We start from the raw sequence: 54,940 nt of genomic DNA, 5'->3' as shown, positions 1-54,940 counted from the left end.
CAGGCATGGCGCGCTGCAGGCCGTTGACCACGATCTTCTCGCCCTTGCTCAGGCCGCTACGGACGATGCGCAGGCCTTCGAGCTTCGGCCCCAGTTCGATGGAGCGATAGGCCACGGCATTGTCCTCGCCCAGCACCAGCACGTACTTCTTGCCCAGATCGGTGCCGACCGCTTCGTCCTTGATCAGGGTGGCGGCGTAGGGCTTGCTGCCCACCAGCTTCAGGCGCGCGTACAGGCCGGGGGTGAAGCGACCGTCCTGGTTGTCGAACACGGCGCGACCACGAATGGTGCCGGTGCGCGGGTTGACCTGGTTGTCGAGAAAGTCCAGCTGGCCCAGGTGCGGGTGGCCGGCTTCATCGGACAGGCCCAGGTACACCGGGCTGGCGCCACGGGCGTCGGCACCGGACTCGCGGGCCAATTGCACGTACTTGAGGAAGGCACGCTCGTCGGCATCGAAGTAGGCGTAGACCTTGTCGGTGGAGACCACCGAGGTCAGCAGGCTTTCGCCGGCGCCGACCAGGTTGCCTTCGGTGATCTCGGCGCGGCTGACGCGACCGTCGATGGGCGCCGTGATGCGGGTGAAGCTGAGGTTGAGGCGGGCGTTTTCCAGCTCGGCGGCGATGGCTGCTACCTGAGCCTGGGCTTCGGTGGCGGCGCTGGCACGAGCATCGGCCAGTTCCGCGGAGATGGCGTTGCTCTGCCGCAGGCGTTCGCCGCGGCGGGCTTCGTTGGCGGCGCGCGCCTGGTTGGCACGGGCCTGCTGCAGCTGGGCTTCGAGGCGCTTGACCTCGGCCTGGAACGGACGCGGATCGATCTGGAACAACAGATCGCCTTTCTTCACCAGGGCACCTTCGTTAAAGGCAACGCGGTCGATGTAACCGGAGACGCGCGGGCGGATTTCGACGGATTGCGGCGCTTCGAGACGCCCGGTGAACTCATCCCATTCGTTGACCGGCTGCTCGATCACCTCGGCCACGCTGACCTTGGGTGCCGGCATCTGTACCTGGGTCTGCGCTGCCTGTTCGCAACCGCTGAGAGCGAGGGCTCCGGCGAGGGCGAGGGGGAATATCCAGATGTTCTTGTGACGCTGTTCCATGGGTGACTCCGCCAGACGGATTTGTGGATGGGCGGAGTCTGCTGCGCGGCATGGCCAGCGACGAATCGAATGCCATGAAATTGAATATCAGCGTTAATGATTATTGGCAGCTCATGGCGATGCCGCAGGCCGCTGTGCCAGCCGGAGCGTGGATGGCGCCAGCGCCGAGCACCGTGGCAAAAATGCTAACGCAATAGTCGGATTCGATAAGAAATCGTTGGTTCCAGCCGAAAACGATAACGAACGGGTGCCAGCACGCCCGATGAGCGGCGTGCGGCAGGGCGCTTACAGGCTGTCCGGATCGCCGCAGAACATCTGGATGCGCGAGCGCAGCCAGCGTTCGGCCGGGTCGTTGTCCTGGGCACCGCGCCAGGCCATGTGCAACTCGAAGGAAGGCGTTTCCAGCGGAAGTTCCTCGGCGCGCAGGCCGCCGGCCGCGGTCAGGGCCGCTGCCGTGTAGTCCGGCACGCTTGCAACGATGTCGGTTTCCGCCAGCAGGCTGGCCAGGCCGTTGAACTGCGGTACCGCCAGTACCACATGGCGTTTGCAGCCGACCTTCTCCAGTTCCTCGTCGATGAAGCCGGTGAGGTCCCCTGCGTAGGACACCAGGGCATGGGGGCGAGCGCAGTAGTCCTCGAGGCTCAGCGCGCCGGGAACGGTGTCGGCGCGCAGCAGCTTGGCCTTGCTGCGGCGCAATACCTTGCGCTTGGCATTGGCCGGCAGTTCCTCGGTGTAGGCCACGCCCACGGAGATTTCCCCGGAAGCGAGCAGCCCGGGCATCATCAGGTAGTTGGTCCGGCGAATCACCAGCACCACGCCGGGCGCCTCGGCGCGCAGGCGGCGAAGGAGGGCGGGGAGCAGGGCGAATTCCACATCATCGGACAGGCCGATGCGAAACACCGCCTTGCTGGTGGCCGGGTCGAAGTCGGCGGCGCGGCTGACGGCGGTGGAAATCGAGTCCAGCGCCGGCGAGAGCAGGGCGAAGATTTCCTGCGCGCGCGGCGTCGGCTCCATGCTGCGGCCGGTACGCACGAACAGCGGGTCGTCGAACAGGGTGCGCAGGCGGGCGAGTGCGGCGCTGATGGCCGGCTGGCCGAGGAACAGCTTCTCTGCGGCCCGGGTCACGCTGCGCTCGTGCATCAGGGTTTCGAAGACGATCAGCAGGTTGAGGTCGAGGCGACGCAGGTCGTTGCGGTTCATCCGAATACCATCCGAGGGATACGGGCCTTGTCAGCACGGCGTGGCAATGAGAGCCTTTGCCCGGGCAATAGTACGGGCAGTGTGTGGCGGATTGAAAGACGCCGAATCACTGACAGGCATGAAGACTATCGATAGAGTCTGATAGTGTCGCCGCCGCACAGCGGATAGAGTCCACAGTCATTGAAGTGTTAATCCGCGATCAAGCTCGAGGTAAACGATGTCCCGCATGATCCGTTTTCATAAGTTCGGCGATGCCGATGTGCTCCAGTACGAGGAGGTTCCCACGCCCGTGCCCGGCCCGGGTGAGGTGCTGGTGCGCGTGCAGGCCGTCGGCCTGGGCTGGAAAGACGTGCTGTGGCGGCAGAACCTGGCTGCCGAGCAGGCCAAGCTTCCGTCGGGCATCGGCTTCGAACTGGCCGGCAGCGTGGCCGCGCTGGGCGAAGGCGTCAGCGACTTCGAAGTCGGCATGGCCGTGGCCGGCTTTCCGGCTGCCACGCCGAACCGTTATCCGACCTGGGGCGATCTGGTACTGATGCCCAGCCACGCCCTGACCCGTTACCCCGAGGTGCTCAGCCCGGTCGAAGCCAGCGTGCATTACAACAGCCTGCTGTTCGGTTACCTGGCGCTGGTCGACCTGGCGCACCTCAAACCCGGTCAGCACGTGCTGATCACCGAGGCCAGCCACTGCATCGCGCCGCAGACCGTGCAACTGGCCAAGGCGCTGGGTGCCAAGGTGATCGCATCCACCGGCTCGGCCGATGATCGCGAGTTTCTGCGCGGGCTCGGCGCCGACAAGGTGATCGTGACCGAGGAGCAGGACCTGGTGCTGGAAGTCGAGCGTTATACCGAAGGCAAGGGCGTCGAGGTGATTCTCGACCAGTGCGCCGGCCCGCAGATGAAGCTGTTGGGCGATATCGCCGCGCCGCGCGGCAAGCTGATCCTGTACGGGATCAACGGCGGCAACGACACGGCGTTCCCGGCCTGTGCGGCATTCAAGAAACACCTGCAGTTCTACCGTCACTGCGTGCTGGACTTCACCGGCTGCCCGGAGCTGGGCATCGAGCCCAACAACGAGGCGGTGCAGCGCGCGCTTACCCACATCAACCAGATGACCGCCGACCGCCTGCTGACGCCGGTGATCGACAAGGTGTTCGCCTTCGATGACTTCGTTGCCGCTCACCGCTACATGGAAACCTGCCCGAATCGTGGGCGAGTGGCGCTGCAACTGGCCACGGATTAAAGTCCGTGGCCTTGCGGTCGCTATATCCAGCAAGCCTACCGTTCGTTCAAGGATCGTTTCATGAGTCTCGTCACCGGTGACGCGCTATCGCTGTTGTTGTTTCGTCTGCATAGCGGCAGGTTGCTGGGGATCAACCTGCTCAAGGTCAACGAGATCATTCCTTGTCCGCCCCTGACCAAGCTGCCCAATCGCCATCCGCACGTGCGCGGCATCGCCACGCTGCGTGGTTCGGCACTGACGGTGATCGACTTGGCGCGAGCCATCGGCGAGCGTGGTGCGGCGGATGCGGACGACGGCTGTCTGATCGTCACGGAGCTGAGCCGCTCGCGTCAGGGCCTGCACGTGAAAAACGTCGAACGCATCGTGCAATGCTCCACCCGTGACGTGCGCCCGCCACCCGCGGGTGCCGGCAACCGCGCCTTCATCACCGGGGTGACGCAGATCGATGGCGCCATCGTGCAGATCCTCGATATCGAGAAGGTGCTGCACGACATCGCACCGGCGCTCGACGAGGCGCCTCTCGACGGCCTGCTCGAGAGCAAGGACCAGCAACTGCTGCAGGGGCGCCGAGTGCTGCTGGTGGACGACTCCCAGGTAGCGCTGCAGCAGACCCTCAACGTGCTGCGCCAGCTCGGCCTCGACTGCACGGCCGTGCGCAGCGCCCAGGCGGCCCTGCAGCAGCTGCATGACTATCAGCAGGCCGAGATGCCGTTCGAGTTGCTGGTGTCGGATATCGAGATGCCGGAGATGGACGGCTATAACCTGGTGCGGGAGATCCGCCGCAGCGCCGATATCGCCGCCACCTACGTGCTGCTGCATACCTCGCTGGACAGCACCATGAATACCGAAAAGGCCCGCTCGGTGGGCGCCAACGCGGTGCTGACCAAGTTCTCCTCGGTGGACCTGACCCAGGCACTGCTGGACGCCTTCCGGCAGATGGACGGACGCCCCTGAGCAGGACGAGCAAGCGCAGGCAGGCAAGGCATCCGTGATGTGATGCGGATCATGAAGGTTCTCACTTCGCTGTGAATACAGTTGGAATTTCTATCGATTGAGCTGTCTATCAATCGACGACGGTTTGCGCCCTGGTGGGCTGCGGCCGTATCGACATTTCCAACTAGAAAATCTTCAGGTCACTGCGAAAATGGATGTTCTCTCCGAGTTCTTCGAGCGCACTAGCCTGCAAGGGCGACTGTTATTCGCCGGCCCGGTAGACGGTACCCTGCTGCTGGACAAGCCACCCGGCATGGCCTTCATTCACGTGATCGAGCGCGGTGCACTGGACATGGTGCACTCCGACAAACCGCGTATCGCGATCAGCCAACCCAGCGTGCTGTTCTGTCCCAGCTGCTGCTGCTATAAGCTGCGCGCGCACGAGCCAGGCGGCGTGAACCTGATCTGCGCCTCGTTCCAGTTCGGCCGTTACGGGCAGCAGCCATTCGAGCTGGGCCTGGAGGAAACCCTGGTGTTTCCGCTGAGCGCCCTGGAGCAGCTGGGGCCGGTGATCGGCTCGCTGGTCAACGAGTTCCGCACGCCAGCCCCTGGACGCAGCAAGGCGCTCAACCTGCTGTTCGAGTACGTCTTCGTGCTGCTGGTGCGGCGTGCGGTGAACGAGGGCCGTATCACCAGCGGTCTGCTCTACGCCCTGCAGGACAGCCAGTTGGGCCCGGCGCTGATCTGCATTCACCAGGAGCCGCATTTGCCCTGGAGCGTCGAACGTCTGGCCGAACTGGCCAACATGTCGCGCACCAAGTTCGCCGCGCTGTTCAACGAGGTCATGGACATGACGCCAATGGCCTATGTCACGGCCTGGCGCATGAAGGTGGCGCAGGATCTGCTGCGCGAAGGCAAGCCGATCAAGGTGATTGCCGATGCGGTCGGCTACGGATCGCAGGCGTCGTTCTCGCGCAGTTTCGCCCAGCAGGTAGGGCAACCGCCCGGGGAATGGCTGCGCGGTGAAGGGCAGATCATGCCGGCGAAGCTGCAGGTGCAGATCTACCGTGACGAGCCTCAGGCCCAGGGCGGCTGACGCCCCGGGCCTTATTCATCGCTCAGGCCACGACGGGAATCAGCGGGTCGGCTGCGGCCAGGGCGATGTCGCGCGTGGCCTGCGGCGGGTAGATCCACTGCGTGTTGATCTGGGTTTTCAGCTCCTTGGCTTCCTTGCCGGTCAGTACCACCTTGCGCTCCCAGCCCTCGCTGAACACCGCGCCCCAGGCGCCCAGATCGAGGCAGGTGACGTACTTGGGCTGGCTGTAGGGAAGCGGCTGTACACCGAGCAGATCGGCTGCGGCGTTGTTGCCGGCTGAGCGGCCCAGGGCGATGGCGTGCTGGCAGGTCATCAGCGCGTGGTTGCCCAGCTCATCCACCGCTGCGTAAGCCGTATCGCCGGTGGCGTAGATGGCGTCCTGACCCAGTACCCTGAGGTGACGATCCACGTGCAGGCGGCCAAAGGCGTCGCGCTCGCCGTCGATCTGCTGGGTCAGCGGCGAGGCCTTCACGCCGACGGTCCAGACCACGGTGCTGGCTTCGATTCGCTCGCCGTTGTCGAGTTGCACACCCTGTTCATCGACCCTCGATACCGGGCTGCCAAGCTTCCAGGTCACCCCGAGCGTATCGCTGGCCTCGGCGATCACCGCGGCGATCTGCTCGCCCATGACGCTGCCGAGCTGCGTTGCCATGTCGACGACCATGACGCGAATATCGACCTCGTGACCGAGAATGGCGCGCAGGCGTGCCGGCATTTCCATGGCCGTTTCGATCCCGGTGAAACCACCGCCCACCACTACCAGGGTATTGCGCGCCGGGCTGCCTGGCCGATGACGCAGGCCTTGCAGATGCGCTTCGAGCTGCTGCGCGGACTCCAGGCTGTCGACGTCGAAGGCGAACCGGTCGATGCCGGCCAGCGGCGGGCGGGCGACCTGGCTGCCCGAAGCGAGGATCAGCCGATCATAAGCCAGGGTCGACTGCTCGCCTGAGGCGCTGCGGTAGAACACCAGCCTGTTCTGCGCATCGATACGGGTGGCGCAGCCCTGCACGAACTGCACGCCGACCGCGTCGAACAGCGGGCCGAGCGGGGCTACGGTGGTCGTCAGGTCGGCTTCATAAAAGCGCGGGCGCACGCGCAGCTCGGCTTGTGGGGCGAGCAGGGTGACGCCGATGTCCAGGCGCTGATGCCGGTCCAGCAGGCGCATGGCGCTCAGTGCGCTCCACATGCCGCCGAAGCCGGCGCCGATGATCAGGATTCGCTGTGTCATGTCGTGGTTATCCGTAGTGAGGTAGGGATCGTTGGCTGACTACGGAGTGGATTTTGTCGCTGGCTTGGATCAGGGGATTGATCCAATATTCGCCTAAATGAATGATCCACTTTGGAGCTGACATGCCACTCGAAAAAGCTGCCCCGCAAGTGCTCTTTCTGCCGTTGGGAACCCCGGAGGCCGGGGTCAGCCTGCAGGGTTGGCTGTATGAGTCGCTGCGCGGCGCCATTCTCGGCGGGCGTCTGCCGGCTGGTAGCAAGCTGCCCAGTACCCGGGCCATGGCCGAGCACTATGGCCTTGCGCGCGGAACGGTGCAGGCGGCTTATCAGCAGCTGCTCTCCGAGGGCTATCTGCAGGCGCGGACCGGCAGCGGTACGCGCGTCAGCGAGGTACTACCGGATCCGACCCTGAATGCCGGCTACGTGCGGCGCAAGGTGGTTGCCAAAAGCGTGGAGCAACGTGTTGCTCCACGGACGCCATGGCTGAGCAAGCTGGCCGAGATCGAGCCGATCTTCTCCCGGCGTGCTGCGCCTGGCGGTCTGCTTCCGTTCTTTCCGCATCGAGGAGACATCAAGGCCTTTCCCATCGACCTGTGGCGCAAGCTGCATACGCAACAGCTGCGCAGTTCACGGCTGTCGCTGTTGCTCGACGCCGACCCGGCAGGCTTGCCCGCGCTACGCGAGGCCATCGCCGGCTACCTCGCCATTGCCCGCGGCGTGCAGGTCTCGGCGCAGCACATCGTGGTGCTCGGCAGCGTGCAGCAGGGCCTGGATATCTGCCTGCGCCTGCTCGCTCCGGGCGACTCGCAGGTATGGATGGAAGACCCTGGCTACCCCGGCGCCAGGCAGCTGATGGAGATTTCCGGCGTGAACCGTGTGGAGGTGCCGGTAGACCGCTGCGGCCTCAGGGTGGAGGAGGGGCTGCGTCTGGCGCCGGGCGCTCGCCTGGCCTATGTCACACCGTCACGTCAGGCACCGCTGGGCGGCGAGCTGTCGCCGGCCCGGCGTCTGGCCTTGCTGCGCTGGGCAGCGGAGCAGGGCAGCTACATCTTCGAGGATGACTACGACAGCGAGTACCGCTTTATCGCCAAGCCCATTCCGGCGCTGCGTTCGATGGCGGGTGCCGAGCAGTCGGTGATTCTCGCCGGCACCTTCAGCAAGCTGCTGTTCCCCTCGATTCGCCTGGCCTATCTGGTGCTGCCCGAGCATCTGATCGAGCCTTTCACCCGCGCCGCGGCACTGATGTCGCGGCATGCCAACAGCCTGGCTCAGGCAGTACTGGCCGATTTCATCGACGAGGGGCATTTCGACCGCCACGTGCGACGCATGCGCAAGCTCTACACGTCGCGTGCCGAGGCCTTTGCCGAGGCGGCGCACAGGCACTGGCAGGGGCTGATCGAGGTGCCAGAAATTCGTGCGGGCATGGATATCGCCTGCCGCCTGCTGGTGGGGAACGAGCAGGACGCTTTCGCCCGCTTGCGAGCAGCCGGCGTCGACGCGCTGCCCCTGGCCAGTTACCGCGTGGCCCCGCGTGATCCGGGACTGGTGATGGGCTTTGCGCCCTACGAGGAGCGGGCCATCGATGAAGCGGCCCGAGCCGTTGCTCGGGCCTTGCGCAACTGAGTGAACGCGGCCCCGGAGCAATCCGGGGCCGCGGCCATCAGAGGATGCTCAGCGGGTATTCGACGAACGCGCGAATCTCGTTGAGATCCGGCCCTACGTCGGTGCTGGAGCGGTAGATGGAGTTACGCAGGCGCAGGTGCAGATCCTTGGCTGCACCACTCTGGATGGTGTAACCGATCTGGTTGAAGACCTCGCGTTCGGTGCCGTTGTTGTCACTGCCGGTATCGATGTTGTCACCGCGCACGTAGGCGAACTTGTAGCGCAGGCCCGGAACGCCGTACTGGGCGAAATCCAGCTCGTAGCTGGCTTGCCAGGAGCGCTCGTCCTTCAGGTTGAAGTCCGAGTAATAGGAGTTGGCCAGGTAGATGCTGGCGCCGCCATCGCCATAGTCATAGGCGAAGCCGGCATCGCCGGTGTTGCGCTGGTGGGCGAGGATGAAGGCGTGGGCACCGATGCTGTACTTGGCTGCCAGGCTCCAGATGGTGTTGCGATCGCCCTGGCCATCGCCGCCGAGATCGATTGCGGCTGTCGAGCCGGTGTCGTACTTGGTGCGATAGAGGTTGAAGTCGAAATTGAGCGCCTGATCGGCCGCCAGCGCCAGGCTGTAATTGAGGTTGGCGTAGTAGCGCTTGTACATGTCCTCGAGATCGGCGTGATAGACCGCCAGGCTCAGGTCATCGCTGACGGCGTAGCTGCCGCCGAGCACGTCGATGCTCTTGAGGCGGTTGGGGTCGCGCGCCGAGTCGCCCATCGGGCTGTCGGCAGTGAAGCGGCCGGCATTCAGTTCCAGCCCCTCGATCTCGTTACTGGTCACCAGCGTGCCGGTGAAGGACTGCGGCAGCAGGCGGCTGTCGTCATGAGCCAGCACCGGCAGGGAAGGGAACTGGTTGCCGTACCTGATCACGGTGTTGGAGACGCGCAGCTTCACCGCGCCACCGGCCTGGGAAAGCTCATCGACCGGATGGCCGTCATCGTAGGTGTCGAAGAAGGCGCGATAGTTGCGGCCACGACCGCTGTCGAGCTTGACCCCGAGCAGGCCGAAGGCATCGACGCCGAAACCGACGGTGCCCTGGGTGAAGCCGGACTCGAAGGTGGCGATAAAGCCCTGGCCCCAGGTCTTGGCGTCGTTGGTGTTGTCCTTGTAATCGCGGTTGAAGTAGGCGTTGCGCAGCAACAGATCGAGGTTGGCGTCCTCGATGAACCCCTTGGCTTCGGACTGGCTGCTGGCGTGCGCCAACTGCCCGCCCAGCGCGAGGCTGCAAGCCAGCGCGAGACAATGCTTCTTGTACATGGTTGCTCCCGGTGTTGGTGTGCTGTTCTGAACGTGCCTCACAGCGAGGTGAGGCCCGGCCCAGAGGGCGCGCCTAGAGTTATCACCCGGCCTGTCGATGCACTATTCGAGCGGATTGATGACCACTATCAACCACTTCAATGCGCTGTTGCGGGCGTTCGGCGATAGGCTTCTCGCCGATGAAGATTCCAGGGGCGGTGGCTTTGCAACACTCACCGAAGCTCTCGCCTTGGCTCCACTTCATCTCCTTTGGTTAAGACGACTTGTGGCCGCCTGGTGATCCAGTGCGGCCTTTTTTCGTCTTTTCCGGTCCGCCGCGCGTCGGTGTCAGCCAACCTCATACTCGGTACGTTCGCCCCGGGGTATGCGCTTCTGATCGCTGCTGCAGGATGCATTGCCTGGGAGGAATCAGGTGCGGTGGTTGAGGCGTTTGGCCAGACGGTCGCCGCTGAACTGGATCAGGCTGACCAGCACCACCAGGGCGACGATCACGGTGAGCATCACCTGGCTGTCGAAGCGCTGGTAACCGTAGCGGTAGGCCAGGTCGCCAAGCCCGCCGGCACCGATGGCGCCGGCCATGGCCGAGGAATTGATCATGGTCACCAGGGTGATGGTGAAACCGCCGACGATGCCCGGCAGGGCCTCGGGTAGCAGCACGTGCCAGACGATATGCCAGCGCCGGCAGCCCATGGCCTGAGCCGCTTCGATCAGACCGTGGTCAACCTCGCGCAGGCTGACTTCGGCGATACGCGCGAAGAACGGCGTGGCAGCGATGGTCAGCGGCACCACGGCGGCCCAGACGCCATAGGTGGTGCCGACGATCAGGCGGGTGAAGGGGATCAGCGCCACCATCAGGATCAGGAACGGGATCGAGCGGAACAGGTTGACGATGGCGCCCAGCACCTGGTTAAGCCGCGGCGCCTCGAAGATGCCGCCCTTGCTGCTGGTGACCAGGAACACCGCCAGCGGAATGCCGGCCAGCAGCGCCAGCAGCGACGAGACGCCGACCATCAGCAGGGTATCGAGCAGGCCTTGCCAGAGGCGTTCAAGCAGCAGTGACATAACCCAGTACCTCCAGGTGATCGGCCAGCGGCCGCAGGTTGTCGAGCAGGGTGGGGTGGTCGAACGGCGACTGGTCGACGGCGAGGATCAGGTGGCCCACCGCATGGCCCTGGATCTGCTCCAGGCTGGCGTCGAGCAGCGTCACGCGGCCGCCCAGTGCCGCGCCGATGGCCGGCAGGTCCGGCTCCAGGCCGCTGCCGGTGAAGTGCAGGCGCAGGATCAGATCGTCCTCAGGGCTCGCGCGCTCGCTGTGCAGGCGTTCCTGCAGACGCGCCGGCAGGGCATGCTGCAGTGGCGCGAGCAGGGTGCGCGTCACCTCGTGGCGGGGAGAGCCGAACACCCGCCACACCGGCCCCTGCTCGACCACTTCACCATGCTCCAGCACCACCACGCGGTCGCAGATCTCGCGAATTACCGCCATCTCGTGGGTGATCAGCACCACGGTGAGGTTCAGGCGCTGGTTGATCTCGCGCAGCAGGCCGAGGATCGACTGGGTGGTTTCCGGGTCCAGCGCGCTGGTGGCCTCGTCGCACAGCAGTATCTGCGGGTCGTGCACCAGGGCGCGGGCGATGCCCACGCGCTGTTTCTGCCCGCCGGACAGCTGCGCCGGGTAGGCCGCGTGCTTGTTTTCCAGACCGACCAGTTCGAGCAGTTCGCGCACCTTGCGCTGGCGCGCTTCGCGCGGCACGCCGGCCACCTTCAGCGGCAGCTCGACGTTCTGCCACACGGTCTTGGCCGACATCAGGTTGAAGTGCTGGAAGATCATGCCGATGCGCCGGCGCAGGGCGACCAGTCGATCCTCGTCGTACAGGGCGATGTCGATGCCGTCGATCAGCACCCGACCGCTGGAGGGTTGCTCCAGGCGGTTGATGGTGCGCAGCAGCGAGGACTTGCCCGCGCCGCTGCGGCCGATGATGCCGAACACTTCACCACGGGCGATGGCCAGGTCGATGTCGCGCAGCGCCTGTACCGGGCCGTGGGCGCCCTCGTAGGTCTTGCCCAGATTGTCGAAGCACAGGTGCGCGTCGAGGTGCTGGCTGGCCTGTGCAGCCTGCTGCAGATGAGGATCGAAGCCGCTCATCTCAGCTTTCCCAACCCGGCTGATAGAGATTGCCGTGAGCCTTGTCCAGGGCCGCGCGCACGGCCGGGGAGTGCTGGTAGATGTCGATGAACTTGAGCAGGCGGGCATCCTTGGCCTTGGCCGGCTGGGTGACGAACTGGATGATGTACTCGGGATTGTCCAGGCCGTCGAACAGCAGTGCGGAGGCCGGATCGAAGGTCTTGGCCAGGCGGATGTAGGCCGGATAGCCCTGGACCACGTCGACTTCCTCGTAGGCGCGTACCAACTGCACGGCTTCCAGCTCGATAATGCGGAGGTTCTTCGGGTTGGCGGTGATGTCCTGCAGAGTGGCCTTATAGCCGACGTCCGGTTTCAGTTCGATCAGCCCGGCCTTGCGCAGCAGTTGCAGGCCACGTCCGCCATTGATCGGGTCGTTGGCGATGGCCACCTTGGCGCCGTCCGGCAGGGTGGAGAAGTCCTTGTGCTTCTTCGAGTACAGGCCGACGTTGTTGAGCACGCCGCGTGCTACCGGCACCAGGTCATAGCCGCCTTCGGACTTGGCGTTTTCCAGGAAGGGGATGTGCTGGAAGTAGTTCACGTCGATGTCGCCGTTGGCCAGGCTGACGTTGGGCGCGATCCAGTCGGTGAATTCGATCAGTTCGACTTCCAGGCCCTGTTTCTTCGCCTCGGCCACCGCCACTTCGAGCGGCGGGGCGAAGGCGGCGGTGGTGCCGAGTTTCAGGGCCGGTTCGGCCAGCGCCAGGCTGCTGGCGGCGAGCAGGGTGCCGAGGGTCAGGGTTTTCAGGGTCTTGAGCATGATGGCGTCCTTGTGGTGGGTCAGAGCAGGCTCAGCGCGTTGTGGCTGAGGCCTCGCAATTCGTTGGCGGTGCTGTGCGGGTGTTGCAGACGGCCGGGGTCGCGCCAGGCCGCGCCGGGGTGATCGGCGGGCAGCCGTGGGCCCTGGCCGAACAGCTTGTGGCGCAGGGTGCCGTCTGCGTAGGTGGTCTTGTAGCGGCCGCGGCGTTGCAGCTCGGGCACCACCAGATCGATGAAGTCGGCGTAGCTTTCCGGGGTGACGATGCGCGTCAGGTTGAAACCGTCCAGGCCGGTGGCGTCGATCCAGGCGATCAGTTGTTCGGCCACTTGCTCGGGCGAGCCGACCACCAGGGGGTAGCGACCGCCGAGGGCGTGCTGTTGCAGCAGGCGGCGCTTGGTCCAGCCGCTGAAGGTCTTGACCACCGACTCGATGGCATTGGTCTTGCGCGGCTGGATCGGCTCGTCCAGGCCGAAGGCGGCCAGGTCGATACCGGTGGAGCTGGAGAAATGCGCGATGCCGGCTTCCGGGCTGGCGTAGCGCAGGTACTCGGCGTGCTTGTCGCGGGCCTTTGCCTCGGTCGGTGCGACGATCACGGCGATGCCCATGAACACCTTGATGGCCTCGGCCGTGCGACCGGCCGCCACGGCGCTGGCGCGCACCTTGTCGACCTGGGCGCGCACCGCCGCGTGATCGTTGCCGCCGATGAACACGCACTCGGCATGCTCGCCGGCAAAGCGCAGGCCGCGTGGTGACGAGCCGGCCTGGAACAGCAGCGGCGTGCGCTGCGGCGACGGCTGGCTGAGGTGATAGCCCTCGACCTGATAGAACTCGCCCTGGTGGCGTACCTTGTGCACCTTGCCCGGCTGGGCGTAGACGCGCCGCTCGCGGTCGGCCAGCACGGCATCGTCCTGCCAGCTGCCTTCGAGCAGTTTGTAGAGTACTTCCAGGTACTCGTCGGCCTGGTCGTAGCGGCGGTCGTGCTCGACCTGCTGCGGGCGGCCCATGGCCTTGGCCGCGCTGTCCAGGTAGCCGGTGACGATATTCCAGCCGATGCGCCCTTGAGTGAGATGGTCGAGGGTCGAAAGGCGCCGGGCGAAGGTGTAGGGCGCCTCGTAGCTGAGGTTGGCGGTCACGCCGAAACCCAGATTGCGGGTCACGCCGGCCATGGCCGAAACCAGCAGCAAGGGATCGTTGACCGGTAGCTGGATGGCTTCCTGCAGCGGCAGGTCGATGCCGTTCTGGTAGACGTCGTAGACGCCGAGGATGTCGGCGATGAACAGCCCGTCGAACAGCCCGCGTTCGAGCAACTGGGCCAGTTCCGTCCAGTAGCTCAACTGGTTGAACTCCGTCGAGCGGTCGCGCGGGTGCGTCCACAGGCCGTGATGGATGTGCCCGACGCAGTTCATGTTGAAGGCGTTGAGGAGGATTTCCCTGGCCATCAGATGGTCCCCCGGCGCGGTGGCAGGCGCTCGTTGAGCACGTAATCGCCGATGGCGTGGTACTTCCAGCGCACCGGGTCGTGCAGGGTGTGGGTACGTGCGTTGCGCCAGTGGCGGTCGAGGCCGTATTCGGCCAGGGTGGCGCGGCTGCCAGAGAGTTCCAGCAGCTTGCTGGCAATCAGCAGCGAGACTTCGGTGCTGATGGCGCGGGCTTCGGCCACGGCGATCGAGGCAGCGGCCACGCTCTGTTCGTCCGGCGCGGCCTGGGCGCGATCGACGAATTCGCCGGCTCGCTCCAGCAGCGCTTCGGTAGCATGCAGGCGGATCACCAGACGGCCGATTTCCTGCTGGGTCAGCGGGTCATCGCTGGCCTTGTCGATGCCGGCGTCGATCCACGGACGCGACTTGTGCCGGACGAACTGCAGCAGATCTTCGTAGGCGGCGCGGGCGATGCCGGTGTCGATAGCCGCATGCAGCAGCTGGGCGAAGGGGCCGACGGTGGTCGGACGGTCGAAGGCGCTCTGAAACGGCACCACGTCATCGGCGGCCACCGGCACGTTGTCCAGCAGCACCGAGCCGCTGCCGGTGGTGCGCTGGCCGAAGCCGCTCCAGTCATCGATCACCTGCAGGCCGGGCGCCTGGCGCGGGATGAAGGCCAGTTGGCCATTGCCGTGCTCGTCCACCGCCAGGGTGGGGATACGCTGCGCATACAGCGCGCCGGTGGCGTAGAACTTGCGCCCGTTGACGCGGTAGTGCTCGCCGTCGCGGCTCAGACGCGTGTTGCGATCCAGTGCGGTCTTGGTGCCGAGTTCGGCCAGGGCGTTGCCGAAGCGCCGGCCTGCCAGCACCTCGCCATAGAGGCGGCGCTGCTGCGCTTCGCTGCCGTTGATGCGCAGCACTTCCAGGGCATAGAAGTGGTTCTGCGGAATCTGCCCGAGCGAGGCATCGGCCTGGGCAATGCGGGCGATGACCTTGGCCAGGGTGACGCTGGAAACGCCCGCGCCGCCAAAGGCCTTGGGTACGCTGATGGCCCACAGGCCTGAATGGCTGAACAGTTCCAGCTCAGCGTGCGGCAGGCGCCGTTCGCGGTCGCGTTCGGCGCTGCCGGGGGCCAGTACCTCGGCCAGGGCCTGGGCTACATCGAGGGCTTCGGCGTCGCTGCGAATCAGCGCCACCGTATTGGTCAGAGGTGCGTTCATGGCTCAGATCCAGGAATGGCGGGCAGGGTGGCGCTGGTTGAGGTGCCAGGCGCCGACGGCGTGGTACTTCCAGCGCACCGGGTCGTGCAGGGTGTGGGTGCGCGCGTTGCGCCAATGGCGGTCGAGGCCGAACTCGGCCAGGGTGGCGCGGCTGCCGGCCAGTTCCAGCAGCTTCTCGCTGGCCTGGAGGCTGATTTCGGTGGTGAGCGCCTTGGCTTCGGCCACTGCGATGGAGGCGCGGGCGGCGGCATCGGCATCGATGGCGCTTGCCGCGACTTCATCGAGCACGCGAGCGGCCTTGTGCAGCAGGGCTTCGGCGGCGTGCAGTTCGAGCTGCAGGCGGCCGACATCGGCGATCACGTAGAGATCATCGCCGGCACGCTCGACCTTGGCGTCGATCCACGGGCGAGCCTTGTGCCGCACGAAATCCAGGGTATCGCGCAGCGCGCCGTCGGCGATGCCCAGATCGATGGCGGCCTGGATCAACTGGGAGAAGGCGCCCTGGATGCTCGGCTTGTCGGCCAGCGGCCAGAGCGGGATCAGGTTGTTCTCGTCCACCTCCACCTCGTTGAGCAGCACGGTGCCGCTGGCGGTGGTGCGTTGACCAAAGCCGGACCAGTCGTTGACCACGCGCAGGCCAGGGCGGCCGCGCTGGATAAAGGCCAGCCAGGGCCGGCCCTGGTCGTCCAGCGCCTTGCTGGCGATCCAGTGAGCGAAGAGAGCGCCGGTGGAGTAGAACTTCTCACCGCTGAACAGCCAGCGACCGTCGCGCTGCACCAGGCGCGCCTGGATGTCCAGGGTGTGCTTGCTGCCCCGTTCGGGGCCGCCGTTGCCGATGCGCCAGCCGGCCAGCACGCTGGCGAACAGGCGCTGCTGTTGTTCCTCGCTGGCGGCCGCCTGTAGAACGCCGAGCAGGCCGAACTGGTTCTGCGGAATCTGCCCCAGGGCCGGGTCGACCGCGGAGATGATGCGAAACACCTCGGCGATGGTCACGTAGGACAGCTGCGGGCCGCCAAAGGCGCGCGGCACGGCGATGCTGCCGAGGCCGCTGGCGGTGAAGCGTTCCACCAGTTCCCAGGGCAGGCGGCGCTCGCGGTCGCGCTGGATGACTTCCAGCTGCGCCGCTTCTGCCAGGGCATGTGCAGCCTGCAGGGCTTCGGCGTCGGTGCGGAGAATGGTGGCGGGGAAGAGCGAAGGGGCGACGTCCTGGTCGCTGTCCTCAAGGGTAATCGGACTGGTCATGCAAACCTCATCTCGTGGATGTGCCGCAACGGCACCGGGATGAGGGCGCAACGGAGCGGCTGGAAAAATCGAGGCTCCGGTGGTCCGGTTTTTATACCCTAGAAGATTTAAAAATATCTGTTAAATATGTTTTAGGAATATCCATGTACCCATAAGTTGGATCGATACCTGCTCTCAGTCCGTTTACGTTGCCGGACTAGGTCGCCAGCAATGTCGTGATCTGATTGACGCTGATCACTTGCCCGCTCCAGATCATTTCGTAATGCGCGCTCTGGATGATCGAGGTGACAGGGCGCGGCGTCATAAGCGCCCAGCAGATGTTGCCGGCAGAGCGAACCGAGTGATAACGCAGGCCTGCGCATGCTGCGCCTTTGACCTGCGCCCCCAGTTGATGCGAGTAGGCGTAGTCGTCCGGGGCATAGATGGGGTCCGACAGCGGCACCACCGTGGCGTCGCGCAAGCCGGCTTCGTTGAAGCTTGCGGTCAGCCCCCTGAAGACGAAACGCTCGTAGTTGAGGTCCGGCACCTTCGACCAGTAGCGCTGCTGGTGGTAGCACACCTCGGCAATCGCGGTATCCATTCTGTCCGCCAGGTACAGCACGCCGAAGCTGCCGCTGCTGAAGCGCGAGCCAGCCGGGTTGACGTGGGTGAAGGGCGCCGTCGCATAGGAGCAGCCGGCAATGCCGAAGGGAATCTGATCGCGCGCGATCAGCTCCAGGCGGCCGATCTCGTTCTGCAGCCTTGGATTGGTCAGCGCCTGGATCTGGTAGAGGGCGTCGAAGTCCTCTGCATCGGCGACGTCATCGAACAGGGCGATGGGTGGGAACTTCGAATTGACCAGGCGGTAGGCCTGTACGGGTTGATCGTCCAGCAGCGGCAGGTCGCTGAGCATTACCACTGGGCACCTCGCAGGGTGTCGATGCGCCGGAATGTCTCGTACAGCGAGATCATGTCGCCCTGGGCCATGACTTCCAGCGGCGCGCGGCCGTTGAAGAATTCATTGTGGTTTTTCATCAGGGCAAAGCCATAGACGTTGTCGGGGTTGTCGAAGACCACGCGCAATGCGGCATGGATGTTCAACACCAGGCTGATGCGCTGCATCTGGTCGGAATCCAGGCTCACCGTCCACGCCGCATCCTGCTGGCTGGCGCGGGTGTAGGTGCTGCGGGAAATACGCAGTACTCGGCAGGCCTGCTCGGGAGAGGCCTTCCACTTGTCGAGAATGTTCAGCGCAGCGCGCAGGCCGGCTGCGCACTGGCTTTTCGAGAAGTCCTGAATCTGGATGGCGGTCGCGGTCATGGCAAGCTCTCTTTAATCTGTAGAGCAAAATATAGCACATATTATTCTACAGACTAAAAGAGCCTGTTCCGCGATATCAGCCTCGCCCCAGGCGCCGCTGCAGATCACGAGCGTCATAGGGCGCCCGAACCTTTACGTCGTTATCGAAGTAGCAATAGACATCCCGCGCCTTGCGCCGGGGCTTATGGCCCGCGTCGATCAGGCGCGCGTCATCGGGCTGGCCGCCGGCAGCCCAGGTTTCGATGCGCTGCTGCCAATGCTGCAGGGCTTGCGGCGAGTATCCGCTGACATAGAGCTCGGCATCGCCGTGCAGGCGCAGGTAGAGGAAGTCGGCGGTGATGTCCTCGGCGTAGGGCCATTTTCCTGCCGTATCCGCCACCACCAGGGCCACGCCGCGCTGACGCAGCAGTTCGATGAAGGCCGGCTCGCGGAAACTGGCGTTGCGGATTTCCACCGCATGGCGCAGCGGACGATCAGCCGCTGCGTCCAGGTAGCCGGCCACGTGCAGGCGGGCGGAGGCATGGCGGGCAAGGCTGCGAGCCTGCCCGGTGTCCGTCGGCAGCTTGGCGAGGAAGTTGGCGAAGAGGTCTGCGTCGAAGCGGAAGCTGGGCGGAAACTGCCAGAGGATGGGGCCGAGCTTTTCCTTAAGGCTCAGCAGGCCGGAGGCGAAGAAATTGGCCAGCGGTTCGTCGATCTCCACCAGCCGACGCACATGGGTGATGAAGCGCGGCGCCTTGACGCTGAAGACGAAGTCATCGGGCGTCTGCGCTGCCCATTTGCCGTACCGCTCGGGTGTCTGCAGGCCGTAGAACGAGCCGTTGATCTCGATGCTGTTCACCTCGCGCGACGCGAACTCCAGCTCGCGCCGCTGGGCCAGGCCCTTGGGGTAGAAGTCGCCGCGCCAGGGGGCGTAGCGCCAGCCGGAAATGCCGATGCGCACATCGCTCATGCCGGCACCTGCGGCAGCCGTGGGCAGTGCTGGTCGGAAAGGGTCATGGGCATTACCTCGCAACTCGCATGTTTCATTCGATAGGCGCGAGGTGCGGTCATTCGAGTCAATTTTTTCTGAACCGCAGAGCGCGGACGCGGCCACAACTGTATGGACCTGCGTGGAGGAGTTACGAGATGTCCGGTGAAATCAGTCTGCTATTCATTGCGCTCGGCGTGATCATCATCCTGCTCGACCTGTGGGCCATCGTCAGCGTCTTTCGCAGCGACAAGGGCGTGGAGAGCAAAGCCCTGTGGTCGCTGCTGATCGTGCTGCTGCCGGTGCTGGGATTGGGCCTGTGGGGCCTGTTCGGGCCGCGCGGGATGAGCCCGCCGCCGTCCTCGCCGGAGCACAGCAAGTAACAGCACAGGCGAGAAGAGGAAGGTCAGATGATCGCTGAGAGTTCGACGGAGCCAGCCATATGCGCCGGCCCCGTCCAGTACGGAGACGAACGCCATGCCTAGGGCCATCTGGAAAGGGGCCATCAGTTTCGGTCTGGTGCATATTCCCGTCGCCCTGGTGACCGCCACGTCGACCCAGGGCGTGGATTTCGACTGGCTGGACAAGCGCAGCATGGACCCGGTCGGCTACAAGCGGGTGAACAAGGTCACCGGCAAGGAAGTGAGCAAGGAAAACATCGTCAAGGGCGTGGCCTACGAGAAAGGCCGCTACGTGGTGCTCAGCGAGGAGGAGATTCGCGAAGCGCACCCCAAGTCGACGCAGACCATCGATATCTTCGCCTTCGTCGACAGCGTGCAGATACCTCTGCAGCACATCGACAAGCCGTACTACCTGGCTCCGGACCGCCGCGGCGAGAAAGTCTATGCGCTGCTGCGCGAAGCGCTGAGCAGCACCGACAAGGTGGCCCTGGCTCATGTGGTGCTGCACACCCGACAGCATCTGGCGGCGCTGATGCCGATCGACTCGGCCATGGTGCTGGTGATCCTGCGCTGGCCGAGCGAAGTGCGCGGGCTGGACACGCTGGAACTGGATGACTCGGTAACCAAGCCCAAGCTGGCCAAGAGCGAGCTGGACATGGCCAAGCGCCTGATCAAGGACATGAGCGCCGACTGGCAGCCCGAGGAGTATCAGGACAGCTTCCAGGACCGCATCATGGCGCTGGTGGAGAAGAAGGCCAAGGCCGGCAAGATCGAGAACGTCGAGCAGGTCGAGGGCGAAGAGACCCGGCGCAGTGCCGATGTCATCGACCTGACCGAACTGCTCAAGCGCAGCCTGGGCGGCAAGCCCGACAGCAAGTCGAAAGCCAAGCCCAAGGCGAGCACGCCACGCAAGAGCCCCAAGACCGCACGCAAATAAGCCGGGATACCGACCATGGCCAGAGCGCAGAGCGAATACAACCGCAAACGCAATTTCGAGCAGACCAGCGAACCGCGCGAACAACCGCGCAAGCGCCGCAGCAAGGCCGGTGCGCTGCGTTTCGTGGTGCAGAAGCACGATGCGCGCCGCCTGCACTACGACTTTCGCCTGGAGCTGGACGGCACTCTGAAGAGCTGGGCGGTACCCAAGGGGCCGAGCCTGGACCCGACGCAAAAGCGCCTGGCGGTGCACGTCGAAGACCATCCGCTGGATTACGCCAGCTTCGAAGGCAGCATCGCCGAAGGCAACTATGGCGCCGGCGACGTGATCGTCTGGGACCATGGCATCTGGCAGCCCCAGGGCGACCCGGCGGCTGCCTACCAGGCCGGCAAGCTCAAGTTCACTCTGGTGGGCGAGAAACTGTCCGGGGATTGGACGCTGGTGCGCACTCGGCTGCGCGGCAGTGGTGACAAGGAGCAGTGGCTGCTGATCAAGGAGCGCGACGACACCGCGCGCCCCGGCGACGAGTACGACATCGTCGAGGCGCAGCCGCAAAGCGTGATCAGCGGCGCGCTGGTGGGCGGCCCGAGCAAGGTGGCCAAGCGCAAGGCATCGACGAAACCGGCAAACAGTCGCAAGGCCCAGACGGAGTTCCCCGACAGCCTGGCGCCGCAACTGGCGACCCTGGCCGAGCGTCCGCCCGAAGGCGACTGGCTGTATGAGGTGAAGTTCGACGGCTATCGCATCCTGGCGCGGGTGCGCGGCGATGAGGTGCGCCTGTTCACCCGCAATGGCCATGACTGGACGGAGCGCCTGCCGCAGCAGGCCAAGGCCCTGGCCAAGCTGGGCCTGAGCGACAGCTGGCTGGACGGCGAGGTGGTGGCACTCAATGAGCAAGGTCTGCCGGACTTCCAGCAACTGCAGAATGCCTTCGACATCGGCCGCAGCCACGATCTCATCTACTACCTGTTCGATGCGCCGTTTCTCAACGGCGAAGACATGCGCCAGGCACCACTGGAAACGCGGCGCGGCAAACTCAAGGCTGCATTGGGCAGCACACGGCGCAGCCCGCTGCGTTTTTCGGAGGCCTTCACCGCCCATCACCGCGACATCATCGAGAGTGCCTGCGCCATGTCCCTGGAAGGCGTCATCGGCAAGCGCTCCGGCAGCCTCTACGTGTCGCGGCGCAGCGCGGACTGGATCAAGCTCAAATGCCGAATGCGCCAGGAGTTCGTCATCGTCGGCTACACCCAGCCGCAGGGCAGTCGCAGCAGCTTCGGCGCGCTGCTGCTGGCGGTGAACGAGGCCGATGGGCTGCGCTATGCCGGGCGGGTCGGCACCGGCTTCGGCGACGCCTCGCTCAAGGCCCTGCACGCGCAGTTGCGCAAGCTGGCTCGGGACGAGTCGCCACTCGCGGGGAAACTGACCGCCGCCCAGGTCCGCGGTGTGAGCTGGGTCGAGCCGCAACTGGTCGGCGAAGTGGAGTTCGCCGAGTGGACGCGTGAAGGCATCGTGCGCCAGGCCAGCTTCATTGCCTTGCGCAGTGACAAACCGGCGGCGCAGATCGTTCGTGAGCACCCACGTACGCCAGGTACGGCCAAACCGAAGCCCGAGGCCGCAAGCTCGCGCCAGTCATCCGCCAAGCCGCTGGTGGCCGGGGTGCCGATCAGCCATCCGCAACGAGTGATCGACCCGGACAGCGGCACCACGAAACTGCAGCTCGCTCAGTTCTATGCGGATATCGCCGAGTGGTTGCTGCCGTACCTGCGCAACCGGCCGGTCTCGCTGGTACGGGCGCCGGACGGGGTAGGGGGGGAGCAGTTCTTCCAGAAGCATGCCGAGCGCCTGGCGATCCCCAATATCAAGCACCTGGACCCCAAGCTGGACCCCGGCCACGCGCGGCTGATGGAAATCGACAGCGTGCCTGCCCTGGTCGGTGCAGCGCAGATGGGCTGCATCGAGTTCCACCGTTGGGGCGCTACCAGCGACCGCATCGAAACGCCCGATCATTTCGTGCTCGATCTCGACCCGGACCCGGCGCTGCCGTGGCGCAGCATGCTGGAAGCGACCCGGCTGACCCTGGCCGTGCTCGACGAACTGGGCCTGCAGGCCTTTCTCAAGACCAGCGGTGGCAAGGGCATGCACATCATCGTGCCGCTTGCCCGCCACGCCGACTGGGACAGGGTCAAGGGCTTCGCCAAGGCGCTGGCGCAGTTCATGGCCAGGCAACTACCCGAGCGCTTCACCGCGACGTCGGGGCCGAAGAATCGGGTAGGCAAGATCTTCATCGACTATCTGCGCAACGGCCGCGGTGCCAGTACGGTATCGGCCTACTCGGTGCGCGCGCGGCCCGGCCTGCCGGTTTCGGTGCCGATCGCGCGAAGCGAGCTGGACGGCCTGCGCAGCGCCCAGCAGTGGACGGTCGCCAATCTGCAGCAACGCCTGGAAGGGCTGCGCGAGGATCCCTGGGCCGGTTATGCCAATCGCCAGCGCCTGACCCGCGCCATGTGGGACAGGCTCGGCGCCGAACCGCCCTGAGCCTGGCGCTCAGATCAGCAACAAGACGAGCAGGGCCGCACAGGCTGCGAGCAGGGCGACCACTCGGCTGGAGCTCAAGGCCAATGCGTGCCCGCGCGCACCGCGGGTGAAGCGTCCGCGTACCTCGTGCAAACCGGCGACGGGGTGAAACAGGTTGTCGTCTGCCGATTGCGCCTGGCCTTCGTCCAACTGCCCCTGCCATGCGCGGCGCGCCAGAAGCCAATCGAGCAGACCCGGAAATAACTGGGTGCCGATGATGGCCTTGAGCGTTGGCAGGCCGACCCACAGTTCCCTCGGCGGTGCGCTAGCGACGCTGAGAATGGCGCGCGCCGCGACCGCCGGATCATGAATGGGCGGCACGGGTTGCACGCGGTTACCCAGCTTGTTGCGCGCCCAGTCGAACTGCGGGGTATTGATCGCGGGCAGTTGCACCATGCACACCTTGATCTTGCTGCCCTGATGAATGAGTTCGCAGCGCAGCGAGTCGGTGAAGCCGCGCAGGGCGAACTTCGCCCCGCAATAGGCCGACTGCAGGGGAATGGCGCGATAGGCCAGCGCCGACCCCACCTGGATGATCACCCCACGGTCGCGCGTGCGCATCAGATCGAGCGCCGCCAGCGTGCCATGCACGGCGCCCAGGTAGGTGACCTCGGTCACCCGCCTGATCTCCTCCGGCGTCAATTGCTCGATCGCGGCGAACACCGTGACCATCGCCGAGTTGATCCACACCTCGATGGCGCCCAGCTCGGCCTCGCAGCGTTGCGCCGCCTGTGCGACGGCAGCAGCATCGGCGACGTCCACGCTGATCGCCAACGTCGGCACGCCATAGGCCTGCAGCTCCTCCACCGCGCCTGCCAGGCCCTCGTCGCTGCGAGCCAGCAGGCCGACGGCATAGCCCGCGGCCGCGTAGGCATGCGCGGTGGCGCGGCCGACACCGGCGCTGGCCCCGCAGATCACCACCAGCGGACAATCGTTTCTCTTCATTCAGGCAGCCTCTCGACGATGGGCAGGATCATTTCTTGCGCTTGCCCGGCAGCAGCGAACCGAACAATTGCCTGGCGGTTTGCGCGAGGATGCCGCGCTGGTCCGGGTCGCCTTGCAGCAGGGTGGAGGCGAACTGCTTGGCCTGCTCCAGGCTGATATGCGGCGGCAACGGTGGGACATCCGGATCGGTGCGAAATTCCAGCAGCACCGGACGATCCGCAGCGAGAGCCTGCTCCCAGGCCGGGCCGACATCCTCTTCACGCTCGACCAGCACGCCGGTCAGGCCGATGGAATTGGCGAAGGCATGGTAGGGCACGTCGGGAATGTCCTGCGACGCCGCGAACTTCGGATCGCCCTCCATCACCCGCTGCTCCCAGGTGACCTGGTTGAGGTCCTGATTGTTGAACACCGCCAGCACCCACTGCGGGTTGTCCCATTCGCGCCAGTACTTGGCCACGGTGATCAGCTCGGCCAGATTGCTCATCTGCATGGCGCCGTCACCCACCAGGCCGATCACCGGACGGTCCGGGTGGGCGAACTTGGCGGCGATGGCATAGGGCACCGCCGCGCCCATCGAGGCCAGGCCGCCGGACAGCGAGCAGAGCATGTCGCGGCGTATCTTCAGATCGCGGGCATACCAGTTGGCGCAGGAGCCGGAGTCGCAGGTGACCACGGCGCGCTCCGGCAGGCGCGGCGACAGCTCGTAGACCACCCGCTGCGGGTTGATCGGCTTGGCAGAGACCATGGCGCGGCTTTCCAGGGTCTGGTCCCAGTCGCTGCGCCAGTCCTCGATAGTGGTGCGCCAGCTGTGGTCCTGCTTGTCCTGCAGCAGCGGCAGCAGGGCGCGCAGGGTTTGCGCGGCATCGCCCTGCAGATTGACCTCCATGGGATAGCGCAGGCTGAGCATGTCCGGCTGGATGTCGATCTGTACGCCGCGGGCCTGGCCCTCCTTGGGCAGGAATTCGGAGTAGGGGAAGCCCGAGCCGATCATCAGCAGGGTGTCGCACTGCTCCATCATCCTGTAGCTCGGCACCGTACCGAGCAGGCCGATGGAACCGGTGACCCAGGGCAGGTCGTCAGGCAGCACAGCCTTGCCGAGCAGCGCCTTGGCCACCCCGGCGCCGAGTTTCTGCGCCACTTCGAAGACCTCATCGCCGGCATTCAGCGCCCCGGCGCCTACCAGTATGGCGACCTTCTGGCCGCTGTTGAGGACCTCGGCAGCGCGCTGCAGATCCGCTTCAAAGGGTACGACGCGCGGGTGGCTGTAGCCGATGCCACTGTGCACGGTGCCGTGCTTGTGCGGTGGCTCCTCGTACTCGGCTTCCTGCAGGTCGTTGGGCAGGATGATCGCCGTCACCCGCCGCTCGCCGAGGGCGGTGCGGATGGCGCGGTCGATCAGATGCCGCACCTGCGCCGGCGCGCCGGCGCGCTGGCCTGCTGGACGAAGGCGCCAGCGACGTCCTTGAACACCGAAACCAGGTCCAGCTCCTGCTGGTAATGCCCGCCGAGCGCGGTGCGCGCCTGCTGGCCGGTAATTGCCAGCACCGGCATATGATCCATGCGCGCGTCGTACAGGCCGGTCAGCAGATGGGTCGCGCCGGGCCCCGAGGTAGCGATGCAGACCCCCAGCTGGCCGGAGAACTTGGCATCGGCCGCAGCCATGAAGGCGGCCATCTCTTCGTGGCGGGCCTGGATGAAGCGGATCTTGCCATCGGCCCGGTTGAGTGCGCCGAACACGCCATTGATGCCGTCCCCGGGATAGCCGTAGATACGCCGTACTCCCCACTGGTAAAGCCGCTCGACGATGAAATCTCCGACTGTCGTGGTCATCTGCATCCTCCGTTCGATCGAGTTCGGGTCAGACGAGGCAGCGCCGGCAAGGCCGCTCGCCGCTGTCGTGACCACTGATTAGTGGTGGACGTGAGGCGGCCACGGAAGTTTCTACTGTTTTATCCCCGTTCCCAGGCCGGCAGGCAGGTCGCGGTGCTTCGGCGCCGACCGAGCGGCACGGCCGGCGCCTGTCACCATTGCTTCGCCATTTCGTCACATCCCTGCCACCGCGATTGGTTGCAATCGCAGCAAACGCCTGGAGGATGCTGCGATGCAGATATGCGTGATAGGAGCGGGATACGTCGGGTTGGTCACGGCCACCTGCTTTGCCGAGATGGGCAATCAGGTGATCTGCGTCGAGCGTGACCCGCAGCGCGTCGCCAGGCTTGCCCAGGGTGAGGTGCCGATCTACGAGCCCGGGCTGGAAAGCATGCTGCGGGCGCAACTGGCCAGCGGGCAGCTCAGTTTCAGCGCCCAGCTCAATAGCGGCATCCGCCGCGCCGAGATCATCTTCATCGCCGTGGGCACGCCCAGTGGCGAGGACGGTTCGGCAGACCTTTCACACGTGCTGGCGGTCGCCGATGAGCTGGGCGAGCGGCTGGAGCACGCCTGCCTGATCGTCGATAAATCCACCGTGCCGGTGGGCACCGCCGAACGCGTCGAGCAGCGCATCAACGCCGGCCTGGCGCGTCGAGGCAAGCGCGTGCGGGTGAGCGTTGCCAGCAACCCGGAATTCCTCAAGGAGGGCTCGGCGGTCGAGGACTTCATGCGCCCAGACCGGGTCATCGTCGGCTGTGAAGACGAGCGCGGGCGTGAGCTGCTGCGCAGACTGTATGCGCCGTTCCTGCGCAATCATGACCGCCTGCTGTGCATGGGTGTGCGTGCCGCCGAGTTCAGCAAGTACGCGGCCAACGCTTTCCTGGCGACCAAGATTTCCTTCATCAACGAGATGGCCGGCATCTGTGCTCGCCTGGGTGTCGATATCGAGGAAGTGCGCCGCGGCATCGGCAGCGACCGGCGCATCGGCACGCACTTCATTTATGCTGGCTGCGGCTACGGCGGTTCGTGCTTCCCCAAGGACGTCAAGGCGCTGATCCGCACCGCGGAGCACGAGGGTATCGAGCCGGTCATCCTGCGTGCGGTCGAGGCGCGCAATGCGCTGCAGAAGACCCTGCTGTTCCAGGCCCTGCGCGAGCACTTCAACGGCCACCTGCAGGGCCGGGTCGTCGCGCTCTGGGGCCTGGCATTCAAGCCCGGTACCGATGATCTGCGCGAAGCGCCGAGCCTGGTGCTGCTCGAGGCGCTGCTGATCGCCGGCGCCAGGGTGCAGGCCTGCGATCCGGCGGCAACCGCCGCTGTCGCCGCGCGTTACCCCGAGGCCGTCCAGTCAGGGCAGCTGGTGCTGAGCGAATCACCCTATGCCGTTACCCAGGGCGCCGATGCGCTGGTGCTGGTGACCGAATGGAAGCAGTTTCGCCAGCCGGATTTCCCACGCATTCGCGGCGCCATGCGCATGCCGGTGCTGTTCGACGGGCGCAACATCTACGAGGCCGAACAGCTGGCGGAGCTGGGTTTTCTCTATCGGGGCATCGGGCGGCCTGCAAGCGGCAGTTGTAAGGCCAGCGCGGCTTGATAGACTGAGCGCGCATTCCAACCATCCCCATCTGGGAGTCCCATGATCAAGAAATGCCTGTTCCCCGCTGCCGGTTACGGCACCCGCTTTTTGCCAGCGACCAAGGCAATGCCCAAGGAAATGCTTCCGGTGGTGAACAAGCCACTGATCCAGTACGGCGTCGAAGAGGCACTGGAGGCCGGTCTCAACCAGATCTCCATCGTCACCGGCCGCGGCAAGCGCGCGCTGGAAGACCACTTCGACGTGAGCTATGAGCTCGAGCACCAGATCAAGGGCACCGACAAGGAAAAATACCTGGTGGGTATTCGTCGCCTGATCGACGAGTGCAGCTTCTCCTACACCCGTCAGGTCGAGATGAAAGGCCTGGGCCACGCCATCCTCTGCGGTCAGCCGCTGATCGGTGACGAGCCCTTCGCCGTGGTCCTGGCCGACGACCTGTGCCTGAACCTGGAAGGCGACAGCGTACTGGCGCAGATGGTCAAGCTGTACAACCAGTTCCGCTGCTCCATCGTCGCGATCCAGGAAGTGCCCCGCGACGAGACCTCCAAGTACGGCGTGATCGCCGGCGAGATGATCCGCGAGGACATCTACCGCGTCAGCAACATGGTGGAGAAGCCCAAGCCCGAGGACGCGCCGTCGAATCTGGCGATCATCGGTCGCTACATCCTCACCCCGGACATCTTCGATCTGATCCGCAGCACGCCGCCGGGCAAGGGCGGCGAGATCCAGATCACCGACGCGCTGATGCGCCAGGCCCAGCAGGGCTGCGTGATGGCGTACAAGTTCAAGGGCCAGCGTTTCGACTGCGGCAGCGCCGAGGGTTACATCGACGCGACCAACTTCTGCTTCGAGCACCTGTACAAGACCGGCAAGGCGTTCTGATACGACTGCCTATCAGAGCAGCCTTTCGTAGGAGCCCCGCCTCGGGTCGAAGCCTTGCGCTGTCTCGTCGCCCAGGTTCGCGGCGGGGCGCCGCTCCTACCGAATCGGTGCTTTGATGCGCCAACTGACGCCACCTTCGGGTGGCGTTTTGCATTTCAGGGAATTGGCATCTGTTCCGAACCTGGCCCCAGTGGCTGGCCGTAGCTGAATTCCACGTAGTTGCCGGCAGGATCGCGCAGGCCGCAGTAGTAGCCGACCGGATAGGGCTCGTCACGAGGCGGCCAGATCAGGCAGCCTTCGCGCTCGGCCAGGGCGGCGATGCGGTCGACTTCCTCGCGGCTGCCCAGGGCGAAGCCGAAGTGGCTGTAGTCGTTGGCGGCCAGATTGCGGTCCTGGCCGCCGGGCATGATAACGAAGATGAACTGGTGCTCCTTGCCCGGTTCGGCCATCCAGACGATGCGCGTGCCCTTGCCGGGGCGCTCGTGGATCACCTGCATGCCGCAGAATTGCGCGTAGAAGGCGATGCAGGCATCGAGATCGGGTACATGCAGGGCGAGATGAGTCAGGGTAGGGCGCATATCCACCTCCTGCTTTCAGCTTAGCGCTGGCCTTTACGGTATGCTCCCCATCTGCCAAGGAGATACCCCCAATGAGTTACGACTTCGACCTGTTCGTGATCGGCGCCGGTTCAGGCGGCGTACGTGCGGCGCGCTTCGCCGCTGGTTTTGGTGCCCGCGTCGCGGTGGCCGAGAGCCGCTACCTCGGCGGCACCTGCGTCAACGTCGGCTGCGTACCGAAAAAGCTGCTGGTGTATGGCGCGCACTTCGCCGAGGACTTCGAGCAGGCCACAGGTTTCGGCTGGTCACTGGGCGAAGCGAACTTCGACTGGGCGACATTGATCGCCAACAAGAACCGCGAGATCCAGCGCCTCAACGGCATTTACCGCAACCTGTTGACCAACAGCGGCGTCAGTCTGTTCGAAGGTCATGCGCGCATCGTCGATGCCCACACCGTCGAGGTCAACGGCCAGCGGCATAGCGCCGAACGCATCCTCATCGCCACCGGGGGCTGGCCGCAGATTCCCGACATTCCCGGGCGTGAGCACGCCATCAGCTCCAACGAGGCGTTCTTCCTCGAGCAACTGCCCAAGCGCGTACTGGTGGTGGGCGGCGGCTATATCGCCGTGGAGTTCGCCTCGATCTTCCATGGCCTGGGCGCGCAGACGTCGCTGCTGTATCGCGGCGAGCTGTTCCTGCGCGGCTTCGACGGTGCGGTCCGCGAGCACCTGCGCGACGAGTTGAGCAAGAAGGGCCTTGATCTGCAGTTCAACGCCGACATCGCCAGCATCGAAAAACGCGCCGACGGCAGCCTCGCGGCCACGCTCAAGGACGGCCGCGTACTGGAGGCCGATTGCGTGTTCTACGCCACCGGTCGCCGGCCGATGCTGGACAACCTCGGCCTGGAGAACGTCGAGGTCAAGCTGGACGAGCGTGGCTATATAGAAGTCGATGACCTGTTCCAGACCTCCACGCCCTCGATTCTCGCCCTTGGTGATGTGATCGGCCGTGTGCAACTGACTCCGGTTGCTCTGGCCGAAGGCATGGCCGTGGCGCGTCGGCTGTTCAAGCCCGAGGAATACCGGCCGCTGGACTACCGCATGATCCCCACCGCCGTGTTCAGCCTGCCGAATATCGGCACCGTGGGCCTCAGTGAAGAGCAGGCCATTGAAGACGGGCACCGGGTAAAAATCTTCGAGAGCCGCTTCCGCCCGATGAAGCTGACGCTGACCGAGAACCCGGAGCGCACCCTGATGAAACTGGTGGTCGATGCCGACAGCGACCGCGTGCTCGGCTGCCATATGGTCGGCCCGGACGCGGGCGAGATCGTCCAGGGCCTGGCCATCGCGCTCAAGGCCGGTGCCACCAAGCAGATCTTCGACGAGACCATCGGTGTGCACCCGAGCGCTGCCGAAGAGTTCGTCACCCTGCGTACGCCGGTCAGCCGCTGAGGACAGCATGGAAAAGCTTTTCTACGTGGCCGACCTGTTCGGCGTTGCGGTGTTCGCCATCACCGGGGCACTGATGGCGGGGCGCAAGTCCATGGACCTGTTCGGCGTGCTGGTGATGGCCATCGTCACCGCCCTCGGTGGCGGCACGCTGCGCGACCTGATCCTGGACAATCATCCGGTCAGCTGGATTCGCGACGACACCTACATCCTCGTCGCCTCCCTGGCGGCGCTGGGCACGGTGGTCTGGGTGCGCATGACACGGCCGATCCACGAGAAGGGCCTGCTGATCGCCGACGCCTTCGGCCTCGCCGTTTTCACCGTGTACGGCACCGAGCTGGCGCTGCAGCACGGCACGCCGATCAGCACGGCGGTGATCATGGGGGTGATGACCGGGGTGGTCGGCGGGGTGATTCGCGACGTGCTGTGCAACGAGATTCCGCTGATCTTCCAGAAGGAAATCTACGCCACGGCCTGCATCGCCGGCGCGCTGACCTTCATTGGCCTGCGTGCCCTGGGCACGCCGCACTGGCTGGACACCGGCGCGGCCATGCTGGTGGTGCTGGGCGCGCGCCTGGCGGCAATCCACTGGCATCTCGGCCTGCCGCGCTTCCACCTGCTGGACCGGTATTGAGCATGATCGACAGACTCGACCACCTGGTCCTGACGGTGGCGGATATCGACGCCACCGTCGCGTTCTACGAGCGCGTCCTGGGCATGCGCCACGAGCGTTTCGGTGCCGGGCGCAGCGCCCTGGTGTTCGGCCGGCAGAAGTTCAACCTGCACCAGTTCGGGCGCGAGTTCGAGCCCAAGGCCGCCAGGCCGACAGCGGGCGCCATCGACCTGTGCCTGATCACCCACTGGCCATTGCAGCGTGTCATGGCTCATCTGGCCGAGCAGGGCGTGACGGTGGAAGAGGGGCCGGTGGCGCGCACCGGCGCGGTGGGGCCTATCGAGTCGGTGTACTTTCGCGACCCGGACGGCAACCTGATCGAGGTGAGCCGTTACCTCGAGGCTGCGCCCGAGTAGAGCGCACCCGCTTCTGCGCGATTCAGGGCGAAAGCTCCGGGTCCAGATCCCTGGCGGTTTCCCGCGACTGGTCGATGGGCTGCAGGTTGCCAGGGCCGGCTTCGTCCTCGACCTCGGCATCGGCCGTCGCCAGTTGCAGCAGCCTGCTGGTGGAGCGCCAGATCGCCTGAAACTGCTCTGGATTCTCGTTGAGGCTGTTGCCGTAGCTGGGCACGATCTCGCGGATCTTTTCCTGCCAGGCAGGCGACGCGAAGGGCTCCTTGAAGGCGCGCTGCAACAGATCGAGCATGATCGGCGCCGCCGTGGAGGCTCCGGGCGAGGCGCCGAGCAGGCCGGCGATGCTGCCGTCCGCGGCAGCGACCACCTCGGTGCCCAGCTTCAGTACGCCGCCCTTGTCCGCATCGCGCTTGATGATCTGCACGCGCTGGCCCGCCTGCCACAGGCGCCAGTCATCCTTCTTGGCTTCCGGGTAGTAGGCCTGCAGCGCTTGGAAACGGTCATCGTCGGACTGCATGACCTGGCCGATCAGGTAGCGCACCAGGCTGAATTCGCTGAGCCCGACCTTGGTCATCGGCCAGACGTTGCGGGTGGTCATGCTGCCGAACAGGTCCCAGTAGGAGCCCTGCTTGAGGTACTTGGTGGAGAAGGTGGCGAACGGGCCGAAGAGGATCATGCGCTTGCCATCGAGCACGCGGGTATCGAGGTGCGGCACCGACATCGGCGGCGCGCCGGTGGGAGCGATGCCGTAGGCCTTGGCCATGTGGCGCACGGCGATTTGCGGGTTCTCGGTCACCAGGAACGAGCCGCCCACCGGGAAGCCGCCATAGTCCTCGGCCTCGGGAATGGCGGACTTCTGCAGCAGCGTCAGCGCACCGCCGCCTGCGCCGACGAAGACGAAGCGAGCATCGGTGCTGCCTTCGCTGCCGTCGTCGAGATTGCGGAAGACCACGCGCCAGGTGCCGTCGTCGTTGCGGCTGATGTCGCGAACTTCGGTGGACAGGCGCAGGGAGAAGTTGTCCTGCTGCTGCAGATGGCCGACGAACTGGCGGGTGATCTCGCCGAAGTTGACGTCGGTACCATCCGGCGACCAGGTGGCAGCGACTTTCTGCTGCGGATCGCGCCCGGCCATCATCAGCGGCACCCAGTTGCGAATCTGCTCCGGGTCTTCGGAGTACTCCATGGAGCTGAACAGCGGGCTGGCCTGCAGGGCCTCGTAGCGTTTCCTCAGGAAGCGGATGTTGTCGTCGCCCCAGACGAAGCTCATGTGCGGCGTGCTGTTGATGAAGGAGGGCGGATTTCCCAGCACGCCCTGGCGCACCTGCCAGGCGAGGAACTGCCGGGTGACCTGGAAGGATTCGTTGATCTCGATGGCCTTGCTGATGTTGATGTTGCCGTCCTTGTCCTCCGGCGTGTAGTTCAGCTCGGCCAGGGCCGAGTGGCCGGTGCCGGCATTGTTCCAGCCGTTGCTGCTCTCCTCGGCGACCGCATCCAGACGCTCGATCATCTCCATCGACCATTGCGGCTCCAGTTCGGCGAGCCATACCGCCAGGGTGGAACTCATGATGCCGCCGCCAATGAGCAGCACGTCCACCTTCTTCGGCTCCTGCGCCTGAAGGGGCGTGCAGCCCATCGCCATGGCCAGGCCGGCCAGCCCGATCCTGATGTTCATTCCATTACCTCCAACGCCGATTACCGCATGGCCACGCGTGGCCCCATAGCAACTAGGGACTGCCAGCGGCAGGCATGGGTCGCCCGAAGCGACGAATGGCAGGCGCTGCCGTTCGGGGCGCTTCGCTGCAGCGCTGGCTGGCGGTCTCGGTGGCTGTCGCCAGCTTCGCGATTTGCACGCGGCAGGCAACCGCCGGCGCGAGGTTTTCATGGCTCTTCCGACGAGCGTCCTGAGCCGGCGCGCGAGTGCGCAGCAGAGCGGCTGCAGCGGTTTCGCTGTGCACGCATCGAGCGTAACGGCGAGGGCTGCAGGCAAGGATGGCGTGAGCAGAAACCGGCATGACCGCTCGTCAGCGATTGCCGAGCGAGGCGGAAAAAAAGGCTGAACATCCGCGCAGGGCACTTTCTCCAACTCAGTGCACGGGCAATTCTGCCCATCACTGAGGAGAAACGTCATGAGCACCAACAAGAACCCTGGCAACTTCGCAAACGATCGTGAGAAGGCTTCCGAAGCAGGCAAGAAAGGCGGTCAGAACAGCGGCGGCAACTTCGCCAATGACCGTGAAAAAGCCTCCGAGGCAGGCCGCAAGGGTGGCCAGAACAGCCACGGTGGGGGCCGCAGTTGATTGATTGCGTAGCCTGGGGGAGGCCCGCTACGGGCCTCCTTTCCCTCTTGCGCAACGAAACGGCAAACGCGCGAAATACCTTGAACCGCCAAGGTTTCGGGCAGGTCAAGTTCTAGTACCGAGTCACTCACATTGGTACAGAACCCATGATCAAGAAATGCTTGTTCCCCGCCGCCGGTTACGGCACCCGTTTTCTTCCCGCCACCAAGTCGATGCCCAAGGAAATGCTCCCGGTCGTCGATACCCCGTTGATCCAGTATGGCGTCGAGGAAGCGCTCGAAGCCGGGCTGCACGAAATCGCCATCGTCACCGGTCGTGGCAAGCGCTCGCTGGAGGATCACTTCGACATCAGCTACGAGCTGGAGCACGAGATCTCCAACACCGGCAAGGAAAAATCCCTGAGCGGGGTGCGCCACCTGATCGACCAGTGCACCTTCTCCTACACCCGCCAGATCGAGATGAAAGGTCTCGGTCATGCCATTCTCACCGGCCGCTCGCTGATCGGCGACGAGGCCTTCGCCGTGGTGCTGGCCGACGACCTGTGCCTGAACCTGTAAGGCGACGGTGTGCTTACCCAGATGGTCAAGCTCTACGAGCAGTTCCGCTGCTCCATCGTCGCCATCCAGGAAGTGCCGATGGAAGAGGTTTCGCGTTACGGCGTGATCGCCGGCGAAGCATTGCGTGACGACATCTTCCGCATCGAGCGGATGGTGGAAAAACCCAACCCGGAAGATGCGCCGTCGAACCTGGCAATCATCGGTCGCTACATCCTGACCCCGGATATCTTCGAACTGATCGAGCAGACCGAACCGGGCAAGAGCGGCGAGATCCAGATCACCGACGCGCTGATGAAGCAGGCCCAGCAGGGCTGCGTGCTGGCCTACAAGTTCAAGGGCCGCCGCTTCGACTGTGGCTCGGCCGAAGGCTACGTGCAGGCCACCAATTTCTGCTTCGACAATCGTCATAAAACCCACCCGGTGACGGCCAGCCCACGTCTGCAGGCCGTCTGAACGCTTACCCTGAAGGGAGGAATGAACGATGAATGACAAGACCCTGCCCGCTCAGCATCAGGAGCGGCAACCTGGCGTCGAACACGCCATGCACCCCGAACCGGTCTACCTGGCCGACGATTACCGCGCCGCCGGCAAGCTGGCCGGCAAGGTGGCGATCATCACCGGCGGCGACAGCGGCATCGGCCGCGCCGTCGCCGTGCATTACGCCCTGGAGGGCGCCAAGGTCGCCCTGGTCTATCTCGACGAAGATGAGGACGCGCAGAAAACCCTCGACGAAGTGAACCGGCACGGCGGCGAGGCCATCGCCCTGGCCGGTGACGTGGGCGACGGCAGCTTCTGCCAGTGCGTGATCGATGCGGTGATCGCCAAATGGGGGCGCATCGACATCCTCATCAACAATGCCGGCGAGCAGCACCCCGAGCACAACCTCGAAGCACTCGAGGAGGCGCAGTGGGAGCGGACCTTCCGCACCAACATCTTCGCCATGTTCCATCTGACCAAGCTCGCGCTGCCGCACCTGCAACCGGGGGCGAGCATCATTAACACCAGTTCGGTGACGGCCTACAAGGGCAACCCTATGCTGCTCGACTATTCCTCCACCAAGGGCGCGATCACCTCGTTCACCCGTTCGCTGTCGATCAACCTGGCGCCGCGCGGCATCCGCGTCAACGGCGTGGCTCCGGGGCCGATCTGGACCCCTTTGATCCCGTCCACCTTCAGCGCCGACAAGGTCGCCGAATTCGGTGCCGAAACACCGCTGGGCCGTCCCGGACAGCCCTCGGAAGTGGCGCCGGCATTCGTCTATCTGGCCAGCAACGACGCCTCCTACGTCACCGGGCAGATGCTCCATGTAAACGGTGGCAGCGTGGTCAATGGCTGATGAAAAAAGCCTGAACGAGTCGGCGAAGCGCCTGCCTGAATTTATGTGGAGGCAATAACGCCTCGCGAAAAAACTCTCAGGAGGCACCAGCAATGGCGACCAACAAGAATCCGGGTAACTTCGCAAACGATCGTGAAAAGGCTTCCGAAGCCGGACGCAAGGGCGGCAAGAACAGCGGCGGCAACTTCGCCAATGACCGCCAGAGAGCGTCCGAGGCCGGACGCAAGGGTGGCCAGAAAAGCCATGGCGCTCGCGACTCGTGATCGTCACCTCTGGGCCCGCTGCTAGCGGGCCCGGGTCTTTATAACGATGTGATTGGCAGACCTGAGGAGAGCAAGACGATGAATGCCATCGAACTGCTGAAGAAGGACCACGAAACCGTCAAAGACCTGCTGGGCAAGCTCGAGGAAACCACCGAACGCGCGGTGCAGACGCGCAAGAAGCTGCTTGCCAAGATCGAGCAGGAACTGAAGATTCATACCGAACTCGAAGAGCAGATCTTCTATCCGGCCTTCCGCCAGGCCGGCAGCAAGGATGACGCCGTAATGACCGTCGAGGCCAAGGAAGAACACCGCGCCGTCGAAGCGCTGGTGCTGCCCGACATCAAGGAAACGCCGCCCTCGACCATCGAGTTCTCCGGCCGGGTCAAGGTGCTCAAGGAGCTGCTCGAACACCATATCGAGGAAGAGGAGCGCGACATGTTCCCGCAGGCGCGCAAGCTGCTGAGCAAACAGCAGCTGGAGCAGCTGGGCGAGTCGATGGAAGTGCTGCGCAAGTCCCTCAAGAGCAGCATCCAGGCCGACGCGGCCTGAAGCCGCATGAAGGCGCCTGCCTGGCAGGCGCCTTTATGGCCGGGTTCGCCGAAGGCTCGGTCGAAAGAGCGAGGCCCCCAGGGGAAGCGCTGGAAGACCGTGATTCCCGCCTTGGCGGGAATCCGGAACCTGCGGCTTACCCAAACTCCCGCGTTAGTAGTGGAATGCTGTTCGATCAAGAAATGGTCGGACGCGATTAGTCCTTCACTCCGTCAGGGAGAGGGGAAAACCGGCAGTTTTAGTGATGTCTTCAGCCCTCTCCCCCAGCCCCTCTCCCATGAATGGGAGAGGGGAGCCACACGCGTGCAACCTCAAGTGAACCTTAAGTGAACGGCATTACGCATTAGTCGCGGCTGTTTCCTGGCGCTGAGGCTGACCGGGCTGGTAGGTCAGCCGCAACGCCACGCAGGCGATACGCTCGGCCTCGGCGTAGGCCGGCTTCTGCAACTCCTCGCCGAACACGTCCGGATCGATTTCCTGGTAGTCCCAGTCCCAGCCGGTGTCGCGCAGCGACAAGCGTATGGCCTCGAACAGAGGGTCCTCGCCGGCGAATATCGCCACGCCGGTGTACAGCAACAGCGTACCGCCGGGGGCCAGTCGCTCCATCGCCGTATCGAAGATCGCCAGAGACAGTCCGGCGCCGTGCTTGCCGCCGCCATGACGGTAGGTGCGTTGTTGCGCATCGAGCATGTAGGGCGGGTTGGCGACGATCAGGTCGAACTGCCCGTCCACGTCGCGCAGCAGGTCGCTGTGCTGCACCCGCAGGTTGTGGACACCGGCCTGGCGCGCATTCACGCACGTCATGGCCAGGGCCCTGGGGTTGATATCCAGCGCCATGACCTCGGCGTGCGGGCGCAGCTGCGCCGCGGTGATCGCGCCCGGGCCGGCGCCGCAGCCGATATCGACGATGCGCCGCAATGGCTGCTCGGCATGCGCCAGGTAATCGCGCAGCAGGCGGGTGAAACGGTAGGTATCAGGGCCGAAGAACACCGCGTCGCTGTCCTCGGTGGGAAAGCGCGAGTGCACGTAGAGGTCCTCGCCCAGGCTGGAGAAGCGTACCCGGCTGATCCAGCCCTGGGGGTGGGGCTGCAGCACCTGCGCCTGTTCCATGAGCGCGACGATGTCCTCGTCGAGCGTGCCGGTGGCGAAGGGGCGGCTCCAGCCGAACACGTCGCGCAGGTCGTTCGCCAGTGCATTGCCGGCACGCTGGTTGACCTGCTGATGGGTCAGCGGCGTGGGGGTGACGAAGCGGTAGCCGCGCTCGCGCAGCAGGCTGCCCAGGCGCAGCAGCGCGAGGTCTTGCGGGATGTCGAGGGTCTGTTCGGGCATGGGTGAACTCCTGATTCAGCGCGGCTGTCGCATCAGCGCCGTGAAGCTGCGGGTGGCGGCCAGGCCGGCGCTGGTCCAGTGCTGGGCGGGCGAGAGCAGTTCGATCAGGCGGCATTCGCGTCGATAGGCGTCCAGGCCGCGCAGTTGCCCGAGCATCTCGCGGCGCTCGCGGTCCAGCTCGCCCTGTTGCGCGGTGGCGTCGGGAGGCGTGGCGACCTGACTGGTGCGGCGTGCGCGAAATGGCGGACGCTGCTCGGCCGGCTGCCACTGGCCGGCGATCCAGTCGTGCAGCAGCTGGCGCTCGTAGGGGCTGAACACGCCGAACATGGCGGCGCCCTGACCCTGCACCAGACGCCAGAAACGGCTGTCGGCCGGGTCCCTGTCGCGTCTTATCCAGCCGTTGCGCTGCAGCGCCTCGAGAAAACCGCCCAGGTTGTCGGCGCTGCCCAGCCACTGGTTCACCGTGCGCCCTTCGATGCGGCAATAGTCGGAGTGCACCTGGCTGGCCACCTTGCGCTTGCGTTCGAGCATCTGTAGCAGCTCCTGCTGCAGGTCGAAGCCCTCGATCACGGCGGTGGAACCGACACCCAGGTCGTTGAGCAGATAGCCCCGCATGACGCGCTGGTAGAAGGCCTGCGCGTCGCCGACCCGCGGCAGGTTGTCCAGCACGCTTTGCACCGCCTTGGCGGCATGGCCACTGGAGCCGTTGTCGATGGTCACGTGCAGCTGGAAATAATAGGGATCGATATCCAGCTCGTTGAGCTCGAAGGCGCTGATCAGCAGGTGCAGCGGCAACTGCTCGTAGCCCAGGTTGTAGCCGATCACCTCCGGCAGGAACTCGTCGATCAGCAGCCCCAGCGCGAGCTGGATGGCGCCCTGACGATACAGCGCGTCGTCCAGTTCCAGCGCATCCTCGCAGCCCTGGCTGGCCAGCAGCTGGCGGTAGAGCAACACGTGATTCTGCTCGGCAACCCCGTCGCCCAGCTCTTCCAGATAGGTGCGCACCAGTGGATACACGCGGTGATCGCGCCAGTGGGGCAGGGCACCGTAGAGCCAGGCGCCGTCGACCAGCTTGGTCGGCGCCACGGCGCGGAGAAAGTGCAGGGCATGGGCCTTGCGCGGAAAGTAGCGGCGCCCCTGGCCCGAACGACGCCCGTCGAGGTAGCGGGCATAGTCGGCCGTCACGCGCTGGTGATGGCGAAGCGACCAGTCGGCCAGCTCGAAGGGGCTGTTCGGCAAGTCACAGGGCAGCCGGGCGGCTTCCTGCAGGCATTCCAGAAGAAACTCCCGGGCCTGCGGATGACCCGGCTCGGGCTCGTCCAGCAACTGGCGATATAGGCTTTGCCAGGGACCGGTGGCAGCCACGAAGGAAATGCGCTGCGCGGCGGGCGTGTCGATGAAACTGGCGATCGACATGGATCAAGTCTCCTGAAAATCGGGGCCATGTTCTGCTTAGGAGGGCTGTGCCCGAACAAAGATTCCACCTAAATTCGCCCCGCCCGCCGCTGCGTCAAACAGGTTGAACCCAAGCCGCACGGCTGCCCTCAATTGCAGGAATCATGGGAGTAGGCGGGTCATGACCACGAGCACCTTCGGCATCGAGGAAGAGTACTTTCTCACCGACCTGGCAAGCCGCTGCGTGGCGCAGCGTGGGGTCGAGGCCTTTGCCGTATCCAGTCGCCGCGCGCTGGGCCAGCGGGTGACGCGAGAGATGTTCGCCGCCCAGTTCGAGGTGGTGACCCCGGTGTTGCACAGCCTCGAGCAGGCGCGCGACTTTCTCGGCCAGGCGCGCCGCACCATGGCCGAGCTGGCCTGCGAGTTCGGTTGCGGCATTCTCGCCGCCGGCACCCATCCGCTGGGGCAATGGCGCAGCGTGCAGGCCACCGACATGGCGCGCTACCGGGCGATCTTCGACGATTACCGCATCGTCGCCAGCCGCAGCGTGCTGGCCGGCCTGCACGTGCACGTGGGGGTGCCGGAGGGCGTCGATCGCATCCGCCTGATGAACCGGCTGACGCCCTGGCTGCCTTTGCTGCTCGGGCTGAGCGCGTCCTCGCCGTTCTGGGACGGCCGGCCCTGCGGGCTGATGAGCTATCGCCAGGCGGTCTGCGATGAATGGCCGCGCATGGGCATTCCCGACCACTTTCGCGATGACGCCGAGTACCAGCGTTACCTGAAGGTGATGACCGATACCGACTGCATCGGCTCGGCCGTCAACCTGTGGTGGAACATCCGCCCGTCGTTGCGCTTTCCCACGCTGGAGCTGCGCATCGCCGACGCCTGTCCGCAACTGGACGACGCCCTGTGCATCGCCGGGCTGTTCCGCGCCATGCTCGCGCATGCGCTGCAGGCGCCGCACCACGACTGGTTCGACGATCCGCTGACGCGCATCCTGACCCTGGAAAATCGCTGGCGTGCCAAGCGCCGCGGCCTGCGCGGACTGTTCATCGAGCCGCGCAGCCAGAGCACCTTGCCGTTCGCCGCCTGGCTGGAGCAGCTGCTGGCCGCCATCGCCGAGCAGATCCCGGCGGACGAGCGCTGGATCGTGGGCCATGCGCGCAGGCTGGCACGCCTCGGTGGCAGCGCCGAAGCGCAGCTCGGCCTGTATCGCCGCGCCCGCAGCGGTGGCGCCGATCACCGCGCCGCCGCCTGCGCGGTGGTCGATGCGCTGCTGCGCCAGACGGCCCTGCAGGACGTTCGGCAAATAGCCTGAACATCTGCCCGGCGGCGATTTCGGAATAGGAACATGCCTAATCCGGGAGAAGCCTCATGCAAGCATTGACCTATCACGGCAGCCGCGACGTCAGGGTGGAACGGGTGCCCGACCCGGTCATCGAGCAGCCCGATGACATCATCCTGCGCGTCACCGCCACGGCGATCTGCGGCTCCGACCTGCACCTGTATCGCGGCAAGATTCCGCAGGTGAAGGACGGCGACATCTTCGGCCACGAATTCATGGGCGTGGTCGAGGAGGTCGGCCCGCAGGTCACCGCGGTGAGCAAGGGCGACCGGGTCATCGTGCCCTTCGTCATCGCCTGCGGCGACTGCTTCTTCTGCCAGCTGGACCTGCACGCGGCGTGCGAAACCACCAACCCCGGGCGCGGCGCGATCCTCAACAAGAAGCAGATTCCGCCAGGTGCGGCGCTGTTCGGCTACAGCCACCTGTATGGCGGCGTGCCGGGCGGGCAGGCCGAACTGGTGCGCGTGCCCAAGGCCAATGCCGGGCCGTTCAAGGTGCCGGACGTGCTCGACGACGAGCAGGTGCTGTTTCTCACCGACATCCTGCCCACCGGCTACCAGGCGGTGGTCAACGCCGGCGTCAAACCCGGCAGTCGCGTGGCGATCTACGGTGCCGGCCCGGTCGGACTGATGAGCGCCGCCTGCGCGCGAATGCTCGGTGCCGAGCAGATCTTCATGGTCGACCATCACGATTACCGGCTGGCCTATGCCCAGCAGACCTACGGCGTGATACCGATCAACTTCGATGTGATCGACGACCCGGCCAGCGCCATCATCGAGCAGACCCCCGGGCATCGCGGCGTGGATGCGGTGATCGATGCGGTGGGCTTCGAGGCCAAGGGCAGCCTTACCGAAACCGTGCTGACCACGCTCAAGCTGGAAGCCAGCAGCGGCGTGGCGCTGCGCCAGTGCATCGCGGCGGTGCGCCGCGGCGGCACGGTCAGCGTGCCGGGCGTCTATGCCGGCTTCATCCACGGCTTCCTGTTCGGCGATGCCTTCGACAAGGGGTTGACCTTCAAGATGGGCCAGACCCACGTGCATCCGCTATTGCCGACGCTGCTGGAGCACATCCAGCGCGGCGAGCTGAAACCGGAAATCATCATCAGCCACCGCATGCCCCTGGCCGATGCGGCCGAGGGCTATCGCCTGTTCGATGCGCGCCGCGAGCAGTGCCGCAAGGTGATTCTGCGGCCCTGACGTGGGCCGCCGGCCCGATTCTCTGAACCTTTGGCGCCCGCGCGGCTTTCTAAATCTCACGGGCGCCGCTATCGGCAATCGTCATGCAACCATCAGGAGAAACGCCATGTCACTGACCCAAAACGTCCATCGTCTGGAACGTGCTGTCTCGCTCGCCACGGGTGCTACTGCCATCGTCGCCGGTGTCTGCCAGGGCGGCACTTCGGGTGTGCTCAAGGCCCTTGGCGGCGCGGCACTGCTGCAGCGCGGGCTGAGCGGCCACTGCGTGATCAAGGGGCTGATCAGCGACCCCAAGAGCGAGCTGGAGTGCCTGCGCGAGCGCGTGGCCGAACTGCGTGCTGCGCTGCCGCGCCTGCAGAAGGAAATGGACAGCCTGAAAGGGCGCCAGGAGAACCGCCTGGATCATGCCGTCGAGGAAACCTTCCCGGCCAGCGATCCCATCTCGCCTTGAACCGAGCGTCCAGGCGATGGCGCGAATGCGCCGTCGCCCCGGTACCCTTATCGATCGAAGGAGGCATCCGATGAAAGACACCACTTCAGGTTCCGACCCTCAACCCATCGACGAGCAGGCGCTGGACTTCAGCGATGATCAGGACAGCTTCGCCACCGGCGAGCCACCGCAGCGGCAGGATGGCGATGGCACGGAGGGCGCGCAGGAGCAGATCGGCCTGACCGGCGCCGCCACGCTCGGCCAGAGTGAGCACGAGGACAACGTCAGCCTCGACGACCTCAGCCCCGATACCCTGATCGATGACAGCGGCGCGCGCTCGCCACTCGAACGTGGTGGTGATCGTCCTCTGGATGAAGAACTCAGCGTGGTCGACGAGACCCAGGTAGGAGGAGGCTTCGGCCTCGATGAAGCAGAGCTGGCACGTTCGGCACCGCTCGACGGCAAGCCCTGGAGCGACGATGTCGTGCCCGGCGACGGGGAGCGCGAGCCATGAGCGCAGCGACCTGCGCCTGTCCGCATTGCGCTTGTGCGGTCGATTCCCGCGAGTGGGTACATGAAGTTGCGGGCGATGATCTGGTGTACTGCTGCGAGGCCTGCATGCAGCGCCATCCCAAGGGCATGGTCCAGTGCCAGAGCGCCGGCTGCGATTGCGGCGAGCGCGTGGAGCGTGAACGCGAACTGGCGTCTTGATAAACGTCACCGCAGCGTAGGCGGGAGCCCGGCTCGCAGGGTACTTCTGGGTTCCCGCCTGCGCGGGAATGACGAGATCTTCAGGTCGACCGAGTCACTGCCCGAGGAGGCAACGTGCCTCAGGTGCTGGCCTTGCGCAGCGCCTGCAGCAGCTCCTCCTTGCGCATGCGCGAGCGTCCGGCGATGTCGCGCTTGCGCGCCAGCTCCAGCAGTTCGCTCTTGCTCATCGCCTCCAGGCGCTGACCGGGCCGCGGCGTGCCTTCGCGGGTGGCTGCTGCGCGCCGCGCCGAAGATTTGCGGGCAGCTTCCTTGCTGGCCGCACTGGTCTTGCGTCCCGAGCCACCGGCCTTGTCGCCGCCGCCGGACTGCTTGTTGACCGTGGCCCAGGCGCGTGCCTCGGCTTCGTCCGGCGCGACGCCGCGTTCCTTGTAGCTGTCCTCGATGTGCTCGGCCTTGCGCTTCTGCTTGTCGCTGTATTTGTCCTTGCTGCCACGGGGCATGAGCCTTCTCCCGATTGTCTTGAACTCCAGACAAGGGAATGCGCCCAGCGGCATAGGTTCCCGCTTTCGGATGGCCGGCAGTGAGGATCAAGCGAACCTCTGGGCGCCTGCGCCGCTCAGAAGAACAGCACCTCTGGAGATCGAACGACGATGGACGTATACGAGCGAATTCTCACCACCCTGGTGCAGGAGTTCTCCGACCTCGCCCAGGTGGAACACATCACCCGCGCCACGCTGCGCCTGGTTCTGGCCATGTTCCTTGGCGGGCTGCTCGGCTACGAGCGCGAGCTGATGGGCAAGGCCGCCGGGATGCGCACGCACATGCTGGTGTGCCTGGGCGCGGCGATCTTCGTCATGGCCCTGGAACAGGACGGCGCCGAAGCCGACGCCATGAGCCGGGTGATCCAGGGCATCGCCGCCGGTGTCGGCTTTCTCGGCGCCGGCACCATCCTCAAGGGCCAGAACATCTCCGACGTCAAGGGCCTGACCACCGCCGCCGGCCTGTGGGCCTCGGCCGCCATCGGCGTGGCGGTCGGCCTCGGCCGCGAGGCCACCGCGGTGCTGTCCACGGTGATCGTGCTGGTGGTGCTGCACCTGATGCCGCTGATGGTCGATCCAGGTACCAGGACCAAGCCCGACGACCAGGCCGGAGAGTGACCCGGCTCCGGGCAAAAACTGCCTGAACTTTTCCCGCCGCGCCGGCCTCGGAATTTTTGACAGGCGCGGCGTCACACACGCTGACGCCTGCTCCCGCCAACCCCTTCGAACACGTCTGCCAGGCGTTAGAGGAGCCAGGAACGATGCCGTCCCCGCAGCATGCCGATCAGACCGTCACCCACGCCATCGCCCAGCCACGGCTGGCCATCGAAGCGGTACAGCCGATCGTGGAGGGTGGCCGCTTCGCCAGCAAATGCCTGTGCGGCCGGCCTCTGCCGGTCAGTGCGGTGATCTTCAGCGATGGCCACGAGCAGCTGGCCGCCGACCTGCTATGGCGGGCCAGCGGCGCAGCCAGCTGGCAACGCGCGCCCATGCAGGCGCTGGGCAACGACCGCTGGAGCGCCACGCTGCTCATCGAGCAGATGGGCCGCGGCGAATTCGCCATCGAGGCCTGGCTGGACGTATACGCCAGCTTTCGCCAGGAACTGGTGAAGAAGCTTGGCGCCGGCGTGCCGGTGGACCTCGAACTGCAGGAGGGCGCGCAGCTGGTACGGCGCATCGCCGCGCAGGCCCCGCAGCAGGTACAGCCCGAGCTGGCGGCGTTGATCGAGCGCATGGAGGCCGCGCAATCGCAGGCCGAGCGCGAGGCCGTGCTGATCGACCCGGCGGTCAACGAGTTGATGCGCCGCGCCGAATATCGTCCGCATCTGCTGCGTACGCCCAACTACCCGCTGGACGTCGAGCGCGGCCTGGCCGAGTTCGCCAGCTGGTACGAGCTGTTTCCCCGCTCGCTGGGCGACGAGCGCCGCCACGGCACCTTCGCCGACGTGCATGCGCGCGTCCCGGAAATCGCCCGGATGGGCTTCGACGTGCTGTATTTCCCGCCCATCCATCCCATCGGCCGGACCCACCGCAAGGGGCCTAACAACAGCCTCAAGGCTGGCCCGGACGACCCCGGTAGCCCCTATGCCATCGGCAGCGAGGAGGGCGGCCACGAGGCCGTGCACCCGCAGCTCGGCAGCCTTGAGGATTTTCGCCAGCTGGTGCGCGTGGCGCGTGAGCACGGGCTGGAAGTGGCGCTGGATTTCGCCGTGCAGTGCTCGCCCGATCACCCCTGGCTCAAGCAGCACCCCGGCTGGTTCAGCTGGCGCCCGGACGGCAGCATCCGCCATGCCGAGAACCCGCCGAAGAAGTACGAGGACATCGTCAACGTCGAGTTCTATGCCGAAGACGCCATGCCCGACCTGTGGCTGGCACTGCGCGACGTGGTGCTGGGCTGGGTGGAGCAGGGCGTGACGCTGTTTCGCGTCGACAACCCGCACACCAAGCCGATGCCGTTCTGGGAATGGCTGATCGCCGACGTGCGAGCGCGTCACCCCGAGGTGATCTTCCTTTCCGAGGCATTCACCCGCCCGGCGATGATGGCACGCCTGGGCAAGCTCGGCTTCAGCCAGAGCTACACCTACTTCACCTGGCGCAACACCAAGGCCGAGCTGCAGGCCTATTTCACCGAGTTGAACCAGCCGCCATGGCGCGACTGCTACCGACCGAACTTCTTCGTCAACACGCCGGACATCAACCCCTTTTTCCTGCAGCGCAACGGCCGCCCCGGTTTTCTCATTCGCGCCGCGCTGGCGACCATGGGCTCGGGGCTGTGGGGCATGTATTCGGGCTTCGAGCTGTGCGAGGCCGAGCCGGTGCCGGGCAAGGAGGAGTACTTCGATTCGGAGAAGTACCAGCTGCGCCCGCGCGACTACCAGGGGCCGGGCAACATCAACGCCGAGATCGCCCGACTCAACCAGATCCGCCGCGAAAACCCGGCGCTGCAGACCCATCTGGGCTTCCAGGCCTACACCGCGTGGAACGACAACATTCTCTATTTCGGCAAACGCACCGCCGATCTGAGCAACTTCATCCTGGTGGCCATCAGCCTCGATCCGCACCACGCCCAGGAAGCGCATTTCGAACTGCCGCTGTGGGAGCTGGGCCTGCCCGACGATGCCGATCTGCACGGCGAAGACCTGATGAACGGCCACCGCTGGACCTGGCACGGCAAGGTGCAGTGGATGCGCATCGAACCCTGGCACCTGCCTTTCGGCATCTGGCGAATCCAGACCGCCCGCTGAACAACGGAGTACCACCATGGCCAAGCGCAGCGCCGGCAAGACCTTTCTCAACGATCCGCAGTGGTACAAGGATGCGGTGATCTATCAGGTCCACGTGAAGTCCTTCTTCGATGCCAACAACGACGGCATCGGCGACTTCCAGGGCCTGATCGACAAGCTCGACTACATCGCCGAACTGGGGGTGAACACCCTCTGGCTGCTGCCGTTCTACCCCTCGCCACGGCGCGACGACGGCTATGACATCGCCAAGTACAACGACGTCCACCCGGACTACGGCTCGCTGGCCGACGCCCGCCGCTTCATCGCCGAGGCGCACCGGCGCGGCCTGCGCGTGATCACCGAGCTGGTGATCAACCACACCTCCGACCAGCACCCCTGGTTCCAACGCGCGCGCCGGGCGAAGAAGGGCTCCAAGGCTCGTGATTACTACGTCTGGTCCGACAGCGACGAGAAATACGCTGGCACGCGGATCATCTTCATCGACAGCGAGAAGTCCAACTGGACCTGGGATGCGGTGGCCGGCCAGTACTTCTGGCACCGCTTCTACTCGCACCAGCCGGACCTCAACTTCGACAACCCGCGGGTCATCGAGGCGGTGCTCGGGGTCATGCGCTTCTGGCTCGACATGGGCGTCGACGGCCTGCGCCTGGACGCCATCCCGTACCTGATCGAGCGCGACGGCACCAGCAGCGAGAACCTGCCGGAAACCCATGCCGTGCTCAAGCGCATTCGCGCCGAACTGGATGCACGCTACCCTGATCGCCTGCTGCTGGCCGAGGCCAACCAGTGGCCGGAGGACACCCGCCCGTACTTCGGCGACGACGACGAATGCCACATGGCCTTCCACTTCCCGCTGATGCCGCGCATGTACATGGCCATCGCCCAGGAAGACCGCTTCCCGATCACCGACATCCTGCGCCAGACCCCGGAAATTCCGCCCAACTGCCAGTGGGCGATCTTCCTGCGCAACCACGACGAGCTGACCCTGGAGATGGTCACCGACGACGAGCGCGACTACCTGTGGAACTACTACGCCGCCGACAGCCGTGCGCGGATCAACCTCGGCATTCGTAGGCGCCTGGCGCCGCTGGTGGGGCGTGACCGGCGGCGCATCGAGCTGCTCAACAGCCTGCTGCTGTCGATGCCCGGCACGCCGACGCTGTACTACGGCGACGAGATCGGCATGGGCGACAATATCTACCTGGGCGACCGCGACGGCGTGCGTACGCCCATGCAGTGGTCGGTGGACCGCAATGGCGGCTTCTCCCGCGCCGATCCGGCCAGCCTGGTGCTGCCGCCGATCATGGACCCGCTGTACGGCTACCAGACCATCAACGTCGAGGCCCAGGCGCGCGACCCGCACTCGCTGCTCAACTGGACGCGGCGCATGCTCGCCATTCGCAACCAGCACAAGGCCTTCGGCCGCGGCAGCCTGGAAATGCTGGCGCCGAGCAACCGACGCATCCTCGCCTACCTGCGCCTGCACCGCAGCGAGGAGGGCAGCGAGGAATGCATCCTCTGCGTGGCCAACCTGTCCAGCGCGGCCCAAGCCGTCGAGCTGGAACTGGCCGACTACCACGACCGGGTTCCGGTGGAGATGGTCGGCGGTGCGTCCTTTCCGCCCATCGGCCAGTTGCCCTACCTGCTGACGTTGCCGCCGTACGGTTTCTACTGGTTCTACCTGGCCGACGCCTCGCAGATGCCCAGCTGGCATCTCAAGCCGGTGGAACGCATGCCCGAGCTGCAGACCCTGGTGCTCAGCCGCGACCTGGCCGAGGTGCTCGAAGGCCGCCCACGGCAGATTCTCGAACGCGAGTCCCTGCCCCTGTACCTGCCGAAACGGCGCTGGTACGCGGGCGGGCGCCTCGCCGCCGACGCCGTGCGCCTGCTGTACGTGGTACCCCTGGCCGACGAGGCGAATTCGCCCTTGCTGGCCGAACTGGAGGTGCGCGGCGAGCAGGGCAGCGAATACTACCGCCTGCCCCTGGCCGCGGTGCCCGAGCGTGCCGACGGCAGCGACCTGCCGCAGCAGATGGCCCTGGCCAGGTTGCGCCGCGGCCGCCACGTGGAGCTGCTGACCGATGCCTTCAGCCTGCCGCAGTTCAGCCAGGCGGTGCTCGCCCTGTTGCGCCAGGAGCGCGTACTGCACAGCGCCACCGGGGAAATCCAGTTCCGCGCCGAGCCGGCGCTGCTGGCCCTCGAGGCTGCCGACGAGAACGCCTTCAAGCTGCTGTCGGCCGAGCAGTCCAACAGTTCCGCGCTGGTCGGCAGGCAGATCCTGCTCAAGCTGCTGCGCCGCGGCTTTGCCGGCGTCCACCCGGAGGTGGAGATGAGCCGCTTCCTCGGCGACCAGGGTTTCGCCCATATCGCGCCACTGCTGGGCGAGGTGGTGCGGGTCGACGAGCAGGACCAGCACACCCTGGTGGTGGTGCAGGGCTATCTGGACAACCAGGGCGATGCCTGGCTGTGGACCCTCAACACCCTCGAGCGCGCCATCCGCGACGAACTGACTGGAGGCATGAGCGAAGCGCAGGTCGATGCCCTGGCCGAACTGAGCCAGTTCTGTAGCGTGCTCGGCAAGCGCGTCGGCGAGATGCACGCGGTGTTGGCACGGCCCAGCGAAAACCCGGCATTCGGCAGCCGCCTGAGCGACGAACAGGACTGCCGCGCCTGGCGCGAGTCCATCGGCGAACAGCTGCAGCAGGCCCTGCGTGCCCTCGAGCAGCAGCGCGATGGCCTGGCGCCGAAGCTGGCCGAACAGACCGACTGGCTGCTCGCCCACGAGCAGCAGTTGCAGCAGGCGCTCGACCAGCTGACCCGGCACGTGGCCGGCGGCCTGCGCATTCGCGTGCACGGTGACCTCCACCTGGGCCAGGTGCTGGTGGTGCAGGGCGATGCCTACGTGATCGATTTCGAGGGTGAGCCCAACCGCTCGCTGGAGGAGCGCCGCCAGTACCACAGCCCGTTCAAGGACGTGGCCGGCATGCTGCGCTCCATCGACTACGCGGCCGCGGTGGCGCAGCGCAGCGCCGGCGGCATGGACGGCAGCAGCGATTCGCAGCAGACGGTGGCGGCGCTGGTGGCGCGTTACCGTGAGATCGCCCGCGAGGCATTCCTCGCGGCCTACCGCCAGGCGGCAGCCGGCCTGCCGCACGAATGGCGCGACGGCAATGGCGAGGATGCCGCGCTGAACCTGTTCAGCCTGGAAAAGGCTGCCTATGAAATTCTCTACGAAAGCGGCCACCGCCCCGACTGGATCGATGTACCGCTCCAGGGCCTGGTGGATCTCGCTCATCAATTACCAGGAGTGCGAACTTGAATCAGAACAGAGTGCAGCGACTGCAGCGCGCCGAGGACGGCGATCCGTTCAGCTTCCTCGGCCCGCACGCGCAGGGCGACGAAACGCTGGTACGGGCCTGGTTGCCAGGTGCCGATGCGGTGGACCTGCTGTCCAGTGACGGCTCGCCGCTGGGACGCATGCACTGCAGCGACCCGGACGGGCTGTTCGAACTGCCGTTGCCCCAGGCGCAGCGCTATTGCCTGCGCATTCACTGGCCGAGCGGCGTGCAGGAAACCGAAGACCCCTATGCCTTCGGCCCGCTGCTGGGCGACACCGATCTGTACCTGTTCGCCGAGGGCAATCACCGCCAGCTGTGGCGCTGCCTGGGCGCCGCGCCAGTGGAGCATGAAGGCGTGGCGGGCGTGCGTTTCGCCGTATGGGCGCCCAATGCGCGGCGCGTCTCGGTGGTCGGCAACTTCAACAGCTGGGACGGCCGCCGCCACCCTATGCGCCTGCGCTACCCGGCCGGGGTGTGGGAACTGTTCATTCCGCGGTTGCAGCCTGGCGAATGCTACAAGTACGAAATCCTCGGCCCGCATGGCGTCCTGCCGTTGCGCGCCGACCCCATGGCGCAGGCCACCGAGATGCCGCCGGCCACCGCCTCGAAGGTGCCGCAGGGCGAGGCCTTCGCCTGGCAGGACCAGCAGTGGATGAGCGAGCGCGAGCAGCGTCACGCGCCGCAGGCTCCGCTGGCGATCTACGAGCTGCACGCCGGGTCCTGGCAGTGGCAGGACGACCGGACGCCGGACTGGGACGAGCTGGCCGAGCGCCTGATTCCCTACGTGCAGGACCTGGGCTTCACCCATATCGAGCTGATGCCGATCATGGAGCACCCCTTCGGTGGCTCCTGGGGCTATCAGCCGCTGTCGATGTTCGCACCTACCGCCCGCCTGGGCAGCCCGCAGCGCTTCGCCGCCTTCGTCGACCGCTGCCACCGCGCCGGCATCGGCGTGATTCTCGACTGGGTGCCGGGGCATTTCCCCAACGATGCCCACGGCCTGGCCGAGTTCGACGGCACCGCGCTGTACGAGTACGCGCACCCGTTCGAGGGTTTCCACCCGGACTGGAACACCTGCATCTACAACCTCGGCCGCACCGAGGTGCACGGCTTCATGCTGGCCAGCGCGCTGTACTGGCTGCGCGAGTACCACGTCGACGGCCTGCGCGTGGATGCCGTGGCCTCGATGCTCTACCGCGACTACTCGCGTGAAGCCGGGCAGTGGATTCCCAACCGCCACGGCGGGCGCGAGAACCTGGAGGCCATCGAGTTTCTCCAGCACCTCAACGAAGTGGTGCGCAGCGAGGTGCCCGGCGCGCTGGTGATCGCCGAGGAGTCCACCGCCTGGCCCGGCGTCAGCCGCCCGGTGCAGCAGGGCGGCCTGGGTTTCAGCCACAAGTGGAACATGGGCTGGATGAACGACAGCCTCAGCTACATCCAGCAGGACCCGTTGTACCGCCTGCACCATCACCACCAGATCACCTTCGGTCTGCACTATGCATTTTCCGAGCGCTTCATCCTGCCGATCTCCCACGACGAGGTGGTGCACGGCAAGCGCTCGCTGCTCGGGCGCATGCCCGGTGATCGCTGGCAGCAGTTCGCCAACCTGCGTCTGTTTCTCGCGCTGATGTGGAGCCATCCGGGCAAGAAGCTGCTGTTCATGGGGTGCGAGTTCGGCCAGTGGCGCGAGTGGAACCATGATCAGCAGCTGGATTGGTACCTGCTGCAGTATCCCGAGCATGCCGCAGCCCAGGCGCTGCTGCGCGAGCTCAATCGCCTGTATCGGGAAGAGCCGGCGCTGCACCGTCTCGACGATCAGGACAGCGGCTTTCAATGGCTGATCGGCGATGACGCGCGCAACAGCGTGTTCGCCTGGCTGCGCAAGGGCGGCGAGGGCAGTGCGCCGCTTTTGGTGGTGCACAACTTCACGCCGCAGGTGCTAGACGGTTACCGCATCGGCGTGCCACATGCCGGCCGCTGGCAGGTATTGCTCAATACCGACGAACGCCGCTGGAGTGGCTCCGGCGCCGGCACCCAGGGCGAGTTGCACAGCGAGCAGACGGCCGCTCACGGCCAGTCCGACTCGCTGAATCTGCAGTTGCCGCCGCTGGGTGCGCTGATTCTGCGACCTGCCCATTAAGCGTCGCCGCTGAAGCGCCTCCCACAGAGGGCGAGGTGTGCCTTGGAGTGGTGATTCTGCTCCGGCCCACAAGGCGCCGGACGCCAGGGTAGGAGGGGCTTCAGCCAATCGCGGCTAAAGCCCCTCCTACAGAGGTGGGGTCAGTGTGCGGAGGTCACGCCACGCAGCACGGTGTCGTTGGCCATGCGGCTGTGGCCGGAGGCGATATTGCCAAGCGATACCACGCCCACCAGGCGCTTCTCGCGATTGAGCACGGGCAGCCGACGTACCCGAACGTCGGCCATGTTGGCAGCCACGTGTTCGACATCTTCATCGTCGAAGCAGTACAGCACGTTGCTGCTCATCACCTGGCGCACCGGCGTGTTGCCGTCCAGGCCGGTGGCGACCGCGCGTATGGCGATGTCGCGGTCGGTGACGATGCCGACCAGGCGATCGCCTTCATTGATCAGCAGGGCGCCACTGTCGATGTCGGCCATCAGGCTGGCGGCCTCGCGGATGCTGCGCTCGGGGTCGAGCATGCGCACGTTGCGGGTCATGATCTTGCTGATTTTCATCGTTGCTCTCCTTTTGCAGGTGGAGTGGGCCAATGCCCGAGGCGAAACGCCGCGAAGGGATACGGCGATTCAGGAATAGCGCACCAGGTGGTGCGGGTAGTCGCCGACCCGCGCGCCTGCCACCATTTCGCTGACCCAGTCGATCAGGATGCGCGTGTAGGCCTGCTGGTGGCGGTCGTCGCTGAGGCCATGGTCGGCACCGGCCATGATGCGATGGGTCAGCGAGTGGGCCTTGTCGAAGGCATTGCGGTAGCTCATCAGCGTGGTGTGCGGGACGAAGTCGTCATGCTCGGACTCCACCAGCAGCACATCGCCGTGAAAGTCCGAGCAGGCCCGCAGCGCCAGGTTGTCCTCGGCCCGCAGCGGCGTGCGGCGATAGACCGCCAGGCGCGCGACGTCGAGCTGACGCTTGGGCAACTGCCACTGCTCGTCCCAGTACAGCGCCGGCACGCGCAGGGCCAGCCAGCGCACCGGGCGGCGCATGCTCAGCAGGGTGGCGAGGTAGCCGCCATAGCTGGTGCCGATCACGGCGATACAGGCGGGGTCCACGGCCTCGTGCGCCGCCAGCAGGTCGTAGGCGGCAAGGATGTCGGCCAGGTTGTGCTCGCGCGAAACGCGCTCCTGCGCCTCGATGTTGCGCTCGTGCCCGCGCAGATCGAAGGTCAGGCATACGCAGCCCAACGCGGCGATGCCACGTGCCCGCGCCAGGTCACGCTGCTGGCTGCCACCCCAGCCGTGGACGAAGAGCACCCCGGGGACCTGGTCAGGCGGCGTCACCAGGGTGCCGGCGATGTGCTGGTCATCCACCAGGATGTCGATGCTCTGGCTGCTTGCGCTCATGACGGCTCCATCTTGACGTACTTGGCGATGGGGCCGTCCTCGCTTTCCTGGCCGCGGTACAGGCAGATCGAGCCTGGTGGCGGCGGCGCATCGCGATAGTGTTCATGGGTCGCGGCCTGCAGCGTTTGCAGCTGCGGGTCCTGGATGAACGCCTCCAGGGCGAAGATCTCCGCCGCGCTGGCGCCACCGATGCGCCAGGACTGCTCCAGCACGCCGCTGCGCGACTGCCCCTGGGCATTGAGCCCCAGTGCCACGTCGTAGTTGCGCCGCGAGGCCTGGATCGACGGATAGACCTCCAGCGCGGCGAGTTCGAAGATGCGCGCCTGCTGCACCGCCAGGCGCACCGCACGCGGCAGTTCGAGGCTCATCAGCGCCAGATAGTCACCGCGCACCAGCGTCAGCTGCGAACCGCCATAGACCGGATTGCCGTGGCCATCATCGGTCAGCTGCTGGGTGCCGTGATAGCTCAGGGTCGTGCCTGCCACGCGGATCTGGCCAACGCTGTAGGTGATGGGTTGCTGCAGGTCTTCTTCCAGCACCAGGCCATGCTGGGCCACACGCTGCGCATCGAGCGCCGCCAGCGCAGCGTCGAGTTCGGCTGGCGTACGCACCACCTGCTGGCCACGGCCAGCGGTGCCATCCACCGGCTTCAGGCGCACCGGCCCCTGGCGCAGCAGGCGCTGCCCGGCTTCGCCGGCATCCTCCAGATCGAACACGCTGAAGCCCTGCAGCGTGACGCTCTGCACCTGCCGGGCGAAAAGCTCCGACCAGCCGGCAGGCAGCCTGCGAGGGGCGTCGAGCGCCGGGTGGCTGATCGCCTTGGTGGCGATGAAGGCATGCCCGACCTGGCCACCGAAGAAATCATCCGGCCCTTCGATGCCCAGATGTCGGGTATCGCCGACCAGGCTGTCCTCGGGCAGGAAATAGTAGCGGCCACGCACCTCGCTGCCCGTCTGCCGCGGACCGAGGAAGGGGCAGCCGAGCAGCGCCGCCAGCTTCTCACCGAGCAGGCGCTGCACCGCGCGTTCATGGGCCATGCGCGGCGTGGTGCCAGGCAGCAGGAGCAATCCGTCGTAGCCAGCCATCAGCGATCCTGCCAGGTGCCGCCGGCACTTTCGCAGTCGATACGCACCTGCTTGAGGTCGCCGACCTGGTAATAATGGGTCAGCACCTTGGCATCGTTGGGCACGGCAGGGCGTGGCTCGCCGCGGTCATCGTCGCCGGAGCGCGGGTTGGTCAGGGTTTCCTGGGTCAGCGCCGCTTCGCAGGTACCCAGGTGGGCCTCGGCGCAGCTGGCCACCTTGCGCTGCTGGCTGTTGATCATGTCGCCGGTTTCGTTGTGGCAGGACCAGTCGATGGCACCGTCGTCCATTCCGACGAATTCGTAGCAGTACTCCTGGGCGACTTCCTTGATGGCCTCGCTGGAGGCACTGGCGCTGACGTGGCAGGCCTCGGCCAGCGCGTCGCCGGCAGCCAGTGCGCCGACCAGCAAACCGGGAATGATGGCTCGCATGTTGTTCTCCTGGGACAGTGGCGTTCATGAGTTGTGAGGCAGGCCTGCAAGGCGAAGTTCAGGCTTTTTGATCAGTGGGCGCTGGGCAGAAAAACCCTGAACTCATTGCCCCTGCGAAGGCCCCAAAGGTAAAGCCGAACGCCTCGGCTGCAACGAACACGACGCGCGCGTGAGGGGCAGGTTATGAGCGAATCGCACAGCGACACCGACAGTGCCGTGGCACAGTTCAAGGCGGCCATCCTGGCCAAGTTGCGCTATGCCGTGGGCAAGGACCCAGCCACCGCCTACGACCATGACTGGTTCGAGGCACTGGCGCTGGCTACCCGCGATCACATGATCGACCGCTGGGAGGAGTCCTCCGCCCAGGTCGAGCGACAGGGCGCCAAGCGCGTCTACTACCTCTCCCTGGAATTTCTCATCGGCCGCCTGCTGCTGGACAACCTGAGCAATCTCGGCCTGCTCGACGTGGCCCGGCAGGCCATGGCCGAACTCGGCGTCGAGCTCGAGCGCATCCGCCTGGTGGAGCCGGATGCGGCGCTGGGCAACGGTGGCCTCGGGCGCCTGGCAGCCTGCTTCATGGAAAGCATGGCGACCCTGCGCCTGGCCGCCCATGGCTACGGTATCCGCTATGAACATGGTCTGTTCCGCCAGGCCATCATCGACGGTTGGCAGGCCGAGCAGACCGAAACCTGGCTGGACTTTGGCAACCCCTGGGAGTTCGAGCGCCCCGAGGTGGCCTATCGCATCGGCTTCGGCGGCGGGGTGACGACCCTGGACGATGGCACGGGTGTTCCACGCCTGCAGTGGCAGCCGCAGGAGACGGTGCGTGCGATCGCC

The 54,940-nt window shown here is 65.6% G+C and carries 51 protein-coding genes and 2 pseudogenes (2 of these 53 cut by a window edge); 29 read left to right on the top strand and 24 right to left on the bottom strand.

Annotation, left to right across the window (positions count from 1 at the left end; translation table 11 throughout):
- Window positions 1–1,096 carry the 5' portion of a multidrug efflux RND transporter periplasmic adaptor subunit MexE gene (gene mexE / locus BLS61_RS16115; protein WP_090432494.1) on the bottom strand. 143 nt of this gene lie to the left of the window's left edge, so only the first 1,096 of its 1,239 coding nucleotides appear in the window; the start codon lies at window positions 1,094–1,096; the stop codon falls past the left edge of the window.
- A 50-nt stretch (window positions 1,097–1,146) separates the two neighbouring features.
- On the opposite strand from mexE, the gene BLS61_RS23690 reads away from it, so the two are divergent.
- Entirely contained in the window at window positions 1,147–1,293 is a 147-nt protein-coding gene (locus BLS61_RS23690) for a hypothetical protein (RefSeq protein WP_167358741.1), read from the top strand.
- Between the two features lie 88 nt (window positions 1,294–1,381).
- Here the strand turns inward: BLS61_RS23690 and BLS61_RS16110 are convergent, their stop codons facing one another.
- Window positions 1,382–2,296 (bottom strand): LysR family transcriptional regulator, encoded by a 915-nt coding sequence (locus tag BLS61_RS16110; protein ID WP_090432492.1) that lies wholly within the window; start codon window positions 2,294–2,296, stop codon window positions 1,382–1,384.
- A 217-nt stretch (window positions 2,297–2,513) separates the two neighbouring features.
- On the opposite strand from BLS61_RS16110, the gene BLS61_RS16105 reads away from it, so the two are divergent.
- The 3 genes from BLS61_RS16105 to BLS61_RS16095 all read left to right on the top strand — a co-directional run bounded on the left by BLS61_RS16105 (window position 2,514) and on the right by BLS61_RS16095 (window position 5,565).
- Window positions 2,514–3,536 carry a zinc-dependent alcohol dehydrogenase family protein gene (locus BLS61_RS16105; RefSeq protein WP_090432490.1) on the top strand — a complete coding sequence of 341 codons (1,023 nt, stop codon included), beginning with the start codon at window positions 2,514–2,516 and terminating at the stop codon, window positions 3,534–3,536.
- A 60-nt stretch (window positions 3,537–3,596) separates the two neighbouring features.
- Window positions 3,597–4,490: a chemotaxis protein CheV gene (locus BLS61_RS16100; RefSeq protein ID WP_090432487.1), complete on the top strand. Its 894-nt coding sequence runs from the start codon at window positions 3,597–3,599 to the stop codon at window positions 4,488–4,490.
- A 190-nt stretch (window positions 4,491–4,680) separates the two neighbouring features.
- Complete coding sequence (locus BLS61_RS16095; RefSeq protein ID WP_090432485.1) at window positions 4,681–5,565, top strand: helix-turn-helix transcriptional regulator; 885 nt, start codon at window positions 4,681–4,683, stop codon at window positions 5,563–5,565.
- Window positions 5,566–5,587: 22 nt separating this feature from the next.
- Here the strand turns inward: BLS61_RS16095 and BLS61_RS16090 are convergent, their stop codons facing one another.
- The gene (locus tag BLS61_RS16090; protein ID WP_090432484.1) at window positions 5,588–6,793 is read right to left on the bottom strand and encodes an NAD(P)/FAD-dependent oxidoreductase; all 1,206 of its coding nucleotides are present in this window, start codon (window positions 6,791–6,793) and stop codon (window positions 5,588–5,590) included.
- A 122-nt stretch (window positions 6,794–6,915) separates the two neighbouring features.
- On the opposite strand from BLS61_RS16090, the gene pdxR reads away from it, so the two are divergent.
- Window positions 6,916–8,415: a MocR-like pyridoxine biosynthesis transcription factor PdxR gene (pdxR, locus tag BLS61_RS16085; protein ID WP_090432482.1), complete on the top strand. Its 1,500-nt coding sequence runs from the start codon at window positions 6,916–6,918 to the stop codon at window positions 8,413–8,415.
- Window positions 8,416–8,452: 37 nt separating this feature from the next.
- Here pdxR and BLS61_RS16080 read toward each other — a convergent pair whose 3' ends face one another.
- Complete coding sequence (locus BLS61_RS16080) at window positions 8,453–9,706, bottom strand: OprD family porin (protein WP_090432480.1); 1,254 nt, start codon at window positions 9,704–9,706, stop codon at window positions 8,453–8,455.
- A 118-nt stretch (window positions 9,707–9,824) separates the two neighbouring features.
- Here BLS61_RS16080 and BLS61_RS23685 point away from each other — a divergent pair, with 118 nt between their 5' ends.
- Window positions 9,825–9,986, top strand: a complete 162-nt coding sequence (locus tag BLS61_RS23685; RefSeq protein ID WP_167358740.1) for a hypothetical protein — start codon at window positions 9,825–9,827, stop codon at window positions 9,984–9,986.
- Window positions 9,987–10,114: 128 nt separating this feature from the next.
- On the opposite strand, the gene BLS61_RS16075 is transcribed toward BLS61_RS23685, so the two are convergent.
- The 9 genes from BLS61_RS16075 to BLS61_RS16035 form a co-directional block, all read right to left on the bottom strand.
- Complete coding sequence (locus tag BLS61_RS16075) at window positions 10,115–10,768, bottom strand: methionine ABC transporter permease (protein WP_167358739.1); 654 nt, start codon at window positions 10,766–10,768, stop codon at window positions 10,115–10,117.
- Entirely contained in the window at window positions 10,752–11,849 is a 1,098-nt protein-coding gene (locus tag BLS61_RS16070; RefSeq protein WP_090432478.1) for a methionine ABC transporter ATP-binding protein, read from the bottom strand. Before BLS61_RS16070 ends, BLS61_RS16075 begins: the two co-directional genes overlap by 17 nt.
- A gap of 1 nt (window position 11,850) precedes the next feature.
- Window positions 11,851–12,648 carry a MetQ/NlpA family ABC transporter substrate-binding protein gene (locus tag BLS61_RS16065; RefSeq protein ID WP_394328150.1) on the bottom strand — a complete coding sequence of 266 codons (798 nt, stop codon included), beginning with the start codon at window positions 12,646–12,648 and terminating at the stop codon, window positions 11,851–11,853.
- A gap of 17 nt (window positions 12,649–12,665) precedes the next feature.
- A complete protein-coding gene (locus tag BLS61_RS16060; RefSeq protein WP_090432474.1) occupies window positions 12,666–14,084 on the bottom strand; it encodes an LLM class flavin-dependent oxidoreductase in 1,419 nt (472 codons plus the stop codon).
- Complete coding sequence (locus BLS61_RS16055; protein ID WP_090432472.1) at window positions 14,084–15,283, bottom strand: SfnB family sulfur acquisition oxidoreductase; 1,200 nt, start codon at window positions 15,281–15,283, stop codon at window positions 14,084–14,086. The genes BLS61_RS16060 and BLS61_RS16055 overlap by 1 nt, the downstream gene beginning before the upstream one ends.
- A gap of 3 nt (window positions 15,284–15,286) precedes the next feature.
- On the bottom strand, window positions 15,287–16,525 hold the full coding sequence (locus BLS61_RS16050) for an SfnB family sulfur acquisition oxidoreductase (protein WP_090432469.1): 1,239 nt from the start codon (window positions 16,523–16,525) through the stop codon (window positions 15,287–15,289).
- Between the two features lie 196 nt (window positions 16,526–16,721).
- Complete coding sequence (locus BLS61_RS16045; RefSeq protein ID WP_090432467.1) at window positions 16,722–17,417, bottom strand: RES family NAD+ phosphorylase; 696 nt, start codon at window positions 17,415–17,417, stop codon at window positions 16,722–16,724.
- Window positions 17,417–17,824, bottom strand: coding sequence for an antitoxin Xre-like helix-turn-helix domain-containing protein (locus tag BLS61_RS16040; protein WP_090432465.1), 408 nt, complete (start codon window positions 17,822–17,824; stop codon window positions 17,417–17,419). Before BLS61_RS16040 ends, BLS61_RS16045 begins: the two co-directional genes overlap by 1 nt.
- Window positions 17,825–17,900: 76 nt before the next feature.
- Window positions 17,901–18,773 (bottom strand): DUF72 domain-containing protein, encoded by an 873-nt coding sequence (locus BLS61_RS16035; RefSeq protein ID WP_090432463.1) that lies wholly within the window; start codon window positions 18,771–18,773, stop codon window positions 17,901–17,903.
- Between the two features lie 176 nt (window positions 18,774–18,949).
- On the opposite strand from BLS61_RS16035, the gene BLS61_RS16030 reads away from it, so the two are divergent.
- From BLS61_RS16030 to ligD, 3 genes are all read left to right on the top strand, one after another.
- On the top strand, window positions 18,950–19,174 hold the full coding sequence (locus tag BLS61_RS16030) for a PLDc N-terminal domain-containing protein (protein WP_090432462.1): 225 nt from the start codon (window positions 18,950–18,952) through the stop codon (window positions 19,172–19,174).
- A 94-nt stretch (window positions 19,175–19,268) separates the two neighbouring features.
- Complete coding sequence (gene ku / locus BLS61_RS16025) at window positions 19,269–20,129, top strand: non-homologous end joining protein Ku (protein ID WP_090432460.1); 861 nt, start codon at window positions 19,269–19,271, stop codon at window positions 20,127–20,129.
- Window positions 20,130–20,144: 15 nt separating this feature from the next.
- A complete protein-coding gene (ligD, locus tag BLS61_RS16020) occupies window positions 20,145–22,667 on the top strand; it encodes a DNA ligase D (protein ID WP_090432458.1) in 2,523 nt (840 codons plus the stop codon).
- A gap of 9 nt (window positions 22,668–22,676) precedes the next feature.
- Here the strand turns inward: ligD and BLS61_RS16015 are convergent, their stop codons facing one another.
- Both BLS61_RS16015 and BLS61_RS16010 read right to left on the bottom strand, forming a co-directional pair.
- Window positions 22,677–23,651, bottom strand: a complete 975-nt coding sequence (locus BLS61_RS16015) for an SDR family oxidoreductase (protein ID WP_090432456.1) — start codon at window positions 23,649–23,651, stop codon at window positions 22,677–22,679.
- A gap of 28 nt (window positions 23,652–23,679) precedes the next feature.
- Window positions 23,680–25,481, bottom strand: a pseudogene (locus BLS61_RS16010) (thiamine pyrophosphate-requiring protein).
- Between the two features lie 271 nt (window positions 25,482–25,752).
- Here BLS61_RS16010 and BLS61_RS16005 point away from each other — a divergent pair.
- Both BLS61_RS16005 and galU (BLS61_RS16000) read left to right on the top strand, forming a co-directional pair.
- Window positions 25,753–27,114: a UDP-glucose dehydrogenase family protein gene (locus BLS61_RS16005; RefSeq protein ID WP_090432454.1), complete on the top strand. Its 1,362-nt coding sequence runs from the start codon at window positions 25,753–25,755 to the stop codon at window positions 27,112–27,114.
- Between the two features lie 42 nt (window positions 27,115–27,156).
- Window positions 27,157–27,996 carry a UTP--glucose-1-phosphate uridylyltransferase GalU gene (galU, locus tag BLS61_RS16000; RefSeq protein WP_090432453.1) on the top strand — a complete coding sequence of 280 codons (840 nt, stop codon included), beginning with the start codon at window positions 27,157–27,159 and terminating at the stop codon, window positions 27,994–27,996.
- Between the two features lie 155 nt (window positions 27,997–28,151).
- Here the strand turns inward: galU (BLS61_RS16000) and BLS61_RS15995 are convergent, their stop codons facing one another.
- A complete protein-coding gene (locus BLS61_RS15995) occupies window positions 28,152–28,574 on the bottom strand; it encodes a VOC family protein (RefSeq protein WP_090432451.1) in 423 nt (140 codons plus the stop codon).
- Between the two features lie 71 nt (window positions 28,575–28,645).
- Between BLS61_RS15995 and gorA the strand changes: the two genes are divergently transcribed.
- Genes gorA through BLS61_RS15980 form a run of 3 tightly spaced genes read left to right on the top strand, consistent with a single transcriptional unit; the run spans window position 28,646 to window position 31,030 of the window.
- Window positions 28,646–30,004 (top strand): glutathione-disulfide reductase, encoded by a 1,359-nt coding sequence (gorA, locus tag BLS61_RS15990; RefSeq protein WP_090432449.1) that lies wholly within the window; start codon window positions 28,646–28,648, stop codon window positions 30,002–30,004.
- 7 nt (window positions 30,005–30,011) lie between these two features.
- The gene (locus BLS61_RS15985; protein WP_090432447.1) at window positions 30,012–30,635 is read left to right on the top strand and encodes a trimeric intracellular cation channel family protein; all 624 of its coding nucleotides are present in this window, start codon (window positions 30,012–30,014) and stop codon (window positions 30,633–30,635) included.
- A 2-nt stretch (window positions 30,636–30,637) separates the two neighbouring features.
- A complete protein-coding gene (locus BLS61_RS15980; protein ID WP_090432445.1) occupies window positions 30,638–31,030 on the top strand; it encodes a VOC family protein in 393 nt (130 codons plus the stop codon).
- Window positions 31,031–31,052: 22 nt separating this feature from the next.
- Here BLS61_RS15980 and mqo read toward each other — a convergent pair whose 3' ends face one another.
- Complete coding sequence (gene mqo / locus BLS61_RS15975; RefSeq protein ID WP_090432443.1) at window positions 31,053–32,699, bottom strand: malate dehydrogenase (quinone); 1,647 nt, start codon at window positions 32,697–32,699, stop codon at window positions 31,053–31,055.
- Between the two features lie 454 nt (window positions 32,700–33,153).
- Here mqo and BLS61_RS15970 point away from each other — a divergent pair, with 454 nt between their 5' ends.
- From BLS61_RS15970 to BLS61_RS15950, 5 genes and pseudogenes are all read left to right on the top strand, one after another.
- Window positions 33,154–33,324: a con-10 family general stress protein gene (locus BLS61_RS15970; RefSeq protein ID WP_024308202.1), complete on the top strand. Its 171-nt coding sequence runs from the start codon at window positions 33,154–33,156 to the stop codon at window positions 33,322–33,324.
- A gap of 146 nt (window positions 33,325–33,470) precedes the next feature.
- Window positions 33,471–34,334 (top strand): annotated as a pseudogene (gene galU / locus BLS61_RS15965) (UTP--glucose-1-phosphate uridylyltransferase GalU).
- A gap of 28 nt (window positions 34,335–34,362) precedes the next feature.
- Complete coding sequence (locus tag BLS61_RS15960) at window positions 34,363–35,217, top strand: SDR family oxidoreductase (RefSeq protein ID WP_090432441.1); 855 nt, start codon at window positions 34,363–34,365, stop codon at window positions 35,215–35,217.
- 92 nt (window positions 35,218–35,309) lie between these two features.
- Window positions 35,310–35,480: a con-10 family general stress protein gene (locus tag BLS61_RS15955; protein ID WP_013715547.1), complete on the top strand. Its 171-nt coding sequence runs from the start codon at window positions 35,310–35,312 to the stop codon at window positions 35,478–35,480.
- 78 nt (window positions 35,481–35,558) lie between these two features.
- A complete protein-coding gene (locus BLS61_RS15950) occupies window positions 35,559–36,029 on the top strand; it encodes a PA2171 family ribosome-binding persister protein (RefSeq protein ID WP_090432440.1) in 471 nt (156 codons plus the stop codon).
- Window positions 36,030–36,365: 336 nt separating this feature from the next.
- Here the strand turns inward: BLS61_RS15950 and BLS61_RS15945 are convergent, their stop codons facing one another.
- Both BLS61_RS15945 and BLS61_RS15940 read right to left on the bottom strand, forming a co-directional pair.
- Entirely contained in the window at window positions 36,366–37,358 is a 993-nt protein-coding gene (locus BLS61_RS15945) for a class I SAM-dependent methyltransferase (RefSeq protein ID WP_090432438.1), read from the bottom strand.
- A gap of 15 nt (window positions 37,359–37,373) precedes the next feature.
- Window positions 37,374–38,774, bottom strand: coding sequence for an iron-containing redox enzyme family protein (locus BLS61_RS15940; RefSeq protein ID WP_090432436.1), 1,401 nt, complete (start codon window positions 38,772–38,774; stop codon window positions 37,374–37,376).
- Window positions 38,775–38,934: 160 nt separating this feature from the next.
- Here BLS61_RS15940 and BLS61_RS15935 point away from each other — a divergent pair, with 160 nt between their 5' ends.
- The 5 genes from BLS61_RS15935 to BLS61_RS15915 all read left to right on the top strand — a co-directional run bounded on the left by BLS61_RS15935 (window position 38,935) and on the right by BLS61_RS15915 (window position 42,435).
- Entirely contained in the window at window positions 38,935–40,071 is a 1,137-nt protein-coding gene (locus BLS61_RS15935) for a carboxylate-amine ligase (RefSeq protein ID WP_090432434.1), read from the top strand.
- Window positions 40,072–40,127: 56 nt separating this feature from the next.
- Window positions 40,128–41,294 (top strand): zinc-dependent alcohol dehydrogenase, encoded by a 1,167-nt coding sequence (locus BLS61_RS15930; RefSeq protein WP_090432432.1) that lies wholly within the window; start codon window positions 40,128–40,130, stop codon window positions 41,292–41,294.
- Between the two features lie 106 nt (window positions 41,295–41,400).
- Entirely contained in the window at window positions 41,401–41,745 is a 345-nt protein-coding gene (locus tag BLS61_RS15925) for a YgaP family membrane protein (RefSeq protein WP_090432430.1), read from the top strand.
- Window positions 41,746–41,815: 70 nt separating this feature from the next.
- Window positions 41,816–42,238 carry a hypothetical protein gene (locus BLS61_RS15920; RefSeq protein ID WP_090432428.1) on the top strand — a complete coding sequence of 141 codons (423 nt, stop codon included), beginning with the start codon at window positions 41,816–41,818 and terminating at the stop codon, window positions 42,236–42,238.
- Window positions 42,235–42,435: a hypothetical protein gene (locus BLS61_RS15915; protein ID WP_090432426.1), complete on the top strand. Its 201-nt coding sequence runs from the start codon at window positions 42,235–42,237 to the stop codon at window positions 42,433–42,435. Before BLS61_RS15920 ends, BLS61_RS15915 begins: the two co-directional genes overlap by 4 nt.
- 119 nt (window positions 42,436–42,554) lie before the next feature.
- Here BLS61_RS15915 and BLS61_RS15910 read toward each other — a convergent pair whose 3' ends face one another.
- Entirely contained in the window at window positions 42,555–42,935 is a 381-nt protein-coding gene (locus BLS61_RS15910; RefSeq protein ID WP_090432424.1) for a Rho termination factor N-terminal domain-containing protein, read from the bottom strand.
- A 150-nt stretch (window positions 42,936–43,085) separates the two neighbouring features.
- Here BLS61_RS15910 and BLS61_RS15905 point away from each other — a divergent pair, with 150 nt between their 5' ends.
- From BLS61_RS15905 to glgB, 4 genes are all read left to right on the top strand, one after another.
- On the top strand, window positions 43,086–43,592 hold the full coding sequence (locus BLS61_RS15905; RefSeq protein WP_090432422.1) for an MgtC/SapB family protein: 507 nt from the start codon (window positions 43,086–43,088) through the stop codon (window positions 43,590–43,592).
- Between the two features lie 143 nt (window positions 43,593–43,735).
- Entirely contained in the window at window positions 43,736–45,718 is a 1,983-nt protein-coding gene (locus tag BLS61_RS15900; RefSeq protein ID WP_090432420.1) for an alpha-1,4-glucan--maltose-1-phosphate maltosyltransferase, read from the top strand.
- A 16-nt stretch (window positions 45,719–45,734) separates the two neighbouring features.
- Window positions 45,735–49,037, top strand: a complete 3,303-nt coding sequence (gene treS / locus BLS61_RS15895) for a maltose alpha-D-glucosyltransferase (RefSeq protein WP_090432418.1) — start codon at window positions 45,735–45,737, stop codon at window positions 49,035–49,037.
- Window positions 49,034–51,196 (top strand): 1,4-alpha-glucan branching protein GlgB, encoded by a 2,163-nt coding sequence (gene glgB, locus BLS61_RS15890; protein WP_090432416.1) that lies wholly within the window; start codon window positions 49,034–49,036, stop codon window positions 51,194–51,196. The genes treS and glgB overlap by 4 nt, the downstream gene beginning before the upstream one ends.
- A gap of 140 nt (window positions 51,197–51,336) precedes the next feature.
- Here the strand turns inward: glgB and BLS61_RS15885 are convergent, their stop codons facing one another.
- The 4 genes from BLS61_RS15885 to BLS61_RS15870 all read right to left on the bottom strand — a co-directional run bounded on the left by BLS61_RS15885 (window position 51,337) and on the right by BLS61_RS15870 (window position 54,103).
- Entirely contained in the window at window positions 51,337–51,750 is a 414-nt protein-coding gene (locus BLS61_RS15885; RefSeq protein WP_090432414.1) for a CBS domain-containing protein, read from the bottom strand.
- A gap of 69 nt (window positions 51,751–51,819) precedes the next feature.
- A complete protein-coding gene (locus tag BLS61_RS15880) occupies window positions 51,820–52,590 on the bottom strand; it encodes an alpha/beta hydrolase family protein (RefSeq protein WP_090432412.1) in 771 nt (256 codons plus the stop codon).
- Window positions 52,587–53,675 carry a DUF3182 family protein gene (locus BLS61_RS15875; RefSeq protein WP_090432410.1) on the bottom strand — a complete coding sequence of 363 codons (1,089 nt, stop codon included), beginning with the start codon at window positions 53,673–53,675 and terminating at the stop codon, window positions 52,587–52,589. Before BLS61_RS15875 ends, BLS61_RS15880 begins: the two co-directional genes overlap by 4 nt.
- A complete protein-coding gene (locus BLS61_RS15870; protein WP_090432408.1) occupies window positions 53,675–54,103 on the bottom strand; it encodes a hypothetical protein in 429 nt (142 codons plus the stop codon). The genes BLS61_RS15875 and BLS61_RS15870 overlap by 1 nt, the downstream gene beginning before the upstream one ends.
- A gap of 183 nt (window positions 54,104–54,286) precedes the next feature.
- Between BLS61_RS15870 and BLS61_RS15865 the strand changes: the two genes are divergently transcribed.
- Window positions 54,287–54,940, top strand: the 5' portion of a protein-coding gene (locus BLS61_RS15865) for a glycogen/starch/alpha-glucan phosphorylase (RefSeq protein ID WP_090432406.1). Its footprint extends 1,806 nt past the window's final position; 654 of the gene's 2,460 nt are visible here — the first part of the coding sequence; the start codon lies at window positions 54,287–54,289; its stop codon lies off the right edge, out of view.

Origin of the sequence: Ectopseudomonas guguanensis (assembly GCF_900104265.1) — a bacterium.
Lineage (GTDB): Bacteria > Pseudomonadota > Gammaproteobacteria > Pseudomonadales > Pseudomonadaceae > Aquipseudomonas > Aquipseudomonas guguanensis.
Note: the sequence above shows the minus strand (reverse complement) of the source record. Positions and strands in the feature narration are given on the sequence as shown.

Excerpts from the sequence above, each read along its gene's own strand:
- BLS61_RS23685 (WP_167358740.1), top strand. The coding sequence starts at position 9,825 with ATGACCACTATCAACCACTTCAATGCGCTGTTGCGGGCGTTCGGCGAT.
- BLS61_RS15935 (WP_090432434.1), top strand. The coding sequence starts at position 38,935 with ATGACCACGAGCACCTTCGGCATCGAGGAAGAGTACTTTCTCACCGAC.
- BLS61_RS16030 (WP_090432462.1), top strand. The coding sequence starts at position 18,950 with ATGTCCGGTGAAATCAGTCTGCTATTCATTGCGCTCGGCGTGATCATC.
- BLS61_RS16045 (WP_090432467.1), bottom strand. The coding sequence starts at position 17,417 with ATGCTCAGCGACCTGCCGCTGCTGGACGATCAACCCGTACAGGCCTAC.
- BLS61_RS15985 (WP_090432447.1), top strand. The coding sequence starts at position 30,012 with ATGGAAAAGCTTTTCTACGTGGCCGACCTGTTCGGCGTTGCGGTGTTC.
- BLS61_RS16070 (WP_090432478.1), bottom strand. The coding sequence starts at position 11,849 with ATGAGCGGCTTCGATCCTCATCTGCAGCAGGCTGCACAGGCCAGCCAG.
- BLS61_RS15885 (WP_090432414.1), bottom strand. The coding sequence starts at position 51,750 with ATGAAAATCAGCAAGATCATGACCCGCAACGTGCGCATGCTCGACCCC.
- galU (WP_090432453.1), top strand. The coding sequence starts at position 27,157 with ATGATCAAGAAATGCCTGTTCCCCGCTGCCGGTTACGGCACCCGCTTT.
- BLS61_RS16100 (WP_090432487.1), top strand. The coding sequence starts at position 3,597 with ATGAGTCTCGTCACCGGTGACGCGCTATCGCTGTTGTTGTTTCGTCTG.
- BLS61_RS15960 (WP_090432441.1), top strand. The coding sequence starts at position 34,363 with ATGAATGACAAGACCCTGCCCGCTCAGCATCAGGAGCGGCAACCTGGC.
- BLS61_RS16050 (WP_090432469.1), bottom strand. The coding sequence starts at position 16,525 with ATGACCAGTCCGATTACCCTTGAGGACAGCGACCAGGACGTCGCCCCT.
- BLS61_RS15980 (WP_090432445.1), top strand. The coding sequence starts at position 30,638 with ATGATCGACAGACTCGACCACCTGGTCCTGACGGTGGCGGATATCGAC.
- BLS61_RS16040 (WP_090432465.1), bottom strand. The coding sequence starts at position 17,824 with ATGACCGCGACCGCCATCCAGATTCAGGACTTCTCGAAAAGCCAGTGC.
- BLS61_RS15995 (WP_090432451.1), bottom strand. The coding sequence starts at position 28,574 with ATGCGCCCTACCCTGACTCATCTCGCCCTGCATGTACCCGATCTCGAT.
- BLS61_RS16080 (WP_090432480.1), bottom strand. The coding sequence starts at position 9,706 with ATGTACAAGAAGCATTGTCTCGCGCTGGCTTGCAGCCTCGCGCTGGGC.
- BLS61_RS15925 (WP_090432430.1), top strand. The coding sequence starts at position 41,401 with ATGTCACTGACCCAAAACGTCCATCGTCTGGAACGTGCTGTCTCGCTC.
- BLS61_RS15940 (WP_090432436.1), bottom strand. The coding sequence starts at position 38,774 with ATGTCGATCGCCAGTTTCATCGACACGCCCGCCGCGCAGCGCATTTCC.
- BLS61_RS16110 (WP_090432492.1), bottom strand. The coding sequence starts at position 2,296 with ATGAACCGCAACGACCTGCGTCGCCTCGACCTCAACCTGCTGATCGTC.
- mqo (WP_090432443.1), bottom strand. The coding sequence starts at position 32,699 with ATGAACATCAGGATCGGGCTGGCCGGCCTGGCCATGGCGATGGGCTGC.
- BLS61_RS16055 (WP_090432472.1), bottom strand. The coding sequence starts at position 15,283 with ATGAACGCACCTCTGACCAATACGGTGGCGCTGATTCGCAGCGACGCC.
- BLS61_RS15930 (WP_090432432.1), top strand. The coding sequence starts at position 40,128 with ATGCAAGCATTGACCTATCACGGCAGCCGCGACGTCAGGGTGGAACGG.
- BLS61_RS15870 (WP_090432408.1), bottom strand. The coding sequence starts at position 54,103 with ATGCGAGCCATCATTCCCGGTTTGCTGGTCGGCGCACTGGCTGCCGGC.
- BLS61_RS15875 (WP_090432410.1), bottom strand. The coding sequence starts at position 53,675 with ATGGCTGGCTACGACGGATTGCTCCTGCTGCCTGGCACCACGCCGCGC.
- BLS61_RS16075 (WP_167358739.1), bottom strand. The coding sequence starts at position 10,768 with ATGTCACTGCTGCTTGAACGCCTCTGGCAAGGCCTGCTCGATACCCTG.
- ku (WP_090432460.1), top strand. The coding sequence starts at position 19,269 with ATGCCTAGGGCCATCTGGAAAGGGGCCATCAGTTTCGGTCTGGTGCAT.
- BLS61_RS15945 (WP_090432438.1), bottom strand. The coding sequence starts at position 37,358 with ATGCCCGAACAGACCCTCGACATCCCGCAAGACCTCGCGCTGCTGCGC.
- BLS61_RS16105 (WP_090432490.1), top strand. The coding sequence starts at position 2,514 with ATGTCCCGCATGATCCGTTTTCATAAGTTCGGCGATGCCGATGTGCTC.
- pdxR (WP_090432482.1), top strand. The coding sequence starts at position 6,916 with ATGCCACTCGAAAAAGCTGCCCCGCAAGTGCTCTTTCTGCCGTTGGGA.
- BLS61_RS15920 (WP_090432428.1), top strand. The coding sequence starts at position 41,816 with ATGAAAGACACCACTTCAGGTTCCGACCCTCAACCCATCGACGAGCAG.
- treS (WP_090432418.1), top strand. The coding sequence starts at position 45,735 with ATGGCCAAGCGCAGCGCCGGCAAGACCTTTCTCAACGATCCGCAGTGG.
- BLS61_RS15880 (WP_090432412.1), bottom strand. The coding sequence starts at position 52,590 with ATGAGCGCAAGCAGCCAGAGCATCGACATCCTGGTGGATGACCAGCAC.
- BLS61_RS16095 (WP_090432485.1), top strand. The coding sequence starts at position 4,681 with ATGGATGTTCTCTCCGAGTTCTTCGAGCGCACTAGCCTGCAAGGGCGA.
- BLS61_RS15950 (WP_090432440.1), top strand. The coding sequence starts at position 35,559 with ATGAATGCCATCGAACTGCTGAAGAAGGACCACGAAACCGTCAAAGAC.
- BLS61_RS16015 (WP_090432456.1), bottom strand. The coding sequence starts at position 23,651 with ATGAAGAGAAACGATTGTCCGCTGGTGGTGATCTGCGGGGCCAGCGCC.
- BLS61_RS15955 (WP_013715547.1), top strand. The coding sequence starts at position 35,310 with ATGGCGACCAACAAGAATCCGGGTAACTTCGCAAACGATCGTGAAAAG.
- gorA (WP_090432449.1), top strand. The coding sequence starts at position 28,646 with ATGAGTTACGACTTCGACCTGTTCGTGATCGGCGCCGGTTCAGGCGGC.
- BLS61_RS16090 (WP_090432484.1), bottom strand. The coding sequence starts at position 6,793 with ATGACACAGCGAATCCTGATCATCGGCGCCGGCTTCGGCGGCATGTGG.
- BLS61_RS16060 (WP_090432474.1), bottom strand. The coding sequence starts at position 14,084 with ATGGCCAGGGAAATCCTCCTCAACGCCTTCAACATGAACTGCGTCGGG.
- BLS61_RS15970 (WP_024308202.1), top strand. The coding sequence starts at position 33,154 with ATGAGCACCAACAAGAACCCTGGCAACTTCGCAAACGATCGTGAGAAG.
- BLS61_RS23690 (WP_167358741.1), top strand. The coding sequence starts at position 1,147 with ATGGCCAGCGACGAATCGAATGCCATGAAATTGAATATCAGCGTTAAT.
- BLS61_RS16005 (WP_090432454.1), top strand. The coding sequence starts at position 25,753 with ATGCAGATATGCGTGATAGGAGCGGGATACGTCGGGTTGGTCACGGCC.
- BLS61_RS15900 (WP_090432420.1), top strand. The coding sequence starts at position 43,736 with ATGCCGTCCCCGCAGCATGCCGATCAGACCGTCACCCACGCCATCGCC.
- BLS61_RS15905 (WP_090432422.1), top strand. The coding sequence starts at position 43,086 with ATGGACGTATACGAGCGAATTCTCACCACCCTGGTGCAGGAGTTCTCC.
- BLS61_RS16035 (WP_090432463.1), bottom strand. The coding sequence starts at position 18,773 with ATGAGCGATGTGCGCATCGGCATTTCCGGCTGGCGCTACGCCCCCTGG.
- ligD (WP_090432458.1), top strand. The coding sequence starts at position 20,145 with ATGGCCAGAGCGCAGAGCGAATACAACCGCAAACGCAATTTCGAGCAG.
- BLS61_RS15910 (WP_090432424.1), bottom strand. The coding sequence starts at position 42,935 with ATGCCCCGTGGCAGCAAGGACAAATACAGCGACAAGCAGAAGCGCAAG.
- BLS61_RS15915 (WP_090432426.1), top strand. The coding sequence starts at position 42,235 with ATGAGCGCAGCGACCTGCGCCTGTCCGCATTGCGCTTGTGCGGTCGAT.